This is a genomic window from Verrucomicrobiota bacterium, from assembly GCA_019247695.1.
Lineage (GTDB): Bacteria > Verrucomicrobiota > Verrucomicrobiia > Chthoniobacterales > JAFAMB01 > JAFBAP01.
Genome location: JAFBAP010000002.1, coordinates 1 through 57,671, shown reverse-complemented (window position 1 = coordinate 57,671; position 57,671 = coordinate 1). Strand labels below are relative to the sequence as shown.

Genomic DNA, 57,671 nt, shown 5'->3' with positions numbered 1-57,671 from the left:
AGCGAAAGGAAGCAGCGGGGGATATCCCTCAGCTCTCGATTTACGTGGGAACCTCGGAACGGCATCACAGCACCGGACGCCCCGAACCGGACATCCTGGCGCAGTTGATTGGCGAGCAGATCGAATATGCTTCCCGTTCCGGAGCCGCTCGGGGCGCTTTGACCGGATTGAAATGGGGACTGGGAATCGGTGGGGGCCTTGGACTCGCCGCCGGAATCGGGCTTGCCCTGGCAGGCGTCTTAACGGGAGGGCTCGGTTTGCTCGCCGTGTTCGGCCTTGCGGCGGGAGGCGCGGCCCTAGGGTTAGGGTTTGGGGCCGGGATTGGCGCAATAGCTGGAACGCTGACCGACCAGCGCAAGCGCGCAGCCGGGGCACGCGTCGGCTTCAATGAGGCAGAAACCCTTATTCGTCGTCGATACGGCCGCCACCTGGCCGCTGCCGGCGGACCGCTTCACAACGCGCGGATCCGGCCCGTCACGCAGGCTCAGCTGCAGGTCTGGTTCAAATGTCGCCACCCGAAAGATGCCGAGAGCGATTCAAGTAATCTCGTGGGTTGGACCGACACCGGTCCTGCACCGCCGGCAGCGATCCCTTCGGCGGCTGATGAGCCGATGTGCGCCAACGGGCAACAACTTGAACACGCAACCGTCGAGAATCCGGTTATCTACTATGCGCGTGACCGGCGTGACCTGACCGTCCTGATCCACGAGGGCCTGCACGCCTACGCCCACCCGACTTTTTCGGCGCAGGCGCGTAACTACGTCAATGAGGGCGCAACCGAATACCTGACGCGGCAGCTTGCGGCTGAAATCGGTGCGCCGTCCGAGAGCGGCTACGGCGAAAACACTGAGAAAGTGAAAAGCCTCGTCTCCGTGGTAGGGGAAGAGGCGTTGCAAATCGCTTTCTTCAACGGGGACTTCCGCGCCGCGAATCGCGTGCTGGGTCCGTGCGGAATGGAAAGATGGGCGCAGTTGTTGCAGATGTTGAGTATTTCGGCGGCGGAAGCAGTGTTGCAGTCGCGAAACCTCGATTATTGTAAGCAGATAGCAACGTTCCCGAGTGAGCCGGCAGACGACAAACGCACTCGCTAAAAATTCGCCGGATCCAAAACGGTTTAAACAAGCAAAATTGTAATTATGAGCACCCTCGAGTTTGATGGTATCAAGGACTATGTCGAAATCCCGGATGATGCCGGTTTGAGTGTCGCGACGACCGGCAGCCTGACGGTGGCCGCATTGATGCGACCGGACGTGCTGACGTTTCCGAACGCTGAAAGCACGGGCTACGTTCATTGGCTCGGCAAAGGGCAAATCGGTGCGCAGGAGTGGACGTTCCGAATGTATAACGAGACGAGCACGGATGTCCCGCCGCGACCCAACCGGATCAGTTTCTATGTATTTAACCCGCAGCCCGGGAAAGGAGTGGGCACCTATTTCCAGGAGCCTGTCCAGGCCGGTGAATGGATCCACGTGACCGGCGTCGCCGACGGACAAACCGTCTCGATCTATAAAAACGGCGTGTTCAAAAGAAGCGAGTCGTACGCCGGCGTCATCACCCCGCAGCACGGTACGGCGCCGCTTCGCTTCGGCACCCGCGATTTCAACAGCTTTTTTTTAGGCGCGATCCGAGGCGTGCAGATCTGGAGCCGGGTTCTTACGGACGCAGAGGTGCAGAAGGTCTTTAGCGGCTCGATCCCGACGGACGGACTCGTTGCCGAATATCGGCTCGATAAGGACATCGCCGTGGACACGACCGGTCTGCACTCCGGGCAGATCGTCGGCGCTTCCTGGGTTCTCTGAGCAGCCGCTGCTCAGCCCGTCCTGTGGAACCCGGGTCAAACGGGTGTGCGCGAACCAATTCCGTAACCCCATCGGGTAATGGACGGAGGCTTGGTCAAAGGCTAAAAAACCTACCTGTTCTCAGGCATATTTCGAAGGCGATCCAAGCATGTCGCTGTGTTCTGAAGCCTGGTGGTTAACGAACATCCCGCCTGCTGCCGCACCTCGCAATCTGCCGTCGCTTAGGAGACACAAATCTGACGAAGGGAAACATCAAAAATTGCAGCGTCTTCATCATGACGTTCGGATCGGAAGATTTGACCTGAAGGAGAGACTACAACCCAAAGAAACAGCAGCAGCCATGTGCACTCATCATTCCCCTGGACCTCATCGCGACCCACTCCATTGCATCCTGCCGCCGCACATCCTGGAGCACCTCGCCCGGCACGGCAGTGCCCACCACAGACAATGGGCGATCAAAAGTTTGACGCAATCCGCGAGACTTCACGGGCGCCGCGAGGTCCTCAGTCGTATGTTAGGAATTTTTCCGTCCGGAGGCGACGTAAAGCGCCGGACGATTTTTAACGCTCAGGAGGGTGAGGACCTGCCGGGGGTCGTTGTTCGTCGCGAAGGTGATCCGCCCTCGGCAGACGTGGCGGTCAACGAGGCTTACGACGGCGCCGGAGCCACCTATGATTTCTACAAAGAACAGTTCAATCGAAATTCCCTCGATGACAACGGCATGCGTCTGGATTCGACGGTGCATTATTCGGACCACTATGATAACGCTTTCTTCGATGGAAAACAGATGGTCTACGGTGACGGTGACGGCCAGTTGTTTAAGCGGTTCACCATTGCCGTTGACGTGATCGGGCACGAGTTGACTCACGGTGTCACCGCGTTCTCGGCCGGGTTGCTCTATCGGGATCAGCCGGGTGCGCTTAACGAGTCGATCTCGGACGTGTTCGGCTCACTCGTGAAGCAGTATCAAACGAAGCAATCCGCACAAGATGCCGACTGGCTGATCGGCGCCGGGTTGCTTGCCGACGGTATTCACGGCGTGGCTCTGCGATCCATGAAGGCGCCGGGGACCGCGTATGACGATCCGGTACTGGGGAAAGACCCCCAGCCGGCGCACATGAAAGATTTCGTCCGGACGACGAGCGATAACGGCGGTGTACACATCAACTCCGGAATCCCGAACCACGCCTTTTTCCTGGTGGCAACAGCGCTCGGGGGTAATGCCTGGGAGAGGGCAGGCCGGATTTGGTATGCGGCACTCAAGCAGTTTTCACCCGAAACTGACTTTCATGGGGCTGCCCAGATCATCGTGCAGACGGCCAGAACGCTTTTCAAACCCGGCAGTACGGAGGAGAAAGCGGTGATTGAAGCCTGGCAAAATGTAGGAATCGCTGTTTGATTGATCCCCGACTCCATAGTCGCCATGTTCGTCCGAGGGAGTTTGGTACTGAGCCTGATGGTCGCTTGCGTCGCCTTCTCGCTTAAAGCGGAGAACCCGCCGGCCCAGCAGAGCAACTTGCGTGATTTTATGAAAGCGGTTTTGACGGTAACCGGCGGATTCACGGGCATCGGAGGAAAGTGGGAAGTTAATCTTTCGTCGGACGAGACGAAACGAAGCGTCGTGCCGGAGCAACTGGGCGCGCTTCAGCAATTAGTGGCGGAAGCGCGCAAGGCGGGTGTGTTCGGCCAGGATTTTACCGTGGCGTCATCCATGGGCGCCACGGGCTCGCCGGCGCCTTCCGCGGCTCCCGGTCGCGCAGACTTCCAGACCTACGAATTAACCGTTGACGGCGAAAATGTAAGATGGAGCGAACCTGCGGTGGCCGGGGCAACCGCAGCACCACCGGTGCTGAAAGAGTTAAAGCAGTGGATGATGCGGAATACCAAACGCCAGCCGTATCAGCCGCACCTCGACAAGTAACCGTCCTGCCGAACCGGGGCGACACGCCATGAACCCACGTAAAATCCTGATCATGCGGCATGCGGAAAAGCCGGAGGCCCACCGGGATCCACACCTTTCACCCGAAGGAGAGGAACGGGCCGCGCGCCTGGTAACGTATATCCCGGAGACCTTCGGAATACCTGATTTTCTTTTCGCAACGCAGGAATCTCCGGACAGCAACCGCCCTTTTGAGACGCTTAAACCTCTCAGTGATCAAGTCGGGATCCCCATCGACCAGACGTTCAGCGATGGCCAGCATAAGGCGTTGGCTGAAGAATTGTTAAGCGATCCACGCTACAATGGGGCCTTGGCTCTGGTCTGCTGGCACCATGAAAAGATCCCGAAGCTGGCGGCTGAACTCGGTGCCATACCGTCCGAGGTGCCGGACCCATGGGATGATGCCGTTTACGATTTGGTGTTGGCCCTTGAATATGCCGGCGGGCCACCGCCCTCCCTGACCAAGGTAGTCGAGCCGTTCTGAAGGTCCTCCACCGGCACGATGCAGATCAGAGAGCGGTCGATCTTACCCAGGGACGCCGGCGCTCGGGCGAGTGAGCGTTTCCCGTCCTAACGGGCGAATGCGGCCGGACCCTGGAACCGGTTCCAGCCCCGAATGGGGGAGATCATCGCTAATACCATTTCGATGACCATCGAGGTAAAATTTTGTCTTAGGCCCAACGGGCCGGCAGACCTTAGTCCAGGGCTTTATCCCACTGCCATTTAGTTAAGGGCCCGCGGAGGGGGGCGCTTTCGTCCCGAAGGGACGGCTGAGGTTAGCCAAGGACTTCAGTCCCTGGACGGGGCATTTAAGAGCGATCGCGTCCCGTCGGGACGCCTGAAGGCGTGCGCCGGAGGCTGCTGCACACCTTGTTGAACGGATCTTACATCAATTTAGACAGTTACCTTGGTGGAATTTCGACCGGGTTTCAGCCCCGAAGGGGCGGCAGAACCTAGCCCGGATTTTATCCTATGTAACCGTAAAATGATGTGAGCCCTGAAGGGGCGGCGGAACCCCCGCGCGATGCCTTCAGCAAATCCAACCCGGCGGGGCGGGCGTTTGTCAGAGGGGGCGTACAGGCGTGACGCCTTGGGAGGGCTCGATCGTGATTTGACGGTTTCCGAGGGTAAACCCTGGGCTATGTTCCCTTGGCCCGTCGGGCCGTAAGGCGGTCACGGCTGTCCCCGCGCTGCCCTCAAAAAACGTGGGTAAAGCTCAGAGGTAAACCCTGGGCTAAGGTCTGCCGCCCGTTCGGGGCTGTAACCCGGTTGAGCTTCCACCAAGATAACTGCCCAAACGGTGTAAGACCAATTCAACAAGATGCGGCGCATCATCCGGCGCCCCCCTGAGCCGAGATTCTACCGAAACAACTGTTTGAATGGTATAAGTTCTCCTGGCCCGTTGGGCCGGATAAGTGATACAACAAGGCGCATGAGTCCGAAGTCCGGTCCCAAACGCCTCCGTGAGCTGCTGAAACAGCCCGGCATCATCCGCAGCCTTGGGGCTCACGATGTGTTCACCGCGTTAATGGTCGAGAAGGCCGGCTTTGAGACCGTGTTTATCGGTGGGTTTGGCACCAGCGCATCGATGCTTGGCCTGCCGGACCTGAACTTTCTCACGATGTCCGAAATGGCCGAGGCGGTGCGCCGGATGGCGGCGCGCGTTGCCATCCCGGTGATTGCCGACGGCGATACCGGCTACGGCGACTTGCATAACGTCCAGCGCACCGTTGAGGCCTTCGAAGCCGCGGGGGCGAGCGGGATTTTACTGGAAGACCAAGTGATGCCCAAGCGCTGCGGCCACTTTGCCGATAAACGGGTCATCCCAAGTGAGGAAATGGTGTTAAAGATCAAAGCGGCGGTGGAGGCCAGGAGCGACCCGGATTTTGTCATTTTCGCCCGCACCGACGCGCGCCAGATGAACGGCCTGGACGACGCCATCGATCGGGTCAATCGATGTTGCGACAGCGGCGCAGACATTGCCTTCATCGAGGCGCCGGAGTCGCGCGCGGAACTCGAGGAGATACCGAAGCGGGTGAACCATCCGCTATTCGTGAACATGCTTACCGGCGGGGTGACGCCGATTCTCTCGGTAAACGAGCTGGAACAATTCGGCTACAAGGTCGTGGTTTGTCCGATTGAATCGCTGATGGTCTGCGCCCGGGCCGTGCGCGAGTTGTGCGACGCCTGGAAGAACACCGGTCGGGTGGACCAGCTGGCTACGCAGGCGATGAGCTTTGCGGAGGTGAAGGAGTTGCTGGGCGTGGAGAAATTCTTAAAGCTCCGGGAAAAGCTTTGAGGACCTCCCCAGGGAGAGCGGACCAGGGCGGGGACAGAGGGAAAAGGGGGAAGGTCGCGTGCGCACCGGCAGCGCGTCGTCGTTGTCAGGGCGGCGGTTGGTCCCCTTCGACCGCTCTTCTGGCCCGGGCGATCAGGTCCGCGTCATGCAGCGTTGGATTCAAGCGTTCGCCCGCATAATCCTGGACTACAGGAAGCATTTCCCGGATCAGGCCCTTTAGCCGAGCAATCTCGGCTCGCGCATCGCGCAGGTCCAGGCCCCGTTGCAGAAGCACGTTCTCAAGCCGGGATTGTTCCGAGTTAAGGCGCTCAATCTCAGCTTCGTTTAGGGGGAGGTCACTGCTCATGGCTCAATGCCTTTCATTGGCTATCCATTCTCATCCGGCAGCGTATTCTCCCAGTCGGGGGGCGCAAACATGGACCAATCCGATGCTCGAGCCGGCGCGTTGCCTCTTAACCTTTCCCTATCCCTGGCGTTCGGCAAGTGCCAAACGGGTGCAACCTTACGGCCCGAGCCAACGAACGGCCGAAACCCTGGCGAGGCAGATCCTGCGGGGCTTCGGCCGGGCGAACGCAGGCAGGCCGGCCCACCCCGGCCCTTGGCCAGGCAAGCAGGTGCGAGCCCTGCGGCAAAGTCATCCGGCCGGCTTTTGCAGGGTCAGCAGTTTCGGTGCATGCCGGAGTTTCACACCCAGGCCGCCTTTTGATGCACTCGCAGTAACGTCACCTGCGTGCGTGACCAACTCTCGTGTCCTCGTCCTTTCCTTTTCCTTAGGACCGGCCTTCGTCTTGTGTCAATAGCGGTGCTCTTCGCAGGCGTGGCCTCGAGATCTATGCCTCTCAAAATGGAGAATGGCAGATTGGCAGATTTCCGGGTGGCACCCCTCTCTCCGCGGTGACTCACTAACCTTTGGGGTAGGGTTAGACGCCGTCAGCGGCAGGCGCCGCCGGGAATGCAGCGAGGCCATCCCCACGAAGGCGATCAAGCCCAGCGCCACCAGGCCGAGGCTCGACGGTTCAGGCACCGACGCACCAACGATCGAGACCAACGTGCCGCCGGTGACCACGAAACTGCTGTGGCCGGTCAGCGTAAAGTCGATGGGGTCAAAGATGCCTATTCCCAAATCGCCGGTGAGAAAATGGGATTGACCCGAGGCATCGGGACGACCGGCGAACACCGAAGGGCCGAGGCTCGGCGGCGGCGAAGTAAGCTCAATGTTTCCGAGCGACGTGGTTAGGCTGATGTCGGTGACGTTGCCTGCGGAATTGGAGAAAACGTACGTCCCTGAAATCACCGGATCGGTGCTCCCGCCGAAGGTGTAAGACCCGGAGAGGATGGGCGCGGTGATGTAAAAGGGGCTGTTAGGTGGCGTGAAATTCGGCACGGAGGCCGGCACCAGAAACCCAAAGTCGAACGCGCCCCCAGGTGCCGTCAACGACGTCCTGGGCGCCGTGCTCGGGTAAGTCCCGGTAAGGTCATAACGTACTTCCTGCGCTTCACCCCAGTCTGCGGCGAGAAGGATAATCCCTATCCCGATGCCGAGAAACAACAACTTTTTCATGTTTGATCTTCGTGTAAACCGATGCAGCCTACCCGGCGGAGCTGCATCGGGTAAAGCTAAACCCTAAACCATAGTAAAAGCGTCGGGCGTGGACGGCGGTAAGCAGCGATGGCCTCTGCAATTTACCTCAGAGGGGCGGCCGTCGCGCAACATTAGCTTTCCGGTTCCACTTCGAGCCTTAAGGCGGCAGAGACGCGGGGGCAGGCTCTTCTGCCGGTCCTGCAGACCTCGGCGCGGTGGATGGTGGTTCCCCGAAACCCACTGCCATTTAGTTAAGGGCACCGGACGGGGCGTTGCCTGGAGCCAGAGGGGCGGCCGGCGAGCCGCCGGGGCCTTCAGGGCTTGAGGTGAGTTAGGTGCTCCGGCGCCGGCGGCCGGGGGACGGTTTTACGAACTGAAGGGCTAAGGTCTGCCGGCCCGTTGGGCCTAAGGCCGATTCAACCAGCTGCGGCGCATCCTCCGCCGCCGGCATCCCCTGAGCCGAATTCTACCGAGGTAACTGTCTGAATGGTATTACACCCCTTCTCAGGATGGTTGAGCCGGGTTTAGCCCCGAACGGGCGGCAGAACCCAGCCGAGGGTTTACCCCGGGAAACCGTCAAATCACGATCAAGCCCTCCTGAGGCGCCACGTCCATACGCCCTCCCTAACAAACGCCCGCCCCGCCGGGTTGGATTTGCTGAAGGGGCGGCAGAAGGCGTCGCTCGCGGGTTCTGCCGCCCCTTCAAGGCTGCATCGTGATTTGACGGTTACCCAGGGGGTAAAGCCCTGGGCTAAGTTCTCTTGGCCCTTCGGGCCGTAAGACGGTCACGGCTGTCCCCGCGCTGCCCTCGAAAAATGGGGGTAAAGCTCAAGGGTAAACCCTCGGCTGGGTTCTGCCGCCTCTCCGGGGCTAAAACCGGCTCGGTCGGCCGGAGCAAGCAAGGCCAAAGGCCACCCGCGTTGGCCGTCGGCGAGTTCGGTCGCGAGATCGAGGGCCGCATTCGAGTCGGCCTGGGAATCCACCAACACCAGCAAATGATTCAGCTTCGGCGGACACCCGAAGATCAGACGTTGGCCGCGGCTGGCGTGGAGCATGTGCGCTTTGGCCGCAGGGGAGGGGACGAGTTGCATAAAGATGCCTTTCAGAACGGGGCGTTTTCTGAGAAGGTGGGACAGGGCCGGTTCGGAAACATGGGAAGTGCGTATGGGCAGGCGGGTGGGTGCGGTTGTCTGCACCACCATGCAAAGCTGATGGCCTACTCAGCCCGTCTGGACAGCCCGTACGCCGGTCTCCAGATCCGGTTTGGGGTTTCAACGATCCCACCGGACTCCAGCCAGTTTTGCAGGCCGCCCTTGAGGGAACGAACCTTTTGATAACCCATTTTGAGCAGGTTGTCAGCCACGAGCGCTGCCCGGTCACCTCGATCGCAGTACACGACTACGGGCGTGGACAAATCCGGGACCACGTGCACGACCTTTTGTTCCAGTACGCCGCGGCTGAGATGTTTTGCACCCGCAATGTAACCTTTAACGTATTCGTCGGCTTCCCGAACGTCGATGATCACGGGGGCAGGCTTTGCCCGGGAGAGTTCCATCGGGCTGATTTCTTTGATCCGGCTTCGCGCTTGCTCGGCGAGCCTTGAAAAGGCGGTACTCCTGTCGCTCATTGGCCGAAGGCCTCACTTTCTCTTGTGTAATCAAGGGGGGCCTTCGCAGGGTGCGGATCCCGCCCGGCATACGAAACACTACCATTATAGTATCCTTTCGGAGGACGTCAAGCAAATCGGCGGTGAAGCCGGCCCATTCCGGACCCGCCCTGCACGAAACACATGAGGTTGGCGCCCGTCCCGGTTGAAAATCCTGCCAGAAAGGCTTGCCAAACCGGTTTTGCCTGTCATTTAGTCCGGACTGCGATGAGTACGCACCTCCTCTTCCAGGCGGTAACCGCGGCGCCGGTTTGCTTTTCCGTGACGCCGCCGTGCCGGGTCAGGCTCGACCGGGGGCGCTGTTGTACTGCCAACCGGTGACGCCTGAACCGCCCCGCCCGTGGACCTGCGCTGGGAACCTGCCCGCTTACCGGGCCGGGTTGCCGAGTTGCGGCACCTGACCTGACCTGACCGGTCCGTCCGATCGTCGATCCCCTGCGCGAGTTCGCTCGCCCCGTTGTTCTAACTTCCACACCCGTTCACTTTCTCCTGTCTTTCTGCCCTATTTTCTAACTCTCTCCGGCAGCCGCAACAAGTTCTCCAAGGCGGGCTTCCTGCTTCGCACGATCGACAACCGCCTCGACGCTCAAGGGGTCGAGCTCCGGGTAATTCATGCCGCCCATGCCGCCGATCTCGAGCATTCATCCGCCGGGAAGCGCAGGCGCGTGTGCGGGTGCGCTGGGCAGGCGCTGCGGCGTGAGGCGCGGGGGGGCGGTTGAATCTTTACTATTTAAGTATGGGTTTGCCTGCGGGGCGTGAGGTGGCTATGTTGGAGGGATGTTAAACGGGTGTGGTGCGGATCGGGGTTCTCACTGTGATGTGGCGGTGATCGGGGCAGGTTTTTCCGGCACCCTTACCGCCATTCACCTTGCGCGCATGTCGGCCGGGACCGTCTCGGTTGCACTCATCGAGAAGCAAAAGCGGTTTGGCCGAGGCGTGGCTTACGGCGCCGAGGACCCGGCCCATCTGCTCAACGTGCCCGCTGGCAAAATGGGCGCCTATGCACGGGATCCCGAGCATTTCCTGCGCTGGTGCCATGAGCACCCGGACCACTGCCGCACCGCCGGCGCCGGGAGCGTCCAGGCCGGAGCTTTTGTCCCGCGCAAGCTGTACGGCGATTATCTTGAAACGTTGCTCGAGGACACGCGCCGGCAATGGTCCAGCCTCCGGCTCCTGCAAGGGGAGGTGATCGACGTGAAGCCGAAACTTAATGGACGGCTCGAGTTGGAGCTTACCGGCGGGCAGGTCCTTGACGCGGCAAAGGTCGTGTTGGCCCTCGGTAATTTCCCGCCCGGCGATCCGAAGCTGCGGGACCAACGCTTCCACACCAGCCCCCGGTACCTGACCGACCCCTGGGCCGAGGCTACCGTTAAGCGCCTGTCCGAACCAGGCGATATTCTCATCCTGGGTTCGGGCCTGACCGCGCTCGACTTGTTGCTGAGCCTGGCCAAGCGCCATCGCGAAGAAGGGGTTATGCACCTGATCTCCCGGCGGGGCCTGTTTCCGCAGCCGCACGCATCCTACCGGCCTTGCCCGCCGGTGCTGAATGAATCCATGTTACCCAAGACCGCCCGCGAGGCGTTCCACCACGTGCGCATGGTGTCAAAACGCGCGGCTGCAGCCGGCAGTGACTGGAGGGCCGTCATTGATGCGTTGCGCCCGTCCACCCAGATGATCTGGCAGCAATGGGATTGGGCGGAGCGACGCCGGTTCCTGCGCCACCTGCGAGCGTACTGGGAGCCGCACCGCCATCGTGCCTCTCCGGAAGCCCTGGCCATCAAGAACGATTTGGAAATGCGCGGGCGCCTCGTCTGTTACCGTGGCCGTGTTCAAAGTATAACTGAAAATGCAACCGGTTTGGCGGTCGAGTTCGTTCAGGTTCCGGTGCACGAACCCAGGCGGCTGCAGGTGCGTTATGTCGTGAACTGCACCGGGCCCGAATGCAATTATCATAAGCTCAAAGACCCTCTGGTGATGCAGTTGTTCTTGCGCGGGTTAATTACGCCTGACCCTTTGTTTCTCGGCCTTGACGTGAGTCCGGATGGGATCGTTTACAACGTGTACGGAGATCGGGTCCCAAACCTCTACACGCTGGGCAGTCCGAAGAAAGGACGGTTGCTGGAGACAACCGCCGTCCCGGAATTGCGGGTGCAAGCGGAGGCGCTGGCGTGGCGTCTTTGCCGCGATCTGGACCGGTTGGAACCCGCCCCGGCGGATGTGGACAGGAGCAAATCGGTCCCGGCCTATGAAATCTAGGTGAATGAAATCCACCCGCCAGGCTTGTCCAGGTGAGGTTAACCTTCGCAAAACCCGTCGTGACAGGCGGCCTTCCTCGGGCGAAACCTCACGTTACCCGCTGATCGACCGGGGACCCGGATGTCATCCGGTCGGGTGATTGAAATCGGTGCAGCCAGGCGTTACAGGATACCAACTCATGAAAAATCTGCTGTTAGCCTTCGTCACGGTGGCGGCGGTGCTATTGCCGCTCAGCGAGAACGCCAACGCCCAGTACTGGCGCTATCACCGCCGCTATTACGGTTATGGTTATCACCACCCCTACTGGCATCACCGCTACTGGCACCGTGGCTATTGGTACGGCGGATACTGGCACCCGGGCTATTGGGCTCCTGGTCCGGTCATCGTCGTGGCCCCATATTGACGCCCCACTGTGATCAAGGCCGACGCTTCGCCTCCCGGGCTGGCGAGGCCGCCGATGGGTGTTCCGCGGCTTACGGTGGTGCCGCCGGGATGGCCGGTAAGGGGGTTTGCCCTTCTGCGTTCAGCCTTTTTAGCGCGGCTGCCTCTGGCTTAAGCCGCGGCAGGTGATCGTCTGTCTCCGGCGAGGTCCAGCAAGACTGCGCCGGACGCGAGCTCGTACGCTCGACTACGCAGCGCGTAGAGAGTTGTGGTGGCGGGGTGCCGGGCGTACCGGCACCGACGATCAGCTCGATGACGCTTCCGCCGCCGGCCCAACCAATTTTTGACTGTATCCTGGATGACCGGCGCTGAGGGGACAGGCCCGCGGCTGTTTGCGTCCCAGAACGGGGACAGATCGCAACCGCGCCGGGTCAACGGCAGGCACGCCCAACGGGGACAGGTCGCAATCGCGCTCACGCCCAACGGGGACAGGTCACGAGGGCCCTCAGATCGAGGGCGTGCCGGCCCCGATTCATTCGCCGTGGCGTCGAGGCACGCCTACGCCTAACGGGGACAGGCCCGCAGGCCGTGCTCTGGGGCAGGCGAACGGGGACAGGTCCGCAGGGTGTTCTCGCCCACGGGGACAGGTCGCAATGGCCCGTCAAATCAAGGGCGTGCCGGGCCCCCCAACCAATTACTATGGCGTCGAGGCACGCCCAACGGGGACAGGTCACGAGGGCACGCAAATAGCCCCGCCTTGGCGGGCTGGACATACCGAGCGAGCGCAAACCGGCCACCGTACGGTTCCGGCAGGCAAGGCGCCTGAGCCGTTCCGTTCAGCAGATCCGCGCGGTTCCCAGGGACACGCAAAGAGGGACAGGTCGCGTGCTCCGGATGGGGCATTCCCGAAACGGGGACAGGTCCGCAGGCCGTTTTCTGGGGCCAAAACGGGGACAGGTCCGCAGGCCGTGTTCTGGGGCAGGCGAACAGGGACAGGTCCGCGGGGGGGGTCTGTGGGGCGGGCGATCGCCTGGCCTAAAGGCGCCGGCCAAGTGAAAGCGCGTCATAGGCTCCGGCGCCCCGCGCACGAATCCGCCCGCGCGCCCCGCGGCGCATTTCGGGGGAACCTGGTTTGACATCCGGAGGCGGCGCTCGAAGGTGCAAAGGTGAGCACGAAACGCCTCACGCCATCCGTTCTCTTCTTGAGTTTCCTCCTGCTGGCGGCGGCGTTTGCCGAGCGGCCCCTACCGTTTGAAGAATGGCAGGATGCAATCACCGCGTCCCATATCGGGGTGCTCAAGGGCTACCGAGGCGACCTCGACGGGGCCATTGCGCAATTTGACCGCGTGATCCGATTGCACCCGGACGATCCGATCGCCTATTACAACCGTGCGATGGTGGAGGCCGGCAAGAGGGATTTCGGGAAGGCGGTAGCCGACTTTGAGCACGCGATCCAGTTAAATCCCCGATTTGCCCGGGCGTACAATGACCTCGGATCGGTGCGCGCGAACGAGGGTGACCTGGACCAGGCGATTTCGGACTTTGAGCATGCCCTCCAGATCAACCCGAGGTTTGCCGAGGCTCATAACAGCCTCGGATCGGTCAAGGCGATGAAAGGCGACCTGGACGGGGCGGTGGCGGAATTTAATCTTGCCGTCCAGCTGGATCCCGATTTCGGCCAGGCGTTTGATAACCTGGGCTCGGCGAAACTCAGGAAAGGTGATCTGGACGGGGCGACCGCCAACTTTGAACAGGCGCTTCGGATCAACCCGAGAGACTACCAGGCGCTTCGAGGCGAAGGTTTATGCAAATACGCGACCGGCAATCTTTCCGGAGCTGTGTCTCCTCTGATCGTGAGCAGTGAGCTTGCACCCCAGGCCACCGATGGGTATTTGCATCTGGTAATTTGGCTGGTTCGCGCCGAGCAAGGGCAACTGGCCTCCGCCGACCAGGAGTTGTCCGCCTACCTAAAGAGCCGGGGACCGGCGGCGGCGCACGATTGGCTTTCGAAAATCGGAGCATTTCTGCTGGGCCGAATGGATGAACCCGAGTTGCTCGCGGCGGCGAATTCGGAAAATCCCCAGACCGGCGGGGCTCAGCATTGCGAGGCATGGTTTTATGCCGGCATGAAACGCCTGCTGGCCGGTGACAAGCCCGGGGCGATCGACGCTTTCAGGAGCTGCCTTGCCACGCAGGAGAGCGCCTTCGATGAATATATGCTGGCTCAAGCTGAGCTGAGGCGGCTTCAGGGCGCCCTGTGAGCGCCGCGAGCCGGAAGCCGCCGCACCGGGTTCTTGCTTTGTTTGTGTGCGGTATTTTTTCCGCTTGCCGCATTGGTGCCATTCCATACGGCGGCACCCGCGAGGCGGTAAAGCGCTCACCCACCTACAATGAGCCCGCCACTCAGCTTTTAACGAAGGTGAAATTTCCGATCCGGCCGCCCACGCGCCGTCCACTCCCCTCTCTCCCTGCGAAATGAGCGTTTACGTCGTATTCGTACGGCCTGCCGGTCTTCACGTGACCCAGGTTATATTCTTCTCGGCCGGTGATCCCGCGAGCGTGCAGCGTCGCAGAGCCGTTCTGCTGAATTTTCCCGTCGAGTGCGAGCCAGGCCGGCTGACCTCGTGTGCCGTGCTCGCCATGAAGCACCCCATCCTTTACCTGTGCCGGGAATTGAAACGTGTAGGCCCGGGCGACCACGCCGGTTGGATCCTTGTACTCAGGAGTGTAGAGCGTGACTGCCCAGGGCCCATCGAAAGTGCTGGAAGCAGCACGCGCTTGCGGAGCCAGCGGGATACTCGACACGGCAAACGCCATAAAGATCACGGATGCAAATTTCATAGATTTAACCGACCGGGAAAAATGTTTACCAGAAGCGCGCAAAAAATACCCGCTTTAACTGAGCGGCCGGTTGATTTTCCGGCTGCTCATGGAGACGGCCGCGTGCCGAAGACCTCGTCGGGCGGCGCCTTACAAGGGTTAGGTCGTTAACGGCAGGTAGGATGAGCGCCCGGCGGCGGGTAGAGGGCCCGCCACCCGGACTCGGGAACCTGCCGTAAGACGACAGGAAGCCGGCTTATCTTTGCCGAAACGAAAATACACTCGTAAGAAACCCGGTCCGGTGACGACGCAGCCCGACCGTGACGGAAATGTTGCAAATCACTTTTTGTGTTCCCGGGGCCGCGCGTAAATCATTCCTGCTGCCGCGCCGGAACGAGTTGATTGCTCGCCGGGCAGGGAGTGCGAACGTCCGGGCTCGGGCGCGGCATGCTGAAAACCGTACTGAGGATGAACACGACCCAAATCGTCTGTTTGGCAACCACCGCCTTTGCCGGTTACACGTTCGGGCAAGACACCCCGCAGAACAGTCGGGCAGGATCTCAAACCGCGTATCCCGTCGAGCACCTGGTAATTATATTTCAGGAGAACATTTCATTCGATCACTATTTCGCCACCTACCCGGTGGCCACGAACCCGCCGGGAGAACCGCGTTTCGTCGCCAGGCGCGGTACTCCCTCCGTGAATGGTCTGACCCAGGACCTTCTCACGCTGAATCAAAACGCCTTGCAACCGCAGCGCCTCGACCGTTCGCATGCCGCCACCGCGGATCAGAATCATAATTATGCCAACGAACAGGAGGCGATGGACCATGGTTTAATGGATAAGTTCGTCGAGTACACGGGAACGCCCGAACCGGATGGCAGCCCGACGGTGGTGATGGATTACTTCGACGGCAACACCGTCACCGCCTACTGGAACTACGCGCAAAACTTTGCGATGAACGATAATTCGTTCGGTTCGGTCCCGGGGCCGTCCACCCCGGGGGCGATCAACGTGGTTTCCGGCCAGACGCATGGCGCCGTGCCGACCCAGATTACCGGTTCAGTCGAGCAGGGCTCGGTGATCAGTGACCTCGACCCGGCGGGGGATACTGCGTCCGGCGGAACGACGTTTCAGATGACCGGCAAAAACATCGGTGATCTGCTTAACGCCAAGAACATCACCTGGGGCTGGTTCGAGGGAGGTTTCGATCATCCCAGCCAAACTCACATCGGCGCCAACGGGAGTCCGAAGACCGACTACATCCCGCACCACGAGCCTTTCCAATACTACCCGCAAACCGCAAATCCGACGCACTTGCCTCCGACGTCCGTGGCTACGATCGGCGAGACGGACCAGGCGAATCACCAGTACGACCTTACCCGCTTCTGGGAAGCGTTAAGCGCTCACCATCTGCCGGCGGTTTCGTACCTTAAAGCGCCTGCCTACCAGGACGGGCACCCGGGATACTCTGACCCGCTCCTCGAGCAGGAGTTTGTCGTTGCCACGATCAATCGTCTTATGCTCTCGCCGGAATGGAACACGATGGCGATCATTATCGCGTATGACGATTCGGATGGCTGGTATGACCACGTCATGCCGCCCTGCGTGAACGAATCCCAGACGGCCTATGATTTCCTTACGGCGCCCGACACCCAAGGCGGCCAGTCGGGTACGAACGCGCCGTTGGGGGGTTATCAGGGGCGCTACTCGTTCGGCCCCCGGATGCCGTTGATCGTCATCTCGCCTTTTGCGAAGGAGAACTTTGTCGATCATACCACAACCGATCAGTCGTCAATTGTCCGCTTCATCGAGGATAACTGGGGTCTTGGCAGGATCGGGGACGCGTCGTTTGATCAATACTCGGGGGTTCTGCTCAACATGTTCAATTTTGATCGCACCCATTGCGGCCCTGGTACGCGCCGCCTGATCTTGGATCCAAAAACCGGCGAGCCCCTCGTGCCTTGACAGGGCGGCAAGACAGCCGCTCGACGGGCGATGACTTACTTCGGGGCGCATTGGTTCTGCGCCCCGACACTATTTCGAGGCTGCGGCCGCTTGTGCGTTGGATTCAACTGGATTCAACCCTTGAAGTCCCCGTCGAAAACTGAAAACGCAAGCGAACTCGCTTTCGAGCACTTCCGGGCATAAAGAATTCCGAAAGATTTTAATCGTATGCAATGGTTTATTTGGGCAATCGCGTCAGCCTTTTTTGCCGGAGTGACCGCTCTTCTCGCCAAGATCGGCGTATCTGGAATCGACTCCAATCTCGCTACGGCGATCCGAACGTCGGTTATCCTGATATTCTGTTGGGCGCTCGTGTTTGCTACGTCCGGAGGCGTTGACGTGCACTCGGTGTCGCGCAAAGCCTGGATTTTTCTCATTTTGTCCGGCCTCGCGACGGGCCTGTCGTGGCTATGCTATTTCAGAGCGCTGCAGGTAGGCGATCTATCCAAGGTCGCCCCGGTCGACAAACTCAGCGTGGTTATGGCGATGGCGTTCGGCGTGCTGTTCCTTCACGAACGGCTGACGATCCGGGAAGGGTTAGGAGGCGGTTTTATTGCGGTGGGTGCGCTCATCCTCGTGTTGAGGTAGAATACCGCCGCCGGTCCGGCGCCGGCGAGCCGGGTGGGGGGATGGGGACCCGTTTGCCGAGAATGCGTTCCGACACAATGCGGATCTCGCCCTGGGCGAGATCCGCATTGTGTCGGAACGCATTCTCGGCAAACGGTGTAATCAGCTGCCCCGTCGGGCGCATTCTCGCAGATCATGAACCATGCCGAAGTCCTCTTTGTACTGCTGATCGTCATCGCCGTGCTGGCCCTCGTGGCCAGGCAAGTGGGCCTACCCTACCCGGTGCTGCTGGTCATCGGCGGCCTGGTGCTCGGGTTTGTGCCGGGTTTGCCGCCGGTGCAATTGGACCCCGACCTGATTTTTGTGTTCCTCCTGCCACCGCTCCTCTACCCGGCGGCGGTCTTTACGTCCTGGCGCGATTTTCGTGCGAACCTGAGTCCCATCCTGCTGCTGGCGATCGGGCTGGTGTTGTTGACGACGGTGGTGGTTGCCGCCGTAGCGCACGCGCTGGCCGGTTTGCCCTGGGCGGCCGCCTTTGCGCTCGGGGCCATCACCTCGCCGACGGATGCCGTCGCGGCGACCGCGGTCACCAGCCGTTTGCGCGTGCCCCGGCGAGTCGTCGCCGTTTTGGAGGGCGAGAGCCTGGTCAATGACGCCATGGCGCTGGTCGCTTACCGCTTCGCCCTGGCGGCGGCGATGAGCGGAACGTTTTCCCTCGGCGAAGCCGGTGCACAATTCATCCTGGTCGCCTTGGGCGGCACCGGTATCGGCCTGTGCGTTGCCTGGCTCGCCGTCCATGCTCAGCGCCACCTGGATGATCCGCCCGTGCAGATCACCCTTTCGCTGCTCACGCCTTTTATCGCTTATTTCCCGGCCGAGCGGTTGCACCTCTCCGGCGTCCTGGCCGTCGTTGCGTGCGGGCTGTTCGTGGGCTGGCGGGTACCGCAGATCCTCACTCCTCGCACGCGGCTCAACGCGTTTGTGTTCTGGGAGATGGTGGTATTCCTGTTGAACGGCCTGGTGTTCATCCTAATCGGGCTGCAGCTGCCGCGCATCCTTGGGGCGCTCTCCGGCCAATCCCTGAACCGGCTGATTTGGCACGGCGTGCTGGTCAGCGCGGCCGCCGTCGCGGTGCGGATCGCGTGGGTGTTTGCGTCGGTCAGCCTGCTGCGCGGGCTGAACGCGGCGTTTCACAGGGAGAACCCCTATGCCGACTGGCGGAACGTGGCCGTGGTGGCTTGGGCGGGCATGCGCGGGGTGGTGTCGCTGGCAGTCGCGCTGGCTATACCGATAACGCTTTCGAACGGGCAGCCTTTCCCCGGGCGCGATTACGTTCTGTTCATCACGTTTTGTGTGATCGTTTCAACGCTGGTGCTGCAAGGCCTGAGTTTGCCGGCGCTGATTCTCGGGCTGGGTGTGATGGATGACGGACTTGCCGAGTTGGAAGAAAGAACGGCCCGGCTCAAGGCCAATGAAGCGGCGCTTGCGTACCTCGAGGAAGCCAAAGGCCGGTTCTCGCGGGAGTTGCTGGACCGGCTCCGCGTGGAATACCGGGATCGCATCCGGCAATTGGAGATTTACGCCGCGGCGGGCGGGAACCATGCCGGGAGTTGGATTGCGCCGTCCTACCAGCGTTTGCAGCAGGAGGCCCTCGACGTGGAGCGCCGGACCATCATCCAGTTGCGCGACGAGTACGTCATTAACGACGAAGCGTTGCGCCGCATACAGGAAGACCTCGATCACGCCGAAGCCAGGCTGCACGCGCACGGGTAAAATCCCACAAACGGCCGAGTGGAAGATGAATGCAACTCCCACGCGTGAAAACGCCATCGTCTCCGTGCCCGGTCCGCGGGACGAGCAGCGGACCCGGGATGGCATCCGGTGGCGTCCGGGTCGAATGAATAGCTTATACCCAATGGGAAAACTATCCCTTTGGTCTGCGATCCGTATAGTAGCCGCGATCCGTATCGTAGAGTACTTAGAATACCTTTAAACCCCCAATCAAACACCCCAACATCCATGAAACGCACCGCATCGGCCGTCTGGAACGGCGATCTCAAAAAAGGCAATGGCACGCTTTCTACTCAGAGCGGCGTGTTGAAGCAGACCCAATACTCGTTTTCAACCCGCTTCGAAAACGGCGTCGGCACCAACCCCGAAGAGTTGATCGCAGCGGCGCACGCGGGCTGCTTCACGATGGCCTTTTCCGCCTTTTTAGGCGGTGCCGGGTTTACGCCGGACGAACTGACAACGCAAGCGACCGTCAGCCTTGAACAGGTCAACGGTGACTGGACGATCACGGCCATCCACCTTGAACTGAAGGGGCGGGTACCCGGCATTGATCAGGCGCAATTTGATGAAATTGCGGATAAAGCAAAGGCAGGCTGTCCGGTCTCGCGCGTGCTGAAGGCTGACATCAGCCTGACGAAGCATCTCGAGACCTAGCCGGCGCGCCGGAGCCGGCCTGCCAGTATCGATTGAAGCTGGCAGGCGCTCCGGGCCGTTGCAACCTCGTGGAACGAGCCTGATGGCGGCCCACGCCTGCCGGGTGGGTCCTGGCCGCGGCCGGTTTGCAGGCCTTGCACTTCTGCGAAAAAAATCAAAAGACGTGCTCAAGCCCGGTTCCAGGCAGGCGTCCCCGCTGGCGCCCCTCCTGCTGACGGTGTTTGTGGACATGCTCGGTTTCGGGATCGTGATCCCCATCCTGCCCCTCTACGCCGAGCGCTTCTCCGCTTCGCCCGTCATGATCGGCGCCTTGCTGGCGGTTTACTCCGCCATGGGATTTCTCTTCTCGTCGGTGGTAGGGACGCTTTCGGATCGTTTAGGTAGAAAGTCGGTCCTGCTGCTGAGCACGACCGGTCAGGCCGCAGCGTTCCTCATCATGGGCTCAGCCAACGCGTTCGGATGGCTCTTTGTTGCACGGACCATCGACGGGGTCTTCGGCGCCAACGTCTCGACCACCCAGGCGTACGTCGCCGACGTGACCACCGCAGAGGAACGGGCAAAGGCTATGGGGCTGCTCGGGGCGGCATTCGGGTTAGGCTTTATCTGCGGGCCGTTGCTCGGCGGGGTGCTGAGCCAGGTAACCGTATCGGCGCCTTTCTATTTTGCCGGCGCGCTGGCCGCGGTTAATGCCGGACTGATCGCCTTCGTTTTGCCGGAAAGTCTGCCGGCGCAAAACCGGACTCGCTCCACCGGAGGGCGAATCCGGACGGCTTTCCTGCAGGGTGAAGCAAAGGTGCTTGGCCCGTTGATGGCCGCCTATTTTTTTATGATGTTTGGATTTACGCTGATGACGGCCTTCTTCGCCATCTTCACGGAAGATCGGTTCGGTTTTACAGGGGCGGAAAACGGTTACGTTTTCGCCCTGATCGGGGCCACCGCGGTGTTGGTTCAGGCCCGGCTGGTCGGCCCTCTGGTCCATCGATTCACCGAGAAGCGAATCGCGATGGGTGGGGTCGCGATTCTGGCCTGCGCCCTGTTTGCATTGCCGCTGGTGAAAGGAATTGGCGCGCTTCTCCTGGTCAGCGCCGGGGTGGCCACCGGCAATTCGCTGGTCAACCCGTCCATCAGCGGCCTGGTGTCGCGCAGTACGGACCCGCGTTCCCAAGGTCGCGTGCTCGGAATGGTGCAAGCTGCGGCCAGCCTGGGCCGGTGCGCCGGTCCGGTAGCCGGCGGCTGGCTCTTAAGCTTTAACCCCCGGCACACCGCGGATTTCGGCAAGGCGCCGTTCTGGTGCGGCAGCGCGCTGCTGCTGGCGGCGCTGTTACTCGTGACCATTGCACCGGTTCCACGCCTGAAGGCCGTAGAAACCTCTGCTCCTACCCGGGTGCCCTGAACAGGCGAGCGGTGCGCCAACCGCTCAGCCTGCCCGACCTTTGGGACAGCGTGAGCGGCGCCGGTCGAACCCTCTGGCACCGGTTCTGTTCCGGGCCTCGGTTTGTCCGGGTCTGGCCTTGGGGCGGAGCCGGCGACGACCTGACCGGTTGACTGAACGGGAACAACCAGTCATATTGTCGTTATGACGGCCGATCTCCAGCAATCAACCCGGCGCCAACGGCTGCTCGATTGCGCTGGCGCCCTGTTCTCTCGTTGGGGCTTTGACAAAACCAGCATGGACGATATCGCCCGGGAGGCCGGCATCTCCAAGGGCGCGGTCTATCTCGAGTTCCCGAATAAGGATGCGCTTTTCAAGGCGGTGCTTCAGTGGGAATTCGCGCGTTACACCGAAGATTGGCTGCGCCGGTTTGAAGAAGACGGCGAGAACTGGAGCTTCGCGCGGATGGTCCAGCACAGCCTCGCGGCCGTAGACGCTAATCCGGTTATCAAGGCGCTCATGATGCGGGACCAGCGGCTTTTCGGAAGCTTTCTCCGGCGAGACAAAGCGCTTGTTGGGTTAGGGATTTCGATGAGAACCGAGCTTTTCGCTCAACTCCAGGAGGCCGGCGCCTTGCGCGACGACGTCCCGGCTTCAACGCTGGCCTACCTGGTAAGCGTAACCGGTTATGGGCTGATTGCCGGTGCGGAGGTGGTTCCCGAGGAGAACAAAGTTCCTTTTGCGGAGGCGCTTAGCGCCTGGGGCCTTCTCCTTGACCGCGCCTTGACGCCGGCTCGCGCCCGGAACCAGAAGGCGGCACGCGCGCTTCTTATCTCGATGGTTCAGAAAGTGCAGACTGCACTACGGACTTCAGACAAGCCGGGCACAAAAGAAAACGGCGCGGCATGAGTGCTCATCATGGAAATCGCGGTTCCAGAAATACTGCCACCCGCCTCCAAACCTCCCGGCGTCGGTGAGAGCCCGGAGCGCGATCCCCTTTTTCGCGCGCGTGACGTTACCAAGGTTTACTCGACCGGCGAGGTCGAAATACGCGCGCTGAACAGCGTTGACCTCGACCTTTTCGATGGGGAACTCGTCGTGCTGCTGGGGCCTTCCGGCAGCGGTAAATCCACCTTGCTCAACATTCTTGGTGGACTGGATGTTCCGACAGACGGAACGCTGACCTACCGGGGACAAGACCTCACCCGGGCCAACGAGAAAGCGCTTACGCAATACCGGCGCGATACGGTGGGGTTCATATTCCAGTTTTACAACCTGATCCCCAGCCTCACGGCGCGCGAGAACGTCGAACTGGTCACCGACATCTCCCGCGACCCCATGCCGCCGGAAGAGGCGCTTGCGATGGTGGGGCTCAGTGGCCGCATGGATCATTTCCCGTCGCAACTGTCCGGCGGCGAGCAGCAACGCGTGGCGATCGCTCGCGCCATTGCCAAGCGCCCGGAGGTGCTCCTCTGTGACGAGCCAACCGGCGCGCTCGATGTGAAGACCGGTATCACCGTGCTTGAAGCCATCACACGGGTGAACCGGGACTTGCGCACGCTGGCCGTCATTATCACGCACAACGCCGTGATCGCGGATATGGCCGATCGGGTAATCCGCCTTTCGGATGGTCACGTCGCCGGGATTCATCCGAACCGCCAACGGCGGCCGGCGTCTACCTTAGCCTGGTAACCGTCATGCACCCGCTTGACCTCAAACTTATCCGCGACCTGGGAAATATGAAGGGCCAGTCGACGGCGGTTGCCCTCGTGATGGCGTGTGGTCTTGCGGTGATGATCATGGCACGCAGCCTCGTCGTTTCCCTTGAGTCAGCACGGGACGCTTACTATACCGGCTGCCGGTTCGCGGATGTCTTCTGCGATCTGAAGCGAGCCCCGAACGCGCTCCGGGCGCGTCTCGCCGAAATCCCGGGCGTCGCTGCCTTGGAGACTCGCGTGACGGGTTCGGTCATACTCGATCTGCCCGGACTGAAAGAACCTGCGAATGGAAACATCCTCTCAATTCCGGAAGATCGCCCTCAGCAGCTCAATCTGATTTTTTTGCGTACCGGCCGGCTGCCCGAGCCCGGCAGCGACAATGAAGTGGTTGTCGGGGAGGCATTCGCTGAGGCGCACGGGTTCAGTCCAGGTAATACCATCGACGCCACGATCCATGGCGCTCGCCAAACGCTGCGCATCGTTGGTATCGGGCTGTCGCCGGAATATGTTTACGAGTCCCGCCCCGGCGAGAGTGTTCCTGACAGCCGCCGCTTTGGCGTCTTTTGGATGAACGAGCGCGCACTTGCCACCGCGCTGACCCTTAACGGCGCATTCAACAGCGTGGCGGCAAGACTGGCACCCAGGGCTGACCGGCGCGCCGTGATGGCGGAGATGGATCAGATTCTAGGACCGTACGGCGGGTTGATCGCCTATGACCGCACCGATCACCTTTCCGCGAAGCAGATCGACGACCGGGTGCGGGTCCTGGGCGCATTTTCTGTCGCCTTTCCCGCGGTTTTCCTGAGCATCGCGGCGTTCATGACCAGCGCCGTTCTCACCCGCCTTATCCGGCTCCAGCGAGAACAGATCGCCCAGCTCAAGGCATTCGGTTACTCGTCCGGCCAGGTGGGATGGCATTACCTCAAGTTCGCGTTGGTGATCGTGACGATTGCCACGATTCTGGGAGGCCTTTTGGGTCTGTGGATGGGTCATGGGGTCGTGATCGTCTATCGCCGGTTTTTCCATTTCCCCTCGCTCCCTTTTCAAACCGATTGGACGGCCATACTGTTGGCGTTTGCGGCGAGTTCCGCCGCATCATTGCTGGGGGTATCAGGAGCGGTTTGGCAAGCAATGAAACTTCCGGCAGCCGAGGCCATGCGGCCGGAACCGCCGGCAGAATTCAGGCCTTCCGTGCTTGAACGGCTTGGCCTGCAATGGCTCGTGTCACCGGCTTTCCGGATGGCTTTGCGCAATCTCGAGCGCAAACCATGGCACGCGTTCTTCACAGCACTCGGGCTGGCGTTCGCTACGGGGATACCCATCGTGCCGGGGGCCGTGCGCGACGGCATTGCTTATCTGATCGATTTTCAATGGGACCTCGCCCAACGACAGGACGTAACGCTTGGCCTCATCGAACCGGGTTCAGCGAGCGCCCTCAACGACCTGCACCATTTACCGGGCGTGCTGAGCGCTGAGCCGTTCCGGAGTGTGGCCGCGCGGCTCCGGCACGAACATCGTGAGCGCCGGGTCGCGGTTACCGGGCTTCCCCAGGGCGCACGCCTTAACCGGCTTCTGGATCAAGCGGGCAAACCGGTTGCGTTGCCGCCCTCCGGACTACTGCTCTCCGCCAAACTCGCGGAGGTCCTCGGCGCCGCAGCCGGTGACACCGTTCACGTCGAGATCCAGGAAAGCACGCGCCCCGAGTTTAATGCCGTAGTCGCCGGAACGATCACTGACTTCGCCGGGGTCGGCGCGTACATCGATATTGACGCCCTCCGCCGGCTCATGCGCGAAGGGGGCACGGTCAGCGGTGCTCACCTTGCAGTCGATCCGGCTCAATGGGGCGAGCTCCTTGCCCAGGCAAAGAAGTCGCCCCGTATCGGCACTTTTACGATTACTCGAGATGCCCGTTCCACCTTCGACAAAACCACGGGTGAAATGATGGGCACGGTGCAAGCCATCTACTTCGGTTTCGCCATCATCGTGGCTTTCGGCGTGGTCTACAACGGCGCACGCATTGCCCTGTCGGAGCGCAGCCGCGATCTGGCAACCCTGCGCGTCGTTGGCCTTACCCATCGGGAAGTAGCGACCGTCCTGATTGGTGAGCTCGCTCTGCTTACTCTGTTTGCCATTCCCCCCGGTCTGTTTATTGGAAGCCAGTTGGCCGGCCTGATCGTCCGTGCTTCCAGCACGGAATCGGTGCGTCTACCTTTGGTGCTCACTGCCCGGACCTATGCAACCGCAGCCTTAATCGTTTTGGTCTCGTCGGGCCTGTCATTTGCCGTCGTTAGCCGGCGCATCCACAGGCTCGATCTGCTCGGCGTCTTGAAAGCCAGAGAATGATGAAAACAATGGCGTCCACTACCGTTTCGCAATCCGCTGGATCGCGTATCCGGCGCCGGCCTCGCGCGTGGCGAAAGCTTATCCTGTACGTGATCGTGGCGGGCCTGCTGGCCGCCATCGTGGCTGGACTCTGGCCAAAGCCGGTACGCGTCGAGATCAGTGCGGTAACGCGTGGACCGCTGATCGTGTCCGTGTTCGAGGAGGGTAAGACGCGCATCCGCCATCGTTACGTCATCTCGCCCCCCGTGGCCGGGTTCCTCAACCGGGTGGAACTCCGGGCCGGCGCGCCTATTCAACGTGGTAAAACGGTGCTCGCGACGATCGAACCGCAAATGGCAGGGTTTCTTGATGCCCGTGCCCTGGCCGAGGCTGAAGCGCGCGCAAGGGCCGCTGAGGCGACGAAGATGCAGCGCCAGGCGGAGCTCGATCGCGCCGCCGCGGCGCTCGAGTTGGCGAATAAAGATCTTGCCCGAACCGATGCCCTCCGGCGGACCGGTGCCGTCGCCGCTCAGGAATGGGATGCGACCGAAAATCGAGTGCAGATGCGCACACGCGAATTGCATGCGGCGGAGTTCGCCTTGCGAGTGGCTGAGTTTGAAGTCACCCAGGCGCAAGCCGCCCTGATGCAGGCTCAGCATCCGGAATCGGAAAAATCAGAGCCGCTTCGGATTCTTGCGCCGGTCGACGGATACATCTTGAACGTGTACGAGGAGAGCGCCCGGGTTGTCACCCCTGGCATGTCCATCATGGAGGTTGGCGACCCGCAGGACCTCGAAGCTGAGATCGAGCTGCTTTCCAGCGATGCCGTGGGCGTGGCTCCAGGGGCGGACGTGTCCATCGAACACTGGGGCGGCGAGTCCCCATTGCGCGGACGGGTCAGCGTGGTTGAGCCTGCGGCCTTTACGAAAGTTTCGGCGTTGGGTGTCGAGGAACAACGCGTAAAGGTGCGGGTCGACTTTCTGGATTCTGCGCCGTCCGGCCGGGGACTGGGCGATCGTTATCGCGTGGAGGCACGCATCGTAACGTGGCGCGGCGATAACGTACTGCAGGTGCCGGCGGGCGCACTGTTCCGGCGGGGCAACGATTGGATAACGTTCGTGGTCAGGCAAGGCAGAGCGCAGATTCGGAAAGTGCAAATCGCTCATCACAATGGCGTCACTGCAGAAGTGCGCTCCGGTCTCGCCGAAGGCGATACCGTGATTATCCATCCGCCCGACGCCATCCGCGATGGCGTTTCTATCTCGGCCGGCATCTGATTCAGCCTCAAGGACGGGGATGATGAATTGCGCTATAGCGCGAGACCGGGACAAACCAGGGACAGAAGACGCGGCCATACGCCATTCAGACAGTTATCCCGGTAGAATGCCGGCTCAGGGGGTGCCGTCCTGCGGCGCCGGGTGCAGCTCGGCCTGCCGGACCACGCGCTCGCGGGTGTCTGGAGACACCCGCGAGCGCCATCGAGCGGCAGGTTCATTCGGGCCTGATTGCTGCGCGGTGACCACGCCATCCTCTCCGAAAGCGTCAGCGGGTTTGGAAATGGACGAGTTGGCGGCTGGACAGCTCGACGGTGACAAAGTCGTCCGGGGTCTTGGCCGCCGCGCCGTCCGGAGCGGGGTGATACTCGATACGGAGCTGCTCGGCGTCAGCCAGGACACGCAGGTAGCCGTAGTCCTGGTCGTCGTAGTTTTCGATAACCACCGTGTCCTTCCCATCCGAGAGGGACGGTTGCGGCGCCGGCGCGCGCAGCGCAAGCGTGCCTCGGCGGGTGAGATGCGCGATCGCATGCCCGCCGTTGCCGGCGACGATAAAGGGTGTTTGCCGGCCGTCTTTCGTCCGTGTGAACCGTTGGTAATTGTGCGCGTGCCCTGAGAGTACGGCATGGGGCCAGAAACCGGCATCCGTACACGCTGCATCCAGGTCTTCGAGCATCCGGGGGCTGCCGCCGTGCCGGCCCGCCGTATGGGTTTCGGCCACGTAGGGCGGGTGGTGGACGGCTATGATCACGGCACCCGTAAAGCGGTCCTTCTGAACGCGCCGCAGCGCCGCCTTCAGGAAGTCGAGTTGCACGTCCGTGAGGTACGGGAACGCGTCGCCTTCGGTGGAAATAACCCCCGGATCTTCCAGGCAATTGCTGTAAAGGCCCAGTATCCGCACGAACGGTGCCTCCAGCGTGAAATACACGCCCGGCTGGATTTGCGCGGTGCGGACCAGGCCGCCCGACTCCGGCGTACGATGCGGGGAACGGCCGCCTGCACAGAAATTCTCCAGAAATGCTTGCAGCGTCGGCGTCGAGACGTTGGGGGCAACCATGCCGTCGTGATTGCCGGGGACCGCGAAGATCGGCGCAGGATAATCCCGGAACGGATCATAGAACTGGTCGTAATAGTATTCAGCCTCACCGAAGCTGTAGACCACGTCGCCGAGATGATAAAAGAACGACGGCACATTCCGGGGATCCCTTTCCTCAAAGTCGGCCACCATCTTGTCCGCGACGAGGGCCTCAGAGTGCGGGCCCCTGACGTTGCCGGTGTCACCGACGGCGTGAAAGACGATTTGCCCCGCTTTTTCGATTTCAGCTACCACCGACGGACCCTGTGCCCCGAGCGCTTGCGCCAGGGTGAGCACCGGTTCTGCCGCGCCCTCGATCACGGGGAAGGGGCGCGGTTTCAGCAGGCCCTTCTCGCTGTCGAGGATCTTGTACGCCTGGGTATCCGACCCGTGCCGCACGGTGAAGCGGGTTGGGTCCGGCGTCGCAGTGGGCTCAGCGAATTGCGGGCCGCCGGTAGTGATCGGTTCCGAGTTGCCGGGGTCCGGGGGCGTCGCGTGAGTTGAACGGGAATGTGGTTCGTGTCTTTGGGGCATGGTCGGGGTTGTTGGTGGGTGAACGGTGAGTTGAAAGGTGGGCCGGCCCAAGCCGCTCAACGGCAGCAAAACCCCGAACGGCTCGGGTCGACGCCGTCACCTCAGATAACGGATTTGGCGGGCTCGCAAAAGGGCAAAAATACGGTATGCTGCGGAGGCGTGGACCACCCCCAGACTGATCCACTACGCTCACAATAGTTTTCCGGAGGCCCCCCAAATTGAAAAGACATTCGCTATGGTTACTTCTGATCGCGGCCATTTCTGTTCCGATGGCCTGCCCGGCTGCCAATAACAAAAAGGAGTTGACGTTCGGCTACATCACTCCCGGTCCCGACACCTGGTACAAGAGGGACGTGGACGGATTCACTCTGGCTGCTCAGATGCTGGGCGTCAAAACCGTCGTCCTGAATTCCGATTACGACGTCCAGAAAGAGGTTTCAAACATCGAGTCCCTGGTCACCCAGGGGGTTGACGGGATGGCGGTCTTCTCATTCAACCAGCAGGGTGCGATCGTTGCGGCGAAAAAATGCAAGGACGCCAACATCCCCGTTGTCACCATCGACAATTGCGGGCAGGCGTTAAACTCACCTGCCGGCGGCGACATCGTGGCGGCGGTCGATTTTGACTGGAAAGCGATGGGTAAAACTTACGCCGACTACCTGGCGGAAAAGTATCCCGGCAAGAAGGTCGCGTTGATCACCGGCCTGCTTGAGCACCTGCCGGTACAGTTGATCACCGGGGCGATGAAGGAACGGATGAAAGAGTTAGGAAAAAACGAGATTGTAGCCGTTCGGGACGGCAAATACAACCCGTCGGTGGCCGTCAACCAGGCTCAGGACCTGGTCCAATCCGGTGTGAAATTCGACGTTCTCTGGGTCATGAACGAGGACATGGCGGCTGCCGTCATCCGTTACCTGAAGAGCCAGGGATTGCTGGACCAATACGTGGTCGTGGCTCAGAACGGCTCACCGGTTGGCCTGCCCCTGGTTCAGAGCGGTGAACTGAACTACACCATCAGCAGCTCGCCGGGTTGGGAGGGAATGGTTGCCTGCCTTGCCTTGTACCGGTACGCCTCCGGTGATTCGAAGGACGTTCGTCAACAGGTCATGCTGCCGGTCATCCCGGTTACCAAGGGGACGGTGCTGGACAAGGCGTTGGCCGTTCCGTGGGAGTACGACCCGGTCTGGATCAAACTAACCAAACAGTATTTCCCGGCGTTAGGCGGATATTTACCGGATAAAGCACCCCAGTCTTGATCACCGCCGAGCAGCAATCGCAGCCGGGAGGCACCCTTCGTCCAAGGACGCTCGGGACCTGCGGCAATGCCCCAGAGGCGCCGGGGAATAAAGGGAGGACCGGGCGGTGATGAAGGGGAATGACCGCCGAGACGTTCTTGCCGTCCAGGGCCTGAGGAAAACGTTCGGGGACACCGTCGCTCTCGATCGCGTCACCTTTGACTTGTATGCCGGTGAGGTCCATTGCCTGGTTGGCGAGAACGGCGCCGGCAAATCGACCTTGATCAAGATTCTGTCCGGTGCCGAGCGCCCGGACAAGGGACGAATCATCGTTTTCGGCAAAGAATATGGCCGCCTTACCCCCGGCCAGGCGCTGGACCTGGGAATTGCCACCATCTACCAGGACGTTGAACTCGTCTCCTCGCTCACTGTGGCGGACAACATTTTTCTGGGGCACGAGGTGAGGTCCAGACTCGGGCTGATCGATTACTCGACCCAGAACCGTAAGGCGCGGGAGTTGATGGATTCGCTTAGCATCGGGATCCCGGAAACCGCCTTGGTGGAACATCTCTCCCCGGCGCAGCAGCAGACATTGCAGATCGTAAAGGCCCTTCATATAGAAGCGAAGATCCTGATCATGGACGAACCGACGTCGTCGCTGGGCGTTGAAGAGACGCGAGCCTTGATGGACCTGGTCAGGAAACTCGCCGCCCGTAACATCGGGATCATATACATATCCCACTATTTCGAAGAGGTTTTCGAGGTCGGTGACCGGATCACGGTGCTGAAGGACGGGCAGGTGATAAACACATTCGACGCCCGGAGTACGGACCTCGGTACCATCACCAGGAGCATGATTGGCAGGGAACCTTCCCAGTTCTATGATCGGGCCCAGGTCGAAGCGGGGGAGGTCATTCTGACGGTTCGCGGTCTAAGCCGTCACGGCCTGTTTGAGGACGTGAGCTTTGACCTGCATCGGGGCGAAATCCTTGGGTTTGGCGGGGTGGTCGGGGCGGGTCGCTCTGAGGTGATGAACGTCATCTTCGGTGCGGACCGCAGGACCGCCGGTGAAATTGTCCTGAACGGCGTCGCGATGAATCCCCGTTCACCGCGGCAGGCCATCGGAACGGGACTGGCGATGCTTACGGAGGACAGAAAGGCGCTCGGGCTTTTTGATTTAAGGCCGGTGCTGGAGAATATGGCGATCGTCGCAAATGAAGCTGATGGCTTCGTCTTGAATAGCCGGAAAGAGATTTCCGCGGTGGAAGCGTTGATCAAGCGCCTTCAGATCGTCACGGCGGGCATCCGGCAGCCGATCGGCTTTCTGAGCGGTGGAAATCAGCAGAAGGCGATCCTGGGGAGATGGCTGCTCAGCAACGCCCAGGTGTTGATCTTCGACGAACCTACCAAAGGGGTCGACATCGGCGCGAAGCAGCAGATTTATGAGCTCATGGTCGGGCTCGCAAAAGCGGGGAAGGGGATCTTGATGGTATCTTCCGACATGCCTGAACTTATCTCGGTGAGTGACAGGATCGCGGTTATGAGAGAAGGCAGGCTGGTTGCGACGATCAAATCGAAGGCGGTCACCGAGCACGAGTTGCTGGGTTATTTCCTGGGAACCTGCTGATTATTTGGGGAGTGATAGATGGCGGAGCTTCGCGCGACCCTACAGAGAAGGATGCTGGCCAATCAATGGCCGTTCTTGTTAGTCGTCGTCGTCATCCTGTCGATCATCGCCGGCACGGTCAACGCCCGTTATTTCGCGATCGGCAACGTGAGCAACCTGTTGGGCCAGATCTCAGTTCTCAGCCTGGTAGCCTGCGGCGCGACGATCCTGATCATTTCCGGCAATTTCGATATTTCCGTGGGGGCCAACATCGGCCTGTCATCAGTCGTCATGGCCATGTTGATGCGTAACGGCGTGTTCCCTCCGTTGGCGGCCTTGGCCGGGGTCCTCATTGCAACCATCTGCGGTTCTTTGATCGGGGCGGCCTCGATCCTGTTTCAGGCCCCTTCGTTCATCATTTCGCTGGCCGCGATCGGCGTTTTCCAAGGGATAGCCTTGTTTATCACGCAAGGCACGATCCAGACGATTTACGGGCAGTTCGAAACACTCGGAGAACTGAAGCTGTTCAATTTCCTGCCGTTGCTTTTCCTGATCGCGCTGGCCGGTTACGGAGTGATTCACTTCATTCTCACCCGCACGCAGCTTGGGCGATGCATTTATGCGATCGGCAACAATCAACGCGCCGCCTACCTGGCCGGCATCGACGTGAAGCGGAAAAAGCTGATCTTCTTTGCCCTGAACGGCTTGTTTGTCGGCTGCGCGGCGATGCTGCTGTTGTCGAGAGTGGGGGCCGCCCAGCCCAGCACCGGTACCGGCATGGAACTGCAGGCGATCGGGTCAGTGGTTATCGGCGGCGCTCCGATGTCGGGCGGAAAAGGAAATGTGGTAGGCACGTTTTTCGGTGTCCTGCTCTGGGGTGTAGTCGGCAACGCTTTGAACATGATGCGCGTTAACCCGTACATTCAGGACGTCATCATCGGCCTTCTGATCATTTTTGCAGTCGCGGTGAGTTCTCTGAGGGTACGCGCGGAAAGGGCCATGATGGAATAAAGGCCCGGGGTCCGGTGACGAGTGTCGGGTGTCGGGTCACGGAATTACTCTTCCCGCCGTGTTAGCACAAATGCCGACTCCGTGCTCGTGGCACTTGTCGCAATACTCCCGACCCCCAACACCCGGCACCCGACACCCGACACTCGGCGTCCGCTCTCACTTTTGGCATTCGTATGTCTGCAGATCTCACCAGCGCAGTTCGCCCGGAACCGGATGCATGTTTGCGGCAGCTTGCCGATTACGTCCACAACCCCGAAGCCATCACGAGCGAGGAAGCCTTTGATACCGCCAGGCTTTGCCTGATGGACACGCTCGGCTGCGGCCTGTTGGCGCTCAGCTACCCGGCTTGCACCAAGCTCCTCGGCCCGATCGTTCCCGGCGCCAGCTTGCCCGGCACCGGCGCGCGGGTGCCCGGCACGAGCTACGAACTGGATCCGGTCCAGGCCGCCTTTAATATCGGGACCGCGATCCGCTGGCTGGATTACAACGACACCTGGCTGGCGGCGGAATGGGGACACCCATCCGACAACCTGGGAGGCATTCTCGCCGTGGCCGATTACCTCAGCCGGCGCCGGGTTCGCGAGGGCGAAAAACCGTTGCTGATCCGCGACGTTTTGCTCGCGATGATCCAGGCCCATGAGATCCAGGGGATCCTCGCGCTCGAAAACAGTTTCAACCGGGTCGGTCTCGACCACGTGCTGCTGGTGCGTGTCGCCTCGACGGGTGTCGTTACCCGGTTGCTCGGCGGCTCGCGTGAGGACGTGATTAATGCGCTCTCCAATGCCTTCATCGATGGCGGCGCGCTCAGGACCTACCGGCATGCACCCAACACCGGTTCGCGCAAATCGTGGGCGGCCGGCGACGCAACCAGCCGGGCGGTGCGCCTTGCCTTGCAGGCGCTGCGCGGCGAGATGGGTTACCCCAGTGCGCTGACGGCGAAAACCTGGGGCTTTCAGGACGTGCTCTTCAGCAAAAACCCGCTCCGGGTTCCGTCGCAAGGTTTCGGCTCTTACGTGATGGAGAACGTCCTGTTCAAGATCTCGTTCCCGGCCGAATTCCACGCACAGACCGCCGTTGAGGCCGCACTTGCGCTGCATCCGCAAGTTGCCGGGCGCCTTGACGAGATCGAGCGCGTCGTGATTGAAACTCAGGAGAGCGGCAAGCGCATCATCGACAAGGCCGGCCCGCTCGATAACCCGGCCGACCGTGACCATTGCATCCAGTTCATGGTTGCCGTGACCCTTATTTTCGGCCGCCTGACGGCCGAAGATTACGAAGACAAGCAGGCTCGTGACCCGCGCATCGACGCGCTGCGCAACCGGATGGAGGTTGTGGAAAACCGGCAGTTTACGGCGGATTACCTGGACCCTGCAAAGCGTTCGATCGGCAACGCCGTGCAGGTCTTCTTCAATGGCGGCACAAAAACCGATCGCGTCGCCGTTGAATACCCCGTCGGCCACCGGCGCCGCCGCAGCGAGGGCATCCCCCTGTTACTCGAGAAATTCGAACGCAACCTGCGCGGCAGGATCCCGGCGCGCGATGCCGGCGCCATCCTGGCGCTCTGCGCGGACCCGGCGCGCCTGGCGGCGACACCCGTGAACCGTTTCATGGATCTGTTTGTCGTTTGAGCGAGCGAAGGGCTGGGATTCTCCCCGCCGGGTGCGGGTATCATAGCGCCTTGCGACTTCCGGTGACACCTTCTTCGCAATTACCCGCCGGCTGGATTTTTCTCGTAAACCGCCTATCATCTCTGCTGCAAAAGTTGCCGTTGCGCGATACGTTACCCTCGCGAGACTTTTACACCTTTATCATACTTGTATCGAATTCCGGCGTGACCCCGACGGCAGCCTATGAAGCAGAGCAACAGCCCCGCCCCGATCAAGCGCGCCAGACGGGGCCGTAGAAAAGTTACCCCGACGCTACTTCTCGGGCAGAAAGATACCCTTGCCAAGGCCACCTGGCTTTATCATCACCAAAAACTGACGCAGCAACAAGTCGCTGACGAGCTCGGCTTGTCCCGTCCAACGGTAGTTCGCTTGTTACGGCAGGCGCTCGAAGAAGGCATCGTCACGGTTTCGCTGCGTGTGGACGTCTTGAGGCAGATGGAGCTTGCCACGCGGCTCGCAAAGCGATTCGGGCTGCAGGAGGTTTTCATCGTGCCGACCTCGGTCGGACACACCGAGGCCGACGTCCTGCGCGCGGTTGGCGAAATGGGTGCACTTTATTTGGAAAACAATCTCCAACCGAATCAGGTCATCACCCTCAGCTGGGGAAAAACTCTTTTGGAGGTTGCACGCGCCCTGAACGAAAATCCTGTAAAGGGCTTGGTAATCGCTCAAACGTTAGGCGGACTAAACAGCGGGCACACTTTCAATCCTTACCGGGTGGCGTCATTGTTCGGCGAAAAGCTTCACGCGCCCGTTTATCATTTATACGTCCCGGTAATAGTCGCCTCAAAAGAGGTACGGGACCTTTTCATGTCCGATCCCGGAGTACAGGCAACCCTTGCCGTCGCACGACTTGCCGCTCAGTGCATGGTGAGCGTGGGCAAGGTCGATCACAGCGCCACCGTAGTGCAGACCGGTTTTTTAAATACTTCCACCATCGACCAGTTAAGGGCTCGAGGGGCGGTGGGAGACATCTCCGGACGTTACTTTGACATCGATGGTAAAAGGATTCTGGGGGACGTGGACGATCGGATCCTGGCTTTGCCGTGGGAGGATTTTCAGCGTCTCAAAAACGTCGTGGCGGTTGCCTGCGGTCTCGACAAGAAACACGCCATTCTTGGCGCTTTACGCACCGGGGTGCTCAGCCGCCTGATCATTGATGATCAGACGGCGCTTGCGCTCCTGGAAGAGGGTGGTGGCGACTTTGCGCCTGAGCCGGCGGGCTCCCGGGAAGGGCCCGCCTAACCGGGCTGCGGCCTTCCGTAATCGTCAGTTAGAGGGCGCACCGGTGTTCTTCGGGCAAAGCTGACCGTGCTTTCGAAGCCTTCAATGCCGGCGTCAGAGCCCACTGAGCTTTACCCGCGTTGTTTGAGGGCAGCGCGGGGACAGCCGTGACCGTCTTACGGCCCGAAGGGCCAAGAGAACTCAGCCCAGGGCTTTACCCCCTGGGTGACCGTAAAATGATGTGAGCCCTCCTAAGGCGTCACGTCGGTACGCCCTCCCTAACAAACGCCCGCCCCGCCGGGTGGATTTGCTGAAGGGGCGGCAGCACCCGCGAGCGACACCCTCTCCCGGCCATTCAGACCTCCGACGAGGAAGCGGGCCGTTTCCCAGGGTAAACCCCACGGCCATTTATTGTTCTTCAGTTAAGTAATGTCCGTATTTGGAAAGGGTAGCTCTGAGTCTAACGCACCTTCTCGAGACTTTACTTTCCTGAAGGTCAATAGTTAAGGGCGTGGTCTTCGTCCCGGAGGGACGCCTGAGGTTAGGCAGGGACTTCAGTCCCTGTGAAGGCGTCCCCCAGGGGTCGCGTCCCGTCGGGACGCCCGAAAACGTGCGCCAAGCCAAGCGGGCGTCAAAGGTCTGGGGACGTTCGGGTTTTTGGCGCCGAGGGTCGCGCCGGGTTTGGCCGGCCCCTTGGGAGTCGGCACCCTCCGGGGCGGCGCTTCAGGCGTCCCGACGGGACGCGATCCCTCTTAAATGCGCCTCACAGGGACTGAAGTCCCTGCCTAACCTCAGCCGTCCCTGCGGGACCAAAGCAATACCCGGCCTTGTATCCTTAACTAAATGGCCGTGGGGTTTACCCTGGGCTATGTTCTCCCGGCCCGCTTGGCCTAAGGCCGTTTATACGGTCTAATAGGTTTAACACCGGCAGAGCGCCTGAAGGAAGACAAGATTTTACCTCCGTGACCGTCTAAACGGTATAAGACCCTATGCCGGTACAACCTTGGCTGAGCAAGGGGGTCGGCTCGCCCGGATCGTACCTCGATGATTATCGAAGACGATCGGGGCGAAAATGGTAAACAAACGCTTCCAGAGTGCGGCGATGCCGAATCTAACCAAATACCCCTCCTGCGGTCGAAGGTCGCCCTTACTTTATGTTGTAGATTCTTCTTGCGTCCTCATGAGTCGCCAGGGGCCGGCCGACTTCCTTGGCAATTTCCTGGACCTCCTGAAGTAGATCGAGGTTAGTCGGATTCCGGTCCGGATCGAAGAACAATTCGAGACCCGTCTTGATGTGTCCGCCGAGTTCTATAGCCCGCTTGATGATCGGGCGCGTATCGAGACTGCCTTCGCCCCAGATCGATATGCACCACGGCAGCTTATGTTTGGCCTGCGCGATCATGTCCAGGTAATAGTACAGGCTCTCAAGAGTCGGCTCCATTCCGCAAGTGCCGATGGGCTTCGATGAGGTGAGTCCATACTTGCCCACCAGATAGAAATCCCACATCGAGCCGTTCGTATACATACCGCGATCGACATAATGACGGCCAAGGCGAAGGTGGCCGGGCTCGTAGACTCCCCAGATCATCGCGATGTCGTTCTTCCGGCAGAAGTCGACCTGCCCGGCGACCTGTTGGTAGTTCCAACCATACGGGCGGCCGAGGATGTGGCCCTTCTCGTCAAGATCGACGGCGAAGAGGTCGATGCCGGTATCCACGACTGCGACCTGCACGTTGGCGTCCTTATTCAAGTATGCCACGTGTTCGAGCCCGGTCTGACCCTCGGTGCAAAGCAGATTATTACACGTTGTCGGATACCAGATCATGTCAGGCCGCGCCTTCAAGATCTTGCTCCAGGCCGGCATGTAATCGTCGGCGGCTTCCTTTCCGCGGAGGTCGAAATTCGTGTTGTGGACGTGAATTGCGCTCGCGCCCGCGTCCCAGCAGCGGATCGCGTCCTCGACGACCTCTTCGTAGGTGACCGGCGTATTAGGGTTCATCGCCTTCGTGCGCACGCCGTTCTGATGCGATTCGATCATTACCGGCGTCTCCCAACCGGGCGCCCGGTCAGCGAATCGATCCAATGTCGTAGCCATGTCTGTGCTTCCTTGTAACTATTTGATGATGCCAGTGCGAGAGCGGCTTGCCGTCGCAGCGACAGCGACGATCAGAACCGCGCCATAGACGATGCTTTGCGCCTGCGTGCTTACCCCGATCGCGGCACTGCCGACCGGGATGAGCGCGACAAACAGGGCGCCGAACACGACGTTGATCGGGTTGCATACGCCGCCGGTGATGGCCGTCCCTCCTGCGAGCGCCGCTGCAATACCCGGCACGAGCAGATCGCTGCCCAGGCCGTACGATGAAGCCGCCCCGCTGATGGCGATGACCGACAGACCCGCGAGCCCGGCCAGAAAACCCGACAAGCCGAAAGCGGTTATCTTGAGCCGCCTCACCGGCAGGCCGGATAGGATCGACGCGCGCTCATTGAAGCCGATCGCCATGAGCCCCTGCCCGGTCGCGGTGAAGCGTATGAAAGCCCAAAGGAGGACGGCGCACAGAACGCTCAGCCAAAACGCGATCGGCAACGTAAGGATTTGAACGTGGAAGAGCCAGGACACGAGTTCGAGATGCGACGTAACGTAGACGACATTCGCTCCGGTGATCACCAGGCAGGCCGCCTGGAGAATGCCGAGCGTACCGAGGGTCAACGCAAAAGACGGAATCTGCGTGAACGTCAGCACGGCGCCGTTGAGCATGCCGATGAGCGTGACGACCCCGACGCAAAGGCAGGGCGAGGCGATCCCGAGCGGCCCGAGCGTTTCGGCGCTCAGAATAGCGCAGAGCAGGGCCATCGAAGCGTTTGATAGGTCGATCGAACTGACCTGGAGAACGACGCACTGGGCGAGCGCGATGAGCAGGATCGGCGTCGCCTGTTGCGCGATGATCGAAGGGCCGCCACCGTGGAGGAACTGCGGGACGGCGACCGAGACGACCACCAGCAGGCAGAGAAAGATCGCAAGCGGCGCGAGCAGGATTCGCAGTTTCTCCGGTCGAATGGACCGGATGCCGCCGAATTTCAAAGCCGGGGAGGAAGTGGAAGAGCTCAAACCATTTTCTCCAGGAGATCGAGTGAAGTCGGGTGTTCTCGCGCCATGTCGAAACGGGCCGTCACGCAGCCGTCGCGCATCACCAGGATCTCGTCGCCGAGGTCGAGCGCCTCCTCCAGGGTGTCGGCGAGGAGGATGAAAGCCGCGCCGCCGCGGCACGCTTCGCGGATCAACTCGTTCACGGCTGCGCTTGCTCCCGGATCCAGCCCGCGCAGCGGATGATCGAGGATCAACACCTTCAGGTCGCCCGCGATCAGCCACTTGGCGAGCGCCACCTTCTGCTGATTTCCACCCGAGAAACGCTCGAGTTCGAGCCCGATGTCGCGCGGACGCACGTCGAGGCGTTCGAACCAGAGGTTGGCCAGGCGGTTTCGGAGGGCAGGGCTGAGCAAGGCGCCGGCGCGGGCCTTGTCCGGGTAGGTGAGCGTAAGGTTGCGGGCTGCGGACAGGCCGCCGACGACGCTCTCCACTCCGCGTTCAGAGGGTAGATAGCCGATGCCGGCGGCGATGGCTTTGCGCACCGACCAGCCGCGTACGGGAGCGCCATCGACCGTGATCGTGCCGCCGTCAAAGGCTTCGGCCCCGAAAATCGCCCGGCACACGTCTTCGCGCCCGGACCCGACGGTCCCGACGATCGCCGTCACGCGGCCTTGAAAGACCGTGAAGCTGACGTCGTGAAAGGTATGGCGGCGCGACAGGCTGTCGACCGTCAGGACGGCCTTCGCCGGCGCGTCAGCTTTTGCGCTCGCGGGTGCCTGCGACCGCGCACCCTGGCCGATCATGAGCTCGAAGAGTTCGTCTTCGGTTATGTTGCCGACCGGCCGGTCGGCCACGAGCCGGCCGTGGCGCATCACCACGAGCCGGTCGCAAATGCGCAGGACCTCCTCGAGGCGGTGCGATACGAAAATCACCGAGCCGACGTCCTTGAGCTTTCTGATTTCGCGCTCAAGGATTTCGGTCTCATTACGTTCGAGCACCGAGGTCGGCTCATCCAGGATCACGAGCGGCGTGCCGTGGTCGGCGTCGCTCGCGTCCAGCGCGCGCGTCGTTTCGCGTGCGATCTCGATGGTGCGGCCGATCTCGACCATCTGCCGATGAGCAAACGAAAGGTCGCTCATCTTTGTTCGCGGGTCGATCCGGGAGCCGATTCGCGCGAGGATCGCCGCTGCGTCTCGGTTGACCTGTCCCCAGCGATAGAGGCCGAATCGCGTCGACCGCGCCCCCTGCTTCGACAAGCCCATCACAATGTTCTCGGCCACCGAGAGGTTTGTGAACAGGGACTGCTCCTGGTGAACGATGCCGATCCCGGCGGCATTGGCCTCCTGCGGATTGCGCAGCGTGACCTTCTTTCCGTTCACGGTGATCGAGCCCTTGTCCGGCTGGTGAACACCCGTGAGGATCTTGAGCAGGGTGGACTTCCCGGCGCCGTTTTCACCAAGCAGTCCGACTACCTCATTGGGGCCGATGACGAGGGAGAGATTGTCGACCGCGACGAGCGGTCCGAAACTCTTGGTGATGCCGTTCAGTTCGAGTACCGGCGGCCGATTGGCCCCGGGCTCCCGACCGGACGCGGTTTGGCCGGCGGCGGTGGTCATTTCACGATCCTCAAACGGTCCCGCTGCGACCAACCGGCGGCGATCGCTGCGGTGACGAGAACGAGCCCTGAGACGCCGGATTGCAGACTCGGCGCAACGCCGGACAGGATCAGCCCATTATAAAGCGTGGACAATACGAGCACGCCGACCAGGGTGCGCAGGACGCCGCCTTTGCCGCCGCTGAGCGGCGTGCCGCCGATCACGACGGCTGCAAGCGTAAAGAACACCATGCCGACCCCCACGTTTGCGGCCCCTGCGCCAAGGGACATGCTGGCGATCACGCCCGCCAGTGCACTGCATGCGCCGGCAATGGCGAAGGCGTAGATGCAGTAGCGGGCAACCGGGATGCCCGTGAGCAGGGCCACCGCCTCGTTGTTGCCGATCGCGTAGGGCACGCGGCCGAGGCGGGTGAAACGCTCAACCAGGAACCCGAGGGCCGCAACACCGAGCGCAACGAGGTAACTGTTGGAAATGCCAAGCGGGGCCGATGTGGGCCACACGCTCGTATCGGTATCGGAGAGAAACGGCTGCATTTCCTGGCCGAACAGGACCGCGGCGATGCCAAGACCGACATACCACATGCCGAGCGAAACGATGAAGGAAGGGACCTTCAAACGCGTGTGCAGCAGAGCCGTCGCCACCCCGAGCCCCGCGCCGAGCGCAATGGCGACGACGATCGCGCCGAACCCCCAGTTCGCGCTCGTCCTGCTGTTCGGAGAGAGAAGGACATAGGCGAGACCTGCGGCGCCCATGATCCCTTCCACCGAAAGGTCGATTCGGCCCATCAGCACGACAAACGTGGCGCCCACGCCGATGATCGTCGGGACGGCGGCGGTGTTCAGAATCGTGTTGAGATTGGCGACGGTCGGAAACTTGGCCGGGTTTAGAATCGAAAACACCACGATGAGAAGGACGAGGATCCCGATTTCGCCAAAGCCGGCGAACGTTCTGCGGATGCCGCCGTTTCCTATCTCCTCCGTCGCCTTTTCGTTCATCGGACGATAAAATCCCGTCGCCAGCCTTTCGATGCCGAGACTTGATCCCCAGGGATCTCGACCTCAGGGCGCCGCCGTGCGGAGGACGGGGCCGCCGACAAGATCCTTGAAGGGATTTTTGATCAGCTCATCAAGCCAGCCCTGCGGGATGCCGCCGTTTGCCTGAAATTGCGCGGCGTTCTCCGGCGTGACGCAGCCGATGGCATACTGGCCGTGCCGTTGCTCCGGGGTAAGCTTCGACACGTCAATCTCACCAACCGCTGCCTTGTAAGCGATGAGGAGGCCGGTTGCTGCAGCCATATAGCCGCGATGGAAAGCGGAAGCGACCACCGCGTTGTTGCCTGCCTTCTTGACCATGAGGTCAATGACCGGCGGGTAGGCGCCTTCCCCGGAGAACTTGACCTTCTCGAGTCTGCCGGCCTGTTTGAACGCCTGATATGCTCCGAGCATCATCGCGTCGTCGGCCGTCCACACACCGTCGAGCTTGTCCCCGTACTTGGCGATAAGCTGTTGGGTGGTGCGAAGCGCGATCGCCTGATCCCAGTTGGCGGGCTGCGTGTCGAGCAGTTTCACGTCCGGGTTCTTCTTGAGGGTATCGAGCAGGCCCTGGTAACGCTCCTGGCTCACCGTGCTGTCAAGCACCCCCGGCAAAGCGATGATGTTTCCCTTGCCGTGAAGCGCCTCCACGAGGTGCTCCGCGCCACACTCGCCGGCAGTGATGCCGTTATAGGTGCCGAAAGCGACGAAATGGTCGCCGGATGTCTTCGGCTCGGTGCCCGGCGGCATGTTCCACCAGACCACCATATAACCGCCGTTGGCATTGATCGTCTGAACCACCGCCGGCACGTTTGAGGCCGCCACCGGATTCATCACGAGCACGATCTTCTTGCCCTTCGCAGCCTGCGCCTGGATGCCGGCCAGTTCCGTCTGAGAACTCCCGTTTGACTGGACGACCTCGATGGGAACGCCGAGCTTGGCCGCAAGATCCTTCGACCCCTGTATCCAGGAAGCCATGTAGGGATTGGTGGCGTTGATCACCGTGGTGACAAGAAGCAGATTGGACTTCGGGTAGGTGGGTTGGCTCACCTCGGCGTGAGCGGCTGACGCCCACGCCAAGGCCCCGAACGAAGCTGCCGCTAGAAACTTACGCGTCAGGAAACACCTGACTTTAACTGTGCTGGCTGCTGATGACACGAGCTTCCTCCAAATGGTTAGGTTCCGAACTGAACACTTTCCGGTAGAACCGTTCGACGTCGTCCGAATCAGCCGGGATTTCGCGATCTGGGGAGTGTGTCCAGCAGGACCTGTGTACCACTCCATAGAAGGCGTGTCAAACGTTTGTCTGCGTGAAGTCATAGTTCAATGAACGAAGATTTTGTCTGCGATGCCGGAGGTCTATAAACTACCGCACCGGCTTCCTGCCGAAAGCCACGGCCACGATAATGATGGCGCCCGCGATTATATTTTGTTCACTAACATCAAGACCCATAATGATGAGCCCATTGTTGATTGTGCCGATCAGCAAGGCGCCCACGAAGGTTCCTATAATCGTCCCTTTACCCCCGAATAGACTCGTTCCGCCCAGGATGGTCGCGGCAATCACCGCCAGTTCGGCTCCCGTTCCAAAGGAATACCGTGCCGTCTGCATCATGCCGGAATAAAGCATTCCGGCCAATCCAGCCGCCGCGCCGCTGATCAGAAAGCAATAGAGCTTTATCCGCTTCGTGTTTACTCCGGAGTATTCCGCAGCCCTTCGGTTCCCGCCCGTGGCCAGCACCTCACGCCCGAAAGCGGTGTAACGAAGAACCAGATGCCCGATAACGGCTACGAGCACTGACCAGATGAAAAGCGAAGGTAGAGGTCCGACGCTTCCGGATCCAAAGACGTTATTGAAAAAGTCGTTCGTGATCAGGATCGGCTTGGTATAAGTAACTCGCATATCAAGCCCGCGAACCAACTGCATCATGCCAAGGGTTACGAGAAAGGAAGGAATGTTAACGACCGTCACGAAAAGCCCGTTGACAAGGCCGACCGCCAACCCGCAAAGGATGGCAGCCACGATGCCGGCAACCGTGCCATAGGCCTGGAGGAAAAAGCCGGCGGCTAGAGCAGCCAATCCCGCCGTAGATCCCACCGACAGGTCGAGTTCTCCGCAGCAAATTACGAAGGTCATCGCCACGGCCATCACAACGATCATTGATGTCGAGCGGGTGATATTGAAAAGGTTTTCGACCGAAAGAAACCCTTTGCCTCCAAGGGTAACGGCAAAGAAAACAAGGACAAGCCCGAAAAACAGGTAGACCACGTAATCCTGCCATTGGAAATTTACAATGCTTCCGCGCGACGGGAGCAATACCTGTGCTGTGTCAGTCTTGGATTGCATGATGCAACATCTCCTCGGAAGGGATATCCTTGCGGTTTAGATCGTGGACCAGCTTGCCGTTGTGGATGACAAGGACCCGGTCGCTCATCGCTAAAAGCTCCTCTAATTCCGACGAGATAACCAGAACGGCCGCGCCGCCGTTGGCGATATCACGGACGATCTGCAGGATGTCCGACTTCGCCCCGATGTCGACGCCCATCGTCGGTTCGTCGAGCATCAGAAGGCGGGGTTTGCGCTCCAACCACTTCGCCAGAACGATCTTCTGCTGGTTGCCGCCGGACAAAAGGCGGACCGGCGCATCGGGGGCACGGACCTTGATTCGCAGCTTCTGGATGAAATCTTTGGCGGCCCTGGCCCCTGCGCCGTCACGCACGAAGGTGCCCCGCGTGAAGGATGCCAGGTTGGGCAGAATAAAATTGGCCAGAAGCGAATGATCCAGAACGAGGCCCTGCGTACGCCGGTCTTCGGGAACCAGTCCGACCCCTGCATCGATCGCCTCGCGGGTGGCATGAATCGTCCTGCCGTTTACCGACACCGTTCCGCTATGCGCCCGGCGCATGCCGAAGATCGTTTCCGCGATCTCCGTCCGACCGGATCCGAGCAGTCCGGCGAGGCCGACAATTTCACCGGGATAGATCGAGAACGAAACGGGACCCTGTCCCTTTTCCACGGCGAGGTCATTAACCTCAAGCACGGGCCGTTCGGAACGTTGATTATGACGTTCCTGCCACTGGAAGGCCACACTTCTCCCCGTCCCTAACATTGATTCGATCAGGCCCTCCATCGTGACGTTCCGGCAGTCGTCAGTTTTGACGCAAGCACCGTCCCTCATCACCGTGACGCGATCGCATACGGTAAAGATCTCCGACATCCGATGTGATATGTAGATGATCGAGATCCCGCTGCGCTTCAGGCGGTTGATCAATTGGAAGAGAATCTCCGTCTCCGAATCCGTCAGGGAGGATGTCGGTTCATCCATGATCAGGATCCGAGCCTTCTTCGCCAGTGCCTTGGCGACTTCGACCATTTGACACATGCCGACGCTCAGTTGCTCGATGGGCGTGCGCGGGTCTACCGGGTGGCCAAGTTCCTGCATGAGTTGTTTGGCGCGACGCCCGGACTCGGCATCATTTAGGAAGACGTTTCCGACGGCTCGCGCCTCATGCTTCAAAAAGATGTTCTGCGCCACCGTGAGCGTCGGCACAAGGCTAAGCTCCTGGTAGATCATGGCGATGCCGTGACGCTCGGCCTGGCGCGCGGTCGCCAGTTCAACAGGTTGGCCGTCAAGAACGATCGTGCCGGAGTCCTTGCGGTAGACTCCGGTCAGAATCTTCATGAGCGTGGATTTGCCTGCACCGTTACCACCCATGAGGGCGTGCACTTCCCCTTTTCGCAGCGCGAAGGTTGCCTTCTTCAGCACCGGAACGCCGTTGAACGACTTTTCTATGTCGTTCATTTCCAGTATATCAATCGCCTCCATGACAAATCCTTTGCGGTTATTGGAAACGGGTTCCGGGTGTGAGCGAAGGGTGACAGGTGGGATCGATTAGACCAGGACCGGTATCGGTTCGGTCCGGACCGATGCGCGCACGATCGTCCGGACCGGGGTTCGGCGCAGGCCGCTATTTTTTCAGGTCCGCAAGCATTTTATCAGGGAGGGGAATGTGATAAATCGTCTGATAGGCTTCGGCCAGGTTCTGACGGTCTACCGCCAGCGGCGGCACCACGATGTACGTGGGCACCGGAACACCGATCAAAGCGAGCGCCCCTGCCGTCGCTTCCGCTACGCCCTGATCGTAAGGACGCTGGGAAGAGATACCGGCGATCAATCCGCCTTTTGCCACGTTCGCCGCAACAATCTGGTCGAAGTTTTCGCACACGATCTTGAAGTTCTGGGGATTACGCCCGGCCACCTGTGCGGCCGTTGCCGCGCCCATCGCCGGAATGCTCCACGAACCGTACAGGCCCTTGAGCTTCGGATAGCGCGCCAGGACCGCTTGCGCAACCTCCTGGCCTTTGTTGGGGTCGTCATGGCCGGCCGCCGCGACAAGCCTCACGTTCGGGTATTTCACCATGAGACGGGCGATAAAGCCGATGTATCGCAGGTTAGTAACGTAGAAATCGTTTGCGAAGTACATCGCTGCGACGTCGCCGGTGCCGCCGATCGCCTTCGCCAGTTCGTCCGCGACGTACATTCCAAGCGCCAGGTTGTCGGAGGAAACGATCGATATGTAGTCTTTTCCTGCCGTCATCCCGTCGACCGCCTGGTCAATGAACATCACCTTCGTCCCGGATTTTTGAATCTTCTTGTAAGCAATGGCTGTGGTCTTCTTGTTAAGGGGAATCGAGACGAGGAGGCTTGGCTTTTGAGCGCCGATGGCTTCCAGATTGGAAATCTGCTTGGCATCATCCCAATCGGCATTCGTTTCCGCGATGACCTTAACGCCCAGTTTATCAAAGGTCGTCTTGAGACCCTTCAATTGCTGAGACGCCCAGTCATCGCCCAGCCAGCCCATGGCGATACCCACGGTGAACTTGCCGGCCTTGATCTTTGCCGCCTGATCGTCCGTGACGGTCAGCGTTGATGCAAGAACGCCCTTCTCTCCCTGTTCCCCGTCACTGACGACCGTTTGGGATAGGTCATCAAGTTTGGCAAGCTCAAGGGTCTTCTCGGATGGCGGCTGATACCAGAGCGGCTGTTTGATGTCGCCTATGTTGCCTGCAGCATTCGTGTGGGCAAGAGTCGCCCAGGTCACGAGAAGACTGCAGAGAGTAGTAACGCGTATTTTGTATGACATAGTTGCCTCCGTAATTATTGCTTCAACATGAATTCGCGAAGCAGCGTCGCGAGCCGCTGGTCTGCCTCGAGAGCCAGACTATGTCCGCACTCTTCGAAGACTTCGGCGCGGTCGACGCGATCGGCCACTTTGAGCATCTGCTCTTTAACCAGGGGCCCGAAAAACTCCGGGGCGCCCACCGTCATAACCGGGAGCGTGAGGCGCTCTTTTCGCAGTTCCTCATTGATGCGCGCATTCTTGAAAGCTGCACGGTAAGTCTCCAACACCCCTCGCAGGCCGCCGGGGCTCATCAACCGTGCGATCCACTCGTCGATGGCCTCGGCGGTGATGGCGGTGGGGTTCCAGGTTTCGGCCCGAATCCAAAATTCCCAGAACTCGCGTTCATGCCCTTCAATCAGCATTTCAGGGATGTGGGGAATCCAGAAAAAGGGTATGTGCCAGACCCAAACGCCCTGCTGGCGAAATTGCGCTGAGATGTTGTCCTTGGTGAAGTACGACCACCTCTCCAGTTCATCGCCGGACAGCAACATCTCACAGAACGACAATGTCTTGACCCGCTCGCGTTCGGTTGCCGCCAGAACATAGGCAAATTCCGCACCGCGGTCCTCGCCGTGCAGGTGAAACCGTTCGTGCCCGAGCAGAGACATCAGTTCGGCCAGATCCCTTGCGTTTGTCAGTGAATCGTAACCTTCGTCGACTGGAGGCCGATCGGTGTCTCCGAAGCCCCGCAGATCCGGGGCGACAACCGTAAAATGCTCTGTTAGACGAGGGATCAGCTTATACCAGTAAAAATGCGTTTTGGGCGTGCCGTGTACGAGTAGGATCGGTTCCCCATGACCGCCTGTGACGTAATGCATGCGTATTCCATTGACGCGGGCGCGCCCGTGTCTGAGGGGAGTTCCCGTATGATCAAAAATCTCTGGCATTTCTCTCCTTTACCTTATTGGCGTCCGTAGTTCGCAACGTCGCCAGGGGAGCTTGCAGCGTCGCGCAGGCAGCCGCGGGCACGTCCTTCCATGGAAACTCTGTCCATGTCGTTGTGTATTGCAGAGGGGGTGGATCGCGTCGAAAGCTTGGCAACGGTTGGCAAAGACCGGTGCTCGTCAAGAAAACATTTTCAGGTAGAACTCGTCAATAGTTTTTTACTAACAAACAAACTTTTTCTAAGCACCGGGAAAAAGGTTCGTGCGCACGCATCTCGGCCCGCAGTCCTTCGACCACAAGCCCGCTTTGTCGATCTGGTGGCAACTGCCCCACCGCGCCTGTCCCGCTCGCAAAGGGACGACAACCAAACGCTGACGCAAAATCTATGAACGAGGTGCCTTCGTGGGGGGCAGTGTGTTGCGCGGCCCAAAACACAGGAGGAGTCCCCCCCTCAGTGGCTTTCAAGCGGCTACCTCTACTGTTCTAAACGTGCTTAATTATGAAACTGCTCCGCCTCAGTAGAACCGTGTAAGGCAGTGGTCGACGACTTGCCGCCGGAGATGACCAGACTCACCTCGTCGAAATATCCGGTACCAACTTCCCGTTGATGCCGGGTCGCCGTGTACCCATGGGCCTCGGCCGCAAACTCAGCTTCCTGTAAGTCGGCATACGCAGACATCCCACGCTCCTTATAGTCTCGGGCCAGGTTGAACATGCCGTAGTTTAAGGCATGAAAACCAGCCAGCGTGATGAACTGAAACTTGAAACCCATCGCCCCCAGTTCGCGCTGGAACCGCGCGATCGTGGCGTCATCGAGTTTTTTCTTCCAGTTGAATGACGGCGAGCAATTGTAAGCCAGCAGTTTGTCCGGATGCTGCTGGTGGACGCCTTCGGCGAAGCGTTTGGCCTCGGCTAAGTTCGGCTCGCTGGTTTCACACCAGATCAGGTCCGCGTAAGGGGAGTATGAAACCGCACGGGCGATGGCCTGCTCAATGCCCGCGCGCACCCGGAAGAACCCCTCCGGACTGCGTTCGCCGGTGATAAACGGCTTATCGCGTTCATCGATCTCATTGGTCAGCAGGCTGGCGGCGTTGGCATCCGTTCTCGCAATGACCACCATCGGCACATCGCAGACATCAGCCGCCAACCGCGCCGCCACCAGGTGTTTGATCGCGTGCTGGGTGGGGATGAGCACCTTGCCGCCCATGTGGCCGCATTTCTTTTCAGACGCCAGTTGATCCTCCAGGTGCACGCCGGCTGCGCCCGCCTCAATTAAGGCCTTAACCAACTCGAAGACGTTAAGCGGTCCGCCGAAACCAGCTTCGGCATCCGCGACAATCGGCGCCATCCAATGGATCTGGTCCTTACCCTCCAGGTGACAAATCTGGTCGGCCCGCAGCAACGCCTGGTTGATCCGTTTGACTACCGCGGGCACGCTGTTGGCCGGGTACAGGCTCTGGTCGGGGTACATCTGACCCGCCAGGTTGGCATCGGCGGCCACTTGCCAGCCGCTCAAGTAAATGGCCTTAAGGCCGGCCTTGACTTGCTGGACCGCCTGATTGCCCGTCAGCGCGCCGAGCGCGGGCACGAACTCCTCTTCCTGGAGCAGTTGCCAGAGCCGCGCCGCGCCCAGGTTCGCCAGGGTGTATTCGACCTTCACGGTGCCTTGCAGCCGCTGAACATCCTGCTGAGCGTAGGGACGGGTCACATCCTTCCACCGCGTCCCGGGCTCAGTCCGGCGGATCTTGAGCGCTGCGGGCGCCTGCGTTGCTATCGTTTCATTGGCTGTTGTGCTCATCATTTTCTTTAGTTTTGTCAGTTGGTTACGTTTTCCTAAATGGCGACTCTCTCGGTCCGGGTTCGCTAGTCGAGCCGTTCGTAGCCCGGCAGGGTCAGAAACTCGACGAAGCGCTCGCCGGTAGTGCATCGCCCGTGTTCAAATCCGGAAAAATGAGGACCGTTCCGCGAGCGGCGACCGGGCTCTTTGGCGCTTTGGATGACGGTATCGGTCAGCGTTTCCACGCCCGGATCGGGAGTGACCGCGCGATCGCCGTACACCAGCACTTGCTCGGGCAGACGCATGAAAAGAAGATGGAGGAAACGGCCTGCGCATTTGGTTTGGCCTTGGTGATCCGCGGGGCAGCCCGGATGGTACTGGCCGTGAAGTGAATCGCCCCGGAGATCAAGGCGGAAATACTCGCCGCCGTGAACAACGCGGTGACTAATCGCCCCGCAGCCGGATTGGCCACTTTGCGACGGGATCGCCGGCAGGGTGTCCATCTGGTCGACCAGGATCACATTCCAACGGGTGCGTTGAGCCGTAAAGGCGTTGGCCACGTTGCTTGCAAACGTCGTTGCGCCCGCTTCCTGCCCACCATAACCCGTTCTACCAAGCCGCCTGCTTGATCCCGGAATTGCTTCCACCCAAGCAGCCGGCACTTGCCCACCTGCCCAGGGCTCTACAGGGAGCGCCGCTTCGCGGCGACTAACCCTGATGCGCCGCTATTCATACTTTTTACTACTTTGTGATTCATTGAGTCCCCTCGTCGATTCGAAAACGGGAGCGTTGGCGAAACACGCGGAGACTCAGAAAGCCTGCGAAGGTTTCAACGAGAAAGGGGCCGGTGGTGCTCGCGTAGCTTTGCGTGCGTCACAAAATCCTCCTGGATGTGGGAATAAAGCCGGCGGTAAAGCTGGTAGTACTCCATATAACGGTCGTGATTCGCCGGGATCGGATCCATGCGATCGATGTATTCTGCCTTCTCTCTGGCAATGGCGAAATCCTTGAAGATTCCGGTCGCCACACCGGCCAAAATGGCGTCTCCCATGGGTGCGCCGATCCGGCTCTTCACAAACGCCGTCGGAACGTTGAAGATGTCGGTAATCATTCTGCGCCATAGCCGGTTTTTCGCACCGCCCTCGTTCAGAACGATCGGAAGATTGATGTGCGGGCAGTGGTCCTGGATGATGCTAAACGACTCGTACATCGCAAAGGTGACGCCTTCCATCATGGCTCGGACAAGATGGGCCTTGGTGTGGTTTAACGAAAGGCCGAATATGACCCCACGGGCGTGCACATCCCAAAGCGGCGTGCGCTCTCCCATCAGGTAAGGCAAAATGAGCAAGCCATCAGAACCGAGAGGAACGGACTCGGCCTGCTTCTCCATCGAATCGTACGTACTGAATCCCGGGACAACTTTTTCTGTAGCCAGTTCGAGCTGGGAAAAATTGTCGCGCAGGTAACGCACGGACTGGCCGCCGCATGTTGTTGCTGCTATCGTGGCAAATACCTTACGCGAGTCAGTCACGTAGGAGCAGTTGATCATCGTGTCGACGATCAACTCCGGGTTTTCGTGGACGACGCCGATGACGCCGCATGTACCCAGGTTAACCTGGATGTCGCCGGCGTTTACTGCGCCGCCTCCCACCCAGCCGGCGTTGCAATCAACCGAACCGGCCGCGACCGGAATTCCCGCAACCAAGCCCGTTTCTTCGGCAGCCGCTTCCGTGATTGAGCCAATGACCTCTTCACAGGAGAAGAAGTCAGGCATGATCTGCGGATCTAAACCGATTTTCGCGAGGAGTTCTTCGTCGAACCTGTTCTGGCGTAGGTCATACGCGATGCCATAGAACGCGCCCGAAGAGAAATTCGCCGTCGCCTTCCCGGTCAGCTTCAGGCGGACGTACCCGTCGATGGTCAGGGCTTTGTATATCTGCGCGAAATCTTCCGGGCGATTCTGCTTTTCCCACATCAGGTTCACAAGCGTGGGGTGATCTTCCAGCCGGTTGCAGCTGACGTCGAAGAGCCGCTTTTCGCCAACATTATCGCGCAGCCACTGCACCTGTTCCGTAGCCCTGCGATCCATTAGGTTGTACGCGAGATTGATGTGACGGTGATGTTTATCCACCATCACCAACGAAGGTAGCGCGGACGAGTTGGCGATCCCTTTGATCTGATCCGGGCGGACCTTTGAAGTATTGAGACATTCTTTGATGACCTCGCAAGCCGTCTGCCAGTACAGATCAGGGTCATGCTCTGACCATCCGGAATGATGCGTGTAGATGGGATATTCGCGATAGGCGTAAGCGAGAATGCTGGCTTGGTCATCGATGATGCACGCCTTGGCTCCACCCGTTCCGTGATCCAGCCCGATCAAATAATCAGTCATTGGTTGTTACCGTCGAACCTTCGGTTGAATTTGTGGACAGCTAACTGACGGCGGTCCATGACCGCCCCTTTCGAGGCTTCGCCAGGTGAGGGATGGGCCGTGCTGATGCGCCGCCACCGGTTCGCCGTGAGGCCTCCGCCGGCCTGCCATCGTCCCGCTGCCGGACTCCCACCTTGCTGGCCGCTGGTCGACGCCTGAGATTCCGACCCGCGCGCCAGTACGAATATCGATTCTCCTGCATTCCAAAAGCCGGGCGAGTTCGTCTTTGACGTCCTGGTCCTCTTCGAACCGCACGCGATCGGGCATTTCGATGACCGTGACATTTCTTCCGAAAGCATCAAATGCGCTCGCCACCTTATACCATCGTCAGATCGTCAGTGAATTCGGAGATGGGTGCTCGGGTTCAGTCAACGAGAGCCAAGTGGGGATGTTCGAGCAATTCTTTGAGTCGCGTCAAAAAGTCCGCGCCGTACTTTCCATCGATGACGCGGTGATCGAAGGTCCCGGTGACGGCTGCAGTGGGTTGCTCGCGGAACTGACCGTCCGCCCACACCGCGCGTGAGTGGATGGACCCTACGGCTAGGATGCACGCTTGCGGCGGATTAAGGATGGCGGTGAAGCGCGTGATGGGAGACTTGCCAAGGTTAGAGATGGTAAACGTCCCGTTTTCAAGAAGCTTGGGATCAAATTTCCCGGTGCGGACCTGCCCAATATTGGCGGCGTTCGCCTCTGCGAGAGAGGCCAGGGTTTTCCTCCGCACATCGCAGACGACAGGCACCACCAAGCCTTGCTCCAACGCCACCGCGATACCGATGTTGACTGACTGGAAGACTCGTATGCCTTGATCGGTGAAGGACGCGTTCACGAAAGGATAGTCCACGGCCGCGATGGCGGCGCACTTTGCAATGATGTCGTGATAGCCGAACTTGTTATTCTTGAAATGCTGGTTCAGCTCGGAGCGCAGCCGGACGCAGGCGGTCATGTCGACTTCGATCTCTGCCGTGAAAGTGGGAACTGAAGCGCCCGTTTCCATGCGTTCGGCAATGATTCGCCGCATGGGCGTCAGCGGGACGAGGGTAAAGCCTGTTACATCTCCGGTTACATCTCCGATAGCCTGGGTTGCTTTTGAGGATCCCGCGTTTGCCGTGACGAATTGCGCCACATCGCTGCGCCGCAGAACATCTTTGCCCACAGCGCGATAAACCTCCGCCAGATCGAGGCTGCGATCGCGGGCTTCTTTTTTCGCGGCGGGCGTCGCTTTCGCTTTTCGATTTGAAGAGTCGGCCAGTACCGTGGGGGCGGTCTCCGCTACGGCGGAAGCGGTCTCCACTGCTGATGGCACCGTGGCCGGCACAATCGGCGTGGACTCGCTCCGGTCACCCGCGACGGGTGCGCTCGACGCGGGCTCGGCTTCGAGCGCTTTCAGGTCTTCGGGCTTTCCGATATAAGCGATCACGTCCCCGACCGTTCCGTAGCTGCCCTCTTCCACCAGGCGCTTAAGGAGCGTGCCCTGCGCAAAGCTCTCAACTTCGAGGACGGCTTTGTCGGTCTCAACCTCGAGCAGAATGTCGCCGCGTTTGACGGCATCGCCCTCCTGCTTCTTCCACGACACCACCCGAAGTTGGTCGGTGTTGGTTCCGCCGGACGGCATCGTTATTTTGGTGAGCATCTCTTCTCCTTAGCTCGCCTTGGCCTCGCCGCCGAAAGCCTTGATGAATCCAATCACTTCGTCCATTAGAGCTGCCTGGCCACGCACGTTCATGTCCAGCCTACCGCCGCGCCCAAGCACGTCATTGGGATTCATGCGACTGGGGTCGCTCTCGGCCAAGTACCGGCGGTCGCTCTCGATCACGACGCGCTTTAAGCCAGCGCCCACGTTCACCTTGGCGATGCCGCGCTCAATGCTTGGCCGAAAATCGGCCTTATCCACTCCCGTCCCGCCATGCAGAACCAACGGAACCGAGACTCGTTCGTGAAGTTGCTCCAGCAGTTCGAAGTCCAGTTCGACTTTGCGCCCTTCAAGAAAGTGTATGTTTCCGATGGACACTGCCAGCGCGTCGACGCCCGTCTCAGCGACAAACTTTGCCGCGATCTTCGGATCAGTCCGATGACCCGCCTGCTGTTGCCCGGTGGACTGATCGGCCACCCCCAGCGAACCAACTTCGCCTTCGACCGCCACGTCGCACGCATGAGCAAACTCGACGAGCTTATGCGTCACCGCGGTGAGTCGATCAATCGGCATTCCTTCATCGACGAACATCACCATATCGAAGCCGGCTTTCACTCCCTGGTAGGCCACGTTCATGTCGGTCGACTCGTTCAAGAGCGTCGCTACCGGAACGGAAGCGCTTTGCGCGACCTGCCGTGCCAGCGCGCCGTAGAGGTTGATGTCTTCCTTAAATTTGCGCTGCGGGTTGGCGAGGTACTCACCGCAGAATCCGACCATGACCGGCGAGCGTGCGACCTCGGCAGCACGAACGACCGCGAGCAGCGACTCCAGGTCCCACGCCTCAAAGTAGCCGACGGCGTAGGAATTTTCGTGGGCGTGCCGAAGCAGGTCAATACATCGAATCAATGACATTGGGCGGACCTTTCTCCTTTTGCTTGGACACGTTATTCTTTCATCAGCGAACGCGCCGCTTCGATGATGCGTTCCGGGGATGGGATCACAAATTTCTCCATGATGGGCGCGCACGGGATCGGCACATCGTAGGTAGCGACACGTTTGATAGGCGCGTCGAGCAAATAGATCTCCTTCTCTGCGATGTAAGCGGAAAGTTGGGCACCCCAACCGTTGTGGTAGTTATCCTCGTGCACGATCAGCAGACGCCCGGTTTTCCGCAAAGAATTCACCACGGTCTTGTAATCGAACGGCACCAGGGTACGCGGATCGATGACCTCGCAGCTGATGCCTTCCTGATCGAGCGCAGCGGCGGCGTCCATGGCGAAGTACATCATCAAGAGATTGGCAACGATGGTGATGTCCTTCCCTTCGCGGCGGACGGCGGCCTCGCCGAACGGAACGGTGTACTCGCCGTCAGGGACCTCGCCGGCTGTGGAGAGCGCTTCCTTCTCTTTGCGTTTGCCCCCGTAAAGCAGCTTGTGCTCGAACACCAGAACGGGATTGTCATCACGAATCGCACTCTTGAGCAGGCCCTTTGCGTCGTAGGCCGTCGCCGGGGAGACGACTTTCATCCCCGGGACGTGGGTAAAGAAGCCCTCTAGACTCTGACCGTGCTGCGCTCCTCGGCCGGTAGCGCCCACCGGTGCGCGCATCACCATGGGAACTTTGACCCTGCCGCCCGACATGTAGCACATCTTTGCGGCCTGGTTGACCAACTGGTCCATGCAGCAGAAGAGAAAGTCACCGTACTGGAGGTCGGCGACGGGACGCATCCCCGTCATGGCGGCGCCTACCGCCATCCCCCCGATCAGGATCTCGGAAATCGGGGTATTCAACACCCGATCATAACCAAACTTGGCGTGTAGGCCCCGCGTCACCGCAAACGCGCCGCCGTAACCACCGTCGGCGTCGCTGATGTCCTCACCAAGACAGAAGACGCGCTCGTCGCGTTCCATCTCTTCCATGAGGGCCTGATTCAATGCTTCAACAATAGAGATCTTCGCCATTATCGGTCTCCGGAATTCCAGTAAACATTTTCCAAAGCGTCTTCGGGACGCGGGTCAGGGGAGGATTCGGCCAGCTCGACTGACCTGTCGACGCGTTCTTCGATGCCGGCATCAATTCCATCTAACTCGGCTTCGGTTGCCGTTTTGGTCTCAAGCAGCAGGTTGCGGAACAGTTTAATGGGGTCGCGCGCGAACCAGTACGCTTCCTCCTCGTCCGGGCGATACGCGCACGCATCGCTGCGCGAGTGACCGGCGATGCGGTAGGTCATGAGCTCAAGCAGCGTCGGGCCTTCACCCCGACGCGCACGCGCGATTGCCCTGGTGGCCGCATCATTGACGGCAAGGACGTCGTTGCCGTCGATGCGCTCACCGGGAATACCGTAAGAAGCCGCGCGCTGGGCGATGGTCTCGATCTTCATCGTCGCCTTGACGCTCGTCGAAGCACCATAGAGGTTGTTTTCGCAAACGAAAATTACCGGCAGGTTCCAGATGGCCGCGCCGTTGATGCCTTCGTGAAACGCGCCTTCGTTGCTGGCGCCATCCCCAAAGAAGCAGATGACGACGTTGTCGGTCTTGCGCATTTTGCAGGAAAAGCCCATGCCGGTGGCGATCGGGATGTTGCTGCCCACCAGCGCATTCGCCGGAATGGCGCCCACGGAAATGTCGCCGGTGTGCATGGCGCCACCCTTCCCACGGCAGCAGCCGTTGCTCTTCGCAAACATCTCGCACATCATCGAATCGAGCGAGACGCCTTTGGCCAGATCGTGACTTGCCGGCCGATGGGTCGAGGCCATGTAATCCGTTGGCCGCGTGTCGTACAACATGCCAGCGGCGCAGGCCTCCTGCCCGTGCGATTGATGAATGCTGCCAGAGATGCGGCCCTCCAAAAAGAGAAAGTAGATCCGCTCTTCATACTTGCGGATGAGGACCATCGATTCATACAGACCGAGCGCTTTGCCCTTCTCGGGCATTGAAAACGCGCTTGGCTTGGCCGCTACTTGTGAAGTAAATGCAGGTGCTATGTTGCTTGCCATGTTGTCAAACCATGTGATGAACCAAAAACGCACACCCTTATTCGGGTGCCGGATTTCGTCGAGGTGAGATTTCGTTCTTACCTACCATGCGTTCCCGCATAAAACGGCTCTCGAGGCGCTCAGCATTCTCAGACGATTGCCCGGCAAATCACCCTCAGCCTTTCCCTCGCTGACGCAAGAGGTCCCCGAGGATGGCGATCAGGACGATCGCACCGACGACGACCCGCGCCCAGTAAGCCGAAACGTTCATAAGCGATAACCCGTTGGCGAGAACCGCGGTCAGGAGAGTGCCGAAGACCGTTCCGAGGATCGTTCCTTGCCCTCCCTTTAGCGACGTGCCGCCGAGGATCGCCGCCGTAATGGCTTTCATCAGCCAGCCTTCACCGACAGACGGCTGACCGGCGTCCATCCGGCTCGCGTACATAATCCCGGCGAGCGCCGCGAACATTCCCGCCAGCGCATAGACGAGGAGTTCGTTCCGTAACACCGGAATTCCAACCAGGGTAGCCGCATCCCGGTTGCCGCCGATGGCGTAAAGGTTGCGTCCGAACCGGGTCATGCTAAGCACCCACACGAGGATCGCGGCGGCGACGAAGAAGAGTAAGACCGGCCCGGGAATGCCGAAGATCTGGCCCTGGCCATAAATGGTAAAGGCCGGGCCCAACGGCCGGATCGGATAACCCTTGGTGATGACGAGCGTCATGCCCGCAAAGATTTCCCAGGTGGCCAGAGTCACGATAAACGGGTTCAATTTGACGACGGAAACAAAAAAGCCGTTGATTGAACCGAGCAAAAGACCAAACACGGCCGTGGCGGGAATGACGAGCCAGGGAGGCAGTCCCATCGCTTTTAAGAGGAGGCATCCCACGATGGCGGAAAGGGCGGCAGCGGCGCCCACCGAAAGGTCAATGCCGCCCAACAGCAGCACTAACGTTTGTCCCAGAGCGACAAGCCCCACAAAGGACGCCTCGCGTATGACCACCGTCAGGTTGTAAGAGGATAGGAAATTCGGTGAAGCAATGCTGAGCAGCACGCATAGCACAACCAGGGCCAGCAATACCCCACTCGCTTCCCAGCGGAAGAGTGCTTTAACCATACCTCCGGGGCTGGGGCGGTCGGTCTTCGGCGTGTCTGCCGTGGCCGGCAGGTCAGTGGTAGTGCCGATTGAAGGTGGATTCTTTATGCTCATGGCTCTTGATTCGCGGCGTTTACCGCTGCGTTCACCTAAGTAGCTCGGCCGTTACCAGGGTGGCGCCGGTGTCATGATCCTGCGGGATCGCCTGACCCCGGTTCAGCGCGACCAGGTAACGCAAGCTCCAGTAGCCGATGTCCCACTGACGCTGCACCTTGGTGGCCAGGATAACGCCCTTTTTGACGAGTTCCAGCGTTTCAGGAAGGTTGTCCATGCCCACGATCAGGATCTCGCCCGCCTTGCCGGCGCTTGTTACGGCCCGCGCCGCCCCGATCGGGTTGCTGGCGTTGCTGCACAAGATGCCGTTAAGGTCCGGGTGCGCCTGCAAGGCGCTTTCGGTGATTGACACCGCCTGCCCGAGGTTGTCGTTGTCAGGTTGCTCGAAGATGATTTCGATGTCCGGGTACTCCGCCAAAGCTTTTTTGAATCCCTGCACGCGCCCCTGGTGGTCGGGGGCGGTCAAGCTTCCGGACAGGATAGCCACCTTACCCTTGCCGCCCAGCTTTTCGGCCAGGTGTTTGGCCAGATCATACCCATCGGCCAAGTCGTCGCGACGGCCAACGAAGGGGTACTTGGGCCCGGCATACTGGCCGAACGTCAGGACGTTAAGGTTGGCGTTGAGAGCCTCGTCGAGCACCTGGGAGTTGGTCACCGGATCCAAAGCGGCCACGGACAACCCATCCGGCTTGCGAGAAACGGCCGCTTCGATCTTGCGGTTCTGTTCGTCGACGTCGGCCTGGGCCGTTTCATCCCAAACGTAGGCGACTTCGACGCCTTCCTTCTTCACTTCCCTGATGGCATCCTCAATCCCGCGTTTCACCTCGTCATACCAGGGGTGAGCCAGCTTGGGGATGTAAGTGAAGGTGAGCGGTTTGGTAACCGGCCGGACGAGTGTACGATGGAGGTCCTCGTTCAAGCTCATCGCAATGCCCAGCAACCCTTCCTGGGTTGCGCTGTGTGCATCCACGATGCCTTTGACTTGCCCCAGGTGCATCACCATGATCCGGTCCGACACTTCGAGCACTTCCTCCATTTCCGACGAG

The 57,671-nt window shown here is 60.3% G+C and carries 47 protein-coding genes and 1 pseudogene (1 of these 48 running past the window's edge); 23 read left to right on the top strand and 25 right to left on the bottom strand.

The genetic code is table 11. The annotated features are described in order from the left end of the window. From JO015_00375 to JO015_00350, 6 genes are all read left to right on the top strand, one after another. Positions 1-1,091 carry the 3' end of a DUF4157 domain-containing protein gene (locus tag JO015_00375; protein ID MBV9997546.1) on the top strand. It extends 1,402 nt beyond the left edge of the window, so the window shows 1,091 of its 2,493 coding nt (coding positions 1,403-2,493); the start codon falls outside the window, past its left edge; the stop codon is at positions 1,089-1,091. 45 nt (positions 1,092-1,136) lie between these two features. Next, positions 1,137-1,799, top strand: coding sequence for a LamG domain-containing protein (locus JO015_00370; protein MBV9997545.1), 663 nt, complete (start codon positions 1,137-1,139; stop codon positions 1,797-1,799). 340 nt (positions 1,800-2,139) lie between these two features. Further along, on the top strand, positions 2,140-3,198 hold the full coding sequence (locus JO015_00365) for a M4 family metallopeptidase (protein ID MBV9997544.1): 1,059 nt from the start codon (positions 2,140-2,142) through the stop codon (positions 3,196-3,198). Positions 3,199-3,255: 57 nt separating this feature from the next. Then, a complete protein-coding gene (locus tag JO015_00360) occupies positions 3,256-3,720 on the top strand; it encodes a hypothetical protein (protein ID MBV9997543.1) in 465 nt (154 codons plus the stop codon). 28 nt (positions 3,721-3,748) lie between these two features. Beyond that, positions 3,749-4,222 carry a histidine phosphatase family protein gene (locus JO015_00355; GenBank protein MBV9997542.1) on the top strand — a complete coding sequence of 158 codons (474 nt, stop codon included), beginning with the start codon at positions 3,749-3,751 and terminating at the stop codon, positions 4,220-4,222. A gap of 948 nt (positions 4,223-5,170) precedes the next feature. Then, positions 5,171-6,037, top strand: a complete 867-nt coding sequence (locus tag JO015_00350) for an oxaloacetate decarboxylase (GenBank protein ID MBV9997541.1) — start codon at positions 5,171-5,173, stop codon at positions 6,035-6,037. A gap of 85 nt (positions 6,038-6,122) precedes the next feature. Here JO015_00350 and JO015_00345 read toward each other — a convergent pair whose 3' ends face one another. The 4 genes from JO015_00345 to JO015_00330 all read right to left on the bottom strand — a co-directional run bounded on the left by JO015_00345 (position 6,123) and on the right by JO015_00330 (position 9,246). Beyond that, positions 6,123-6,383 carry a hypothetical protein gene (locus tag JO015_00345; GenBank protein MBV9997540.1) on the bottom strand — a complete coding sequence of 87 codons (261 nt, stop codon included), beginning with the start codon at positions 6,381-6,383 and terminating at the stop codon, positions 6,123-6,125. A 447-nt stretch (positions 6,384-6,830) separates the two neighbouring features. Beyond that, on the bottom strand, positions 6,831-7,598 hold the full coding sequence (locus tag JO015_00340) for a PEP-CTERM sorting domain-containing protein (protein MBV9997539.1): 768 nt from the start codon (positions 7,596-7,598) through the stop codon (positions 6,831-6,833). Positions 7,599-8,404: 806 nt separating this feature from the next. Then, positions 8,405-8,710, bottom strand: a complete 306-nt coding sequence (locus JO015_00335; GenBank protein ID MBV9997538.1) for a hypothetical protein — start codon at positions 8,708-8,710, stop codon at positions 8,405-8,407. A gap of 125 nt (positions 8,711-8,835) precedes the next feature. Beyond that, a complete protein-coding gene (locus tag JO015_00330) occupies positions 8,836-9,246 on the bottom strand; it encodes a sulfurtransferase (GenBank protein ID MBV9997537.1) in 411 nt (136 codons plus the stop codon). Positions 9,247-10,110: 864 nt separating this feature from the next. Here JO015_00330 and JO015_00325 point away from each other — a divergent pair. The 3 genes from JO015_00325 to JO015_00315 all read left to right on the top strand — a co-directional run bounded on the left by JO015_00325 (position 10,111) and on the right by JO015_00315 (position 14,183). Beyond that, positions 10,111-11,541 carry an FAD/NAD(P)-binding protein gene (locus JO015_00325; protein MBV9997536.1) on the top strand — a complete coding sequence of 477 codons (1,431 nt, stop codon included), beginning with the start codon at positions 10,111-10,113 and terminating at the stop codon, positions 11,539-11,541. Positions 11,542-11,719: 178 nt separating this feature from the next. Then, entirely contained in the window at positions 11,720-11,944 is a 225-nt protein-coding gene (locus JO015_00320) for a hypothetical protein (protein ID MBV9997535.1), read from the top strand. 1,144 nt (positions 11,945-13,088) lie between these two features. Beyond that, the gene (locus JO015_00315; protein MBV9997534.1) at positions 13,089-14,183 is read left to right on the top strand and encodes a tetratricopeptide repeat protein; all 1,095 of its coding nucleotides are present in this window, start codon (positions 13,089-13,091) and stop codon (positions 14,181-14,183) included. Positions 14,184-14,325: 142 nt separating this feature from the next. Here JO015_00315 and JO015_00310 read toward each other — a convergent pair whose 3' ends face one another. Next, positions 14,326-14,763 carry a hypothetical protein gene (locus JO015_00310; GenBank protein ID MBV9997533.1) on the bottom strand — a complete coding sequence of 146 codons (438 nt, stop codon included), beginning with the start codon at positions 14,761-14,763 and terminating at the stop codon, positions 14,326-14,328. 447 nt (positions 14,764-15,210) lie between these two features. Here JO015_00310 and JO015_00305 point away from each other — a divergent pair, with 447 nt between their 5' ends. The 9 genes from JO015_00305 to JO015_00265 all read left to right on the top strand — a co-directional run bounded on the left by JO015_00305 (position 15,211) and on the right by JO015_00265 (position 26,450). Beyond that, entirely contained in the window at positions 15,211-16,710 is a 1,500-nt protein-coding gene (locus JO015_00305) for an alkaline phosphatase family protein (protein MBV9997532.1), read from the top strand. A gap of 207 nt (positions 16,711-16,917) precedes the next feature. After that, on the top strand, positions 16,918-17,337 hold the full coding sequence (locus JO015_00300; protein MBV9997531.1) for an EamA family transporter: 420 nt from the start codon (positions 16,918-16,920) through the stop codon (positions 17,335-17,337). Between the two features lie 174 nt (positions 17,338-17,511). Then, a complete protein-coding gene (locus JO015_00295; GenBank protein ID MBV9997530.1) occupies positions 17,512-19,089 on the top strand; it encodes a Na+/H+ antiporter in 1,578 nt (525 codons plus the stop codon). A 246-nt stretch (positions 19,090-19,335) separates the two neighbouring features. Further along, positions 19,336-19,761 carry an OsmC family protein gene (locus JO015_00290; GenBank protein MBV9997529.1) on the top strand — a complete coding sequence of 142 codons (426 nt, stop codon included), beginning with the start codon at positions 19,336-19,338 and terminating at the stop codon, positions 19,759-19,761. Positions 19,762-19,924: 163 nt separating this feature from the next. Further along, a complete protein-coding gene (locus tag JO015_00285; protein ID MBV9997528.1) occupies positions 19,925-21,154 on the top strand; it encodes an MFS transporter in 1,230 nt (409 codons plus the stop codon). Positions 21,155-21,337: 183 nt separating this feature from the next. Next, a complete protein-coding gene (locus JO015_00280) occupies positions 21,338-22,042 on the top strand; it encodes a TetR/AcrR family transcriptional regulator (protein MBV9997527.1) in 705 nt (234 codons plus the stop codon). A gap of 9 nt (positions 22,043-22,051) precedes the next feature. Further along, complete coding sequence (locus JO015_00275; GenBank protein MBV9997526.1) at positions 22,052-22,825, top strand: ABC transporter ATP-binding protein; 774 nt, start codon at positions 22,052-22,054, stop codon at positions 22,823-22,825. Between the two features lie 5 nt (positions 22,826-22,830). Next, positions 22,831-25,194: an FtsX-like permease family protein gene (locus JO015_00270; protein MBV9997525.1), complete on the top strand. Its 2,364-nt coding sequence runs from the start codon at positions 22,831-22,833 to the stop codon at positions 25,192-25,194. An 8-nt stretch (positions 25,195-25,202) separates the two neighbouring features. Beyond that, entirely contained in the window at positions 25,203-26,450 is a 1,248-nt protein-coding gene (locus tag JO015_00265) for an HlyD family efflux transporter periplasmic adaptor subunit (protein MBV9997524.1), read from the top strand. 265 nt (positions 26,451-26,715) lie between these two features. On the opposite strand, the gene JO015_00260 is transcribed toward JO015_00265, so the two are convergent. Then, positions 26,716-28,056 (bottom strand): metallophosphoesterase, encoded by a 1,341-nt coding sequence (locus tag JO015_00260; protein MBV9997523.1) that lies wholly within the window; start codon positions 28,054-28,056, stop codon positions 26,716-26,718. A gap of 269 nt (positions 28,057-28,325) precedes the next feature. Here JO015_00260 and JO015_00255 point away from each other — a divergent pair, with 269 nt between their 5' ends. The 5 genes from JO015_00255 (at position 28,326) to JO015_00235 (ending at position 34,820) form a co-directional block, all read left to right on the top strand. Then, positions 28,326-29,312 carry a sugar ABC transporter substrate-binding protein gene (locus JO015_00255; GenBank protein ID MBV9997522.1) on the top strand — a complete coding sequence of 329 codons (987 nt, stop codon included), beginning with the start codon at positions 28,326-28,328 and terminating at the stop codon, positions 29,310-29,312. A 109-nt stretch (positions 29,313-29,421) separates the two neighbouring features. Then, the gene (locus JO015_00250) at positions 29,422-30,918 is read left to right on the top strand and encodes a sugar ABC transporter ATP-binding protein (protein ID MBV9997521.1); all 1,497 of its coding nucleotides are present in this window, start codon (positions 29,422-29,424) and stop codon (positions 30,916-30,918) included. 18 nt (positions 30,919-30,936) lie between these two features. After that, entirely contained in the window at positions 30,937-31,908 is a 972-nt protein-coding gene (locus JO015_00245; protein ID MBV9997520.1) for an ABC transporter permease, read from the top strand. A 173-nt stretch (positions 31,909-32,081) separates the two neighbouring features. Continuing rightward, on the top strand, positions 32,082-33,536 hold the full coding sequence (locus JO015_00240) for a bifunctional 2-methylcitrate dehydratase/aconitate hydratase (protein ID MBV9997519.1): 1,455 nt from the start codon (positions 32,082-32,084) through the stop codon (positions 33,534-33,536). A gap of 222 nt (positions 33,537-33,758) precedes the next feature. Beyond that, complete coding sequence (locus JO015_00235) at positions 33,759-34,820, top strand: sugar-binding transcriptional regulator (protein ID MBV9997518.1); 1,062 nt, start codon at positions 33,759-33,761, stop codon at positions 34,818-34,820. Positions 34,821-35,946: 1,126 nt separating this feature from the next. Here JO015_00235 and JO015_00230 read toward each other — a convergent pair. From JO015_00230 to JO015_00140, 19 genes and pseudogenes are all read right to left on the bottom strand, one after another. After that, positions 35,947-36,894, bottom strand: a complete 948-nt coding sequence (locus JO015_00230) for a 3-keto-5-aminohexanoate cleavage protein (GenBank protein MBV9997517.1) — start codon at positions 36,892-36,894, stop codon at positions 35,947-35,949. Positions 36,895-36,912: 18 nt separating this feature from the next. Continuing rightward, the gene (locus tag JO015_00225) at positions 36,913-37,908 is read right to left on the bottom strand and encodes an ABC transporter permease (GenBank protein ID MBV9997516.1); all 996 of its coding nucleotides are present in this window, start codon (positions 37,906-37,908) and stop codon (positions 36,913-36,915) included. Further along, on the bottom strand, positions 37,905-39,503 hold the full coding sequence (locus JO015_00220; GenBank protein ID MBV9997515.1) for a sugar ABC transporter ATP-binding protein: 1,599 nt from the start codon (positions 39,501-39,503) through the stop codon (positions 37,905-37,907). The genes JO015_00225 and JO015_00220 overlap by 4 nt, the downstream gene beginning before the upstream one ends. Further along, entirely contained in the window at positions 39,500-40,498 is a 999-nt protein-coding gene (locus tag JO015_00215; protein MBV9997514.1) for an ABC transporter permease, read from the bottom strand. The genes JO015_00220 and JO015_00215 overlap by 4 nt, the downstream gene beginning before the upstream one ends. Before the next feature lie 63 nt (positions 40,499-40,561). Further along, positions 40,562-41,692 (bottom strand): sugar ABC transporter substrate-binding protein, encoded by a 1,131-nt coding sequence (locus tag JO015_00210; GenBank protein MBV9997513.1) that lies wholly within the window; start codon positions 41,690-41,692, stop codon positions 40,562-40,564. A 208-nt stretch (positions 41,693-41,900) separates the two neighbouring features. Beyond that, on the bottom strand, positions 41,901-42,881 hold the full coding sequence (locus tag JO015_00205; protein ID MBV9997512.1) for an ABC transporter permease: 981 nt from the start codon (positions 42,879-42,881) through the stop codon (positions 41,901-41,903). Beyond that, positions 42,865-44,361 carry a sugar ABC transporter ATP-binding protein gene (locus JO015_00200; GenBank protein ID MBV9997511.1) on the bottom strand — a complete coding sequence of 499 codons (1,497 nt, stop codon included), beginning with the start codon at positions 44,359-44,361 and terminating at the stop codon, positions 42,865-42,867. The genes JO015_00205 and JO015_00200 overlap by 17 nt, the downstream gene beginning before the upstream one ends. Before the next feature lie 142 nt (positions 44,362-44,503). Beyond that, a complete protein-coding gene (locus tag JO015_00195) occupies positions 44,504-45,679 on the bottom strand; it encodes a substrate-binding domain-containing protein (protein MBV9997510.1) in 1,176 nt (391 codons plus the stop codon). Positions 45,680-45,693: 14 nt separating this feature from the next. Then, positions 45,694-46,605 carry an alpha/beta hydrolase gene (locus tag JO015_00190; GenBank protein MBV9997509.1) on the bottom strand — a complete coding sequence of 304 codons (912 nt, stop codon included), beginning with the start codon at positions 46,603-46,605 and terminating at the stop codon, positions 45,694-45,696. Positions 46,606-47,096: 491 nt separating this feature from the next. After that, complete coding sequence (gene aceA, locus JO015_00185) at positions 47,097-48,401, bottom strand: isocitrate lyase (protein ID MBV9997508.1); 1,305 nt, start codon at positions 48,399-48,401, stop codon at positions 47,097-47,099. A gap of 94 nt (positions 48,402-48,495) precedes the next feature. Continuing rightward, positions 48,496-48,852, bottom strand: a pseudogene (locus JO015_00180) (hypothetical protein). A 357-nt stretch (positions 48,853-49,209) separates the two neighbouring features. After that, positions 49,210-50,772: an FGGY-family carbohydrate kinase gene (locus JO015_00175; protein MBV9997507.1), complete on the bottom strand. Its 1,563-nt coding sequence runs from the start codon at positions 50,770-50,772 to the stop codon at positions 49,210-49,212. A gap of 6 nt (positions 50,773-50,778) precedes the next feature. Further along, the gene (locus JO015_00170; protein ID MBV9997506.1) at positions 50,779-51,126 is read right to left on the bottom strand and encodes an NAD-binding protein; all 348 of its coding nucleotides are present in this window, start codon (positions 51,124-51,126) and stop codon (positions 50,779-50,781) included. Between the two features lie 49 nt (positions 51,127-51,175). After that, positions 51,176-52,423, bottom strand: a complete 1,248-nt coding sequence (locus JO015_00165; protein MBV9997505.1) for a 2-oxo acid dehydrogenase subunit E2 — start codon at positions 52,421-52,423, stop codon at positions 51,176-51,178. A gap of 27 nt (positions 52,424-52,450) precedes the next feature. Further along, positions 52,451-53,353, bottom strand: coding sequence for a class II fructose-bisphosphate aldolase (locus tag JO015_00160; GenBank protein ID MBV9997504.1), 903 nt, complete (start codon positions 53,351-53,353; stop codon positions 52,451-52,453). A gap of 32 nt (positions 53,354-53,385) precedes the next feature. Next, positions 53,386-54,402: an alpha-ketoacid dehydrogenase subunit beta gene (locus JO015_00155; GenBank protein MBV9997503.1), complete on the bottom strand. Its 1,017-nt coding sequence runs from the start codon at positions 54,400-54,402 to the stop codon at positions 53,386-53,388. Then, positions 54,402-55,373: a thiamine pyrophosphate-dependent dehydrogenase E1 component subunit alpha gene (locus JO015_00150; GenBank protein ID MBV9997502.1), complete on the bottom strand. Its 972-nt coding sequence runs from the start codon at positions 55,371-55,373 to the stop codon at positions 54,402-54,404. The genes JO015_00155 and JO015_00150 overlap by 1 nt, the downstream gene beginning before the upstream one ends. Positions 55,374-55,590: 217 nt before the next feature. Then, the gene (locus JO015_00145; protein ID MBV9997501.1) at positions 55,591-56,532 is read right to left on the bottom strand and encodes an ABC transporter permease; all 942 of its coding nucleotides are present in this window, start codon (positions 56,530-56,532) and stop codon (positions 55,591-55,593) included. Positions 56,533-56,656: 124 nt separating this feature from the next. Further along, positions 56,657-57,671: substrate-binding domain-containing protein (locus JO015_00140; protein MBV9997500.1), on the bottom strand; the 1,015-nt coding region annotated here is incomplete at its 5' end.

Bases quoted from the DNA above. Each gene is read 5' to 3' on its own strand.
- JO015_00270 (MBV9997525.1), top strand. From the start codon at position 22,831: ATGCACCCGCTTGACCTCAAACTTATCCGCGACCTGGGAAATATGAAG.
- JO015_00195 (MBV9997510.1), bottom strand. From the start codon at position 45,679: ATGTCATACAAAATACGCGTTACTACTCTCTGCAGTCTTCTCGTGACC.
- JO015_00245 (MBV9997520.1), top strand. From the start codon at position 30,937: ATGGCGGAGCTTCGCGCGACCCTACAGAGAAGGATGCTGGCCAATCAA.
- JO015_00335 (MBV9997538.1), bottom strand. From the start codon at position 8,710: ATGCAACTCGTCCCCTCCCCTGCGGCCAAAGCGCACATGCTCCACGCC.
- JO015_00345 (MBV9997540.1), bottom strand. From the start codon at position 6,383: ATGAGCAGTGACCTCCCCCTAAACGAAGCTGAGATTGAGCGCCTTAAC.
- JO015_00190 (MBV9997509.1), bottom strand. From the start codon at position 46,605: ATGCCAGAGATTTTTGATCATACGGGAACTCCCCTCAGACACGGGCGC.
- JO015_00205 (MBV9997512.1), bottom strand. From the start codon at position 42,881: ATGCAATCCAAGACTGACACAGCACAGGTATTGCTCCCGTCGCGCGGA.
- JO015_00250 (MBV9997521.1), top strand. From the start codon at position 29,422: ATGAAGGGGAATGACCGCCGAGACGTTCTTGCCGTCCAGGGCCTGAGG.
- JO015_00280 (MBV9997527.1), top strand. From the start codon at position 21,338: ATGACGGCCGATCTCCAGCAATCAACCCGGCGCCAACGGCTGCTCGAT.
- JO015_00165 (MBV9997505.1), bottom strand. From the start codon at position 52,423: ATGCCGTCCGGCGGAACCAACACCGACCAACTTCGGGTGGTGTCGTGG.
- JO015_00275 (MBV9997526.1), top strand. From the start codon at position 22,052: ATGGAAATCGCGGTTCCAGAAATACTGCCACCCGCCTCCAAACCTCCC.
- JO015_00260 (MBV9997523.1), bottom strand. From the start codon at position 28,056: ATGCCCCAAAGACACGAACCACATTCCCGTTCAACTCACGCGACGCCC.
- JO015_00370 (MBV9997545.1), top strand. From the start codon at position 1,137: ATGAGCACCCTCGAGTTTGATGGTATCAAGGACTATGTCGAAATCCCG.
- JO015_00350 (MBV9997541.1), top strand. From the start codon at position 5,171: ATGAGTCCGAAGTCCGGTCCCAAACGCCTCCGTGAGCTGCTGAAACAG.
- JO015_00330 (MBV9997537.1), bottom strand. From the start codon at position 9,246: ATGAGCGACAGGAGTACCGCCTTTTCAAGGCTCGCCGAGCAAGCGCGA.
- JO015_00300 (MBV9997531.1), top strand. From the start codon at position 16,918: ATGCAATGGTTTATTTGGGCAATCGCGTCAGCCTTTTTTGCCGGAGTG.
- JO015_00305 (MBV9997532.1), top strand. From the start codon at position 15,211: ATGAACACGACCCAAATCGTCTGTTTGGCAACCACCGCCTTTGCCGGT.
- JO015_00160 (MBV9997504.1), bottom strand. From the start codon at position 53,353: ATGTCATTGATTCGATGTATTGACCTGCTTCGGCACGCCCACGAAAAT.
- aceA (MBV9997508.1), bottom strand. From the start codon at position 48,401: ATGAGCACAACAGCCAATGAAACGATAGCAACGCAGGCGCCCGCAGCG.
- JO015_00235 (MBV9997518.1), top strand. From the start codon at position 33,759: ATGAAGCAGAGCAACAGCCCCGCCCCGATCAAGCGCGCCAGACGGGGC.
- JO015_00145 (MBV9997501.1), bottom strand. From the start codon at position 56,532: ATGGTTAAAGCACTCTTCCGCTGGGAAGCGAGTGGGGTATTGCTGGCC.
- JO015_00240 (MBV9997519.1), top strand. From the start codon at position 32,082: ATGTCTGCAGATCTCACCAGCGCAGTTCGCCCGGAACCGGATGCATGT.
- JO015_00230 (MBV9997517.1), bottom strand. From the start codon at position 36,894: ATGGCTACGACATTGGATCGATTCGCTGACCGGGCGCCCGGTTGGGAG.
- JO015_00290 (MBV9997529.1), top strand. From the start codon at position 19,336: ATGAAACGCACCGCATCGGCCGTCTGGAACGGCGATCTCAAAAAAGGC.
- JO015_00215 (MBV9997514.1), bottom strand. From the start codon at position 40,498: ATGAACGAAAAGGCGACGGAGGAGATAGGAAACGGCGGCATCCGCAGA.
- JO015_00340 (MBV9997539.1), bottom strand. From the start codon at position 7,598: ATGAAAAAGTTGTTGTTTCTCGGCATCGGGATAGGGATTATCCTTCTC.
- JO015_00355 (MBV9997542.1), top strand. From the start codon at position 3,749: ATGAACCCACGTAAAATCCTGATCATGCGGCATGCGGAAAAGCCGGAG.
- JO015_00200 (MBV9997511.1), bottom strand. From the start codon at position 44,361: ATGGAGGCGATTGATATACTGGAAATGAACGACATAGAAAAGTCGTTC.
- JO015_00295 (MBV9997530.1), top strand. From the start codon at position 17,512: ATGAACCATGCCGAAGTCCTCTTTGTACTGCTGATCGTCATCGCCGTG.
- JO015_00265 (MBV9997524.1), top strand. From the start codon at position 25,203: ATGGCGTCCACTACCGTTTCGCAATCCGCTGGATCGCGTATCCGGCGC.
- JO015_00255 (MBV9997522.1), top strand. From the start codon at position 28,326: ATGGCCTGCCCGGCTGCCAATAACAAAAAGGAGTTGACGTTCGGCTAC.
- JO015_00220 (MBV9997515.1), bottom strand. From the start codon at position 39,503: ATGACCACCGCCGCCGGCCAAACCGCGTCCGGTCGGGAGCCCGGGGCC.
- JO015_00310 (MBV9997533.1), bottom strand. From the start codon at position 14,763: ATGAAATTTGCATCCGTGATCTTTATGGCGTTTGCCGTGTCGAGTATC.
- JO015_00175 (MBV9997507.1), bottom strand. From the start codon at position 50,772: ATGACTGATTATTTGATCGGGCTGGATCACGGAACGGGTGGAGCCAAG.
- JO015_00150 (MBV9997502.1), bottom strand. From the start codon at position 55,373: ATGCCCGAGAAGGGCAAAGCGCTCGGTCTGTATGAATCGATGGTCCTC.
- JO015_00365 (MBV9997544.1), top strand. From the start codon at position 2,140: ATGTGCACTCATCATTCCCCTGGACCTCATCGCGACCCACTCCATTGC.
- JO015_00155 (MBV9997503.1), bottom strand. From the start codon at position 54,402: ATGGCGAAGATCTCTATTGTTGAAGCATTGAATCAGGCCCTCATGGAA.
- JO015_00320 (MBV9997535.1), top strand. From the start codon at position 11,720: ATGAAAAATCTGCTGTTAGCCTTCGTCACGGTGGCGGCGGTGCTATTG.
- JO015_00360 (MBV9997543.1), top strand. From the start codon at position 3,256: ATGGTCGCTTGCGTCGCCTTCTCGCTTAAAGCGGAGAACCCGCCGGCC.